Genomic DNA, 56630 nt, shown 5'->3' with positions numbered 1-56630 from the left:
CAACCCGGTCGCCATGTCGATCATCACCAACACCTTCACCGACCCGCGCGAGCGCGCCCGCGCCATCGGTGTCTGGGGCGGTGTCGTGGGGATCTCCATGGCGGCCGGCCCGCTGGTCGGCGGGGTGCTCGTGGACTCGGTGGGCTGGCGGTCGATCTTCTGGATCAACCTTCCGGTGGGCCTGGCCGCCCTGCTGCTCACCCTGCGGTACGTGCCGGAGTCCCGCGCTCCCCGGGCCCGCCGCCCGGACCCCGTCGGGCAACTGCTGATCATCGTTCTCCTGGGCTCACTGACGTACGCGATCATCGAGGCGCCCGTCGCGGGCTGGACCTCGCCGGTGATCCTGGGCTTCGCGTCGGCCGCCGTCCTCGCCCTGACCGCACTGCTGCTGTACGAGCCCAGGCGCACCGACCCGCTGATCGACCTGCGCTTCTTCCGCAGCGCCCCGTTCAGCGGTGCCACCGTCGTCGCGGTGAGCGCCTTCGCGGCCCTGGGCGGGTTCCTCTTCGTCAACACCCTCTACCTCCAGGAGGTGCGCGGGCTGTCGGCGCTGCGCGCCGGCCTGTACACGCTGCCGATGGCGGCGCTGACCCTGGTGTGCGCGCCGCTGTCGGGCCGGCTGGTCGGCACTCGCGGACCACGTCTGCCGTTGCTGGTGGCGGGGGTGACGATGGCGGCGAGCGGAGTGCTGTTCGCGGCGTTCGAGGCGGAGGCGTCGACGCCGCTGCTGATGACCGGGTACGTCCTGTTCGGCATCGGCTTCGGCATGGTGAACGCGCCCATCACCAACACGGCGGTCTCCGGCATGCCCCGGGCCCAGGCGGGCGTGGCCGCCGCCGTGGCCACCACCAGCCGGCAGATCGGCCAGGCGCTGGGCGTCGCCGTCATCGGGGCCGTACTGGCCGCCGGGGTCCCGCCCGCCGCTCCGACCACGGGGTTCGTGGCGGCCAGCCGCCCCGCCTGGTGGATCGTCGCCGGATGCGGTCTGTCGGTGCTGGTGGTGGGCGCGGCGACCAGTGGCCCCTGGGCCCGCCGGACGGCGGAGCGCACCGCCGCCCGGCTGGAGTGCCGCACCCCGGCGACGGCCGGCTCCTGAACCCCGGCGGCCCGGGGCCGGGCGCCCCGCCGGGACGGTGAGCGGCCGGCCCCCCTGCCGCCGGCCGCCGCCTCCGCGCCCCGGGCCGGGGCCGTGGCGGCGGGCCGGGCGCACTCGGTCCCGGTCGTCCACTCGCCGGATGACGGCCGTGGGCCCGGGCCACCCGAAGGTGGCCCGGGCCCACGGGCGTACGGCCTACCGGTGTCCGGTCGGTCAGCTCTCCGAACCGGCCTGCTCCTGCGCGCGCTCGCGCATCTTGCGCAGCAGCTCCTGCTTCTGGTCGGCGGACGCCTTGCGGTTGGCGGCTCGGGCGGGGGCGGAGCCCTGCTGGTCGGCACGGGACAGCTTCTTGCGCTGTCCGCCTACGCCGAGGAGGTTGTTTCGGCTCTTGGCCACGGGTTCTCCATCAAGGGTGAGAAGTGATGCGGAAACGCGTCGGGTGGGGGGCGGGAGACCGGGCTGCCCGCCGCACTCTCACTCGTAGATCGGGAGGAACGGCATGCGGGTGAGGTTACCCCGCGCCCGGCGGCCCGGCACACCGGGTTTTCCGCACCCGCGCACCGGCCGTGCCCCGCGCGGCGGCGCTCGGTGGCCGCCGCCGCCGGCCCCGCGCCCCGTGCCGCCGGGACCGGCCGGCGAGGCGCCGGCCCGACGCCGAAGCCCCCGGTTCCAGGTGCGGAACCGGGGGCTTGGGCGGTCAGCGGGAGGTCAGCAGCCGAGCAGGCGGGCGCCCAGGTAGCCCTGGATCTGGTCGAGCGAGACCCGCTCCTGCTTCATGGTGTCGCGCTCGCGCACGGTCACCGCGTTGTCGTCCAGGGTGTCGAAGTCGACGGTGACGCAGAACGGCGTACCGATCTCGTCCTGGCGGCGGTAGCGGCGGCCGATGGCGCCCGCGTCGTCGAAGTCGATGTTCCAGTTCTTGCGCAGGTCGGCGGCGAGGCCCTTGGCCTTCGGCGACAGCTGGGGGTTCCGGGACAGCGGGAGCACCGCGACCTTGACCGGGGCCAGGCGCGGGTCGAGGCGCATCACGGTGCGCTTCTCCATGACGCCCTTGGCGTTGGGGGCCTCGTCCTCGTTGTAGGCGTCGAGGAGGAACGCCAGCATGGCGCGGCCGACACCGGCGGCGGGCTCGATGACGTACGGGGTCCAGCGCTCGCCGGCCTCCTGGTCGAAGTACGACAGGTCGGTGCCGGACGCCTTGGCGTGGGCCGAGAGGTCGTAGTCGGTGCGGTTGGCGACGCCCTCCAGCTCGCCCCACTCGCTGCCGCCGAACTGGAAGCGGTACTCGATGTCGGCGGTGCGCTTGGAGTAGTGGGAGAGCTTCTCCTTGGGGTGCTCGTACCAGCGCATGTTCTCCTCACGGAGACCCAGGTCGCGGTACCAGTTCCAGCGCTGCTCCATCCAGTATTCCTGCCACTGCTCGTCCTCGCCCGGCTTGACGAAGAACTCCATCTCCATCTGCTCGAACTCGCGGGTGCGGAAGATGAAGTTGCCCGGAGTGATCTCGTTCCGGAAGGACTTGCCCATCTGGGCGATACCGAACGGCGGCTTCTTGCGCGAAGTCTGCTGCACCTGCGCGAAGTTGGTGAAGATGCCCTGCGCGGTCTCGGGGCGCAGGTAGGCCACCGAACCGGAGTCCTGGGTGGGGCCGAGGTGCGTGGAGAGCAGGCCGGAGAACTGCTTGGGCTCGGTGAAGGTGCCCTTGTTGCCGCAGTTGGGGCAGTTGAGGTCGGTGAGGCCGTTCTCGGGGGCCTTGCCGTGCTTCTCCTCGTACGCCTCCTCCAGGTGGTCGGCGCGGAACCGCTTGTGGCAGGAGGTGCACTCGGTGAGCGGGTCGGTGAAGGTGGCCACGTGACCGGAGGCCTCCCAGACCTCGGGGGCCAGGATCACCGACGAGTCGATACCGACGACGTCCTCGCGCGAGGTGACCATGTAGCGCCACCACTGGCGCTTGAGGTTCTCCTTGAGCTCGACACCCAGCGGCCCGTAGTCCCAGGCGGCACGCTGTCCGCCGTAGATCTCGCTGCACGGGTAGACAAAGCCACGGCGCTTGCTCAGGTTGACGATGGAGTCGATCTTGTCGGCGGCCACGGTGCTCTCTTCATAACGGTGACGACGAATTGGACAGGGGGGCGCTGATGCGCCTCGATGAGGGGGTGGTGCTCGGGAGACGGGCGGGCGAATGCTCAGGTTACCGGCGCTCGCACCCTCTGGATCAAATCGGTGGGCGCCCAGGGCCACTTACCCGCTTTGTTGACAATCGTTTCCACTTTTGTTGAAAATGAATCCCATGAACGTACGACGCCACATACCCACCACCGCCCTCGCCGGAGCCGTGGCCCTCGGCCTGCTCGGGCTCACCGGCTGTTCCGGTTCGCCCGGTCCCGCCGAGCCGGAGGGCGAGAACGGCAAGCTGGACGTGGTGGCGTCGTTCTACCCCATGCAGTTCCTGGCCGAGCGGATCGGCGGTGACCACGTCACCGTCAGCACCCTCACCAAGCCGGGCGTCGAACCGCACGACCTGGAGCTCAAGCCGAGGCAGATCGGCGAGCTCGGCGAAGCGGACTACATCCTCTACCTCAAGGGCATCCAGCCCGCCGTCGACGACGCGGTCGAGCAGGCCGGGGTGAAGAACACCGTCGACGCGGCCACCCTCACCACGCTGGAGGAGCACGGCACCGGGGCCGGCCACGACCACGGCCACGAGGAGGCGGGCGGCCACCACGCCGACGAGGAGGCGGGCGCCGACCCGCACATCTGGCTGGACCCGGTGAAGTACACCGAGGTCGCCAAGGGCGTCGGGGCCTCCCTGGCGAAGGCCGACCCCGGCCACGCCGCCGACTACCGCAAGAACACCGACGAGCTGGTGAAGCAGCTCGGCGCCCTGCACACCGCCTACCAGCAGGGGCTGCGGAACACCACCACCAGGACCTTCATCACCACCCACTCCGCCTTCGGCTACCTCGCCGAGCGCTACGGGCTGGAGCAGGAGAGCATCTCCGGTGTGGACCCCGAGTCCGAGCCCAGCCCCGCCCGGATCAAGGAGCTCCAGGACATCGCGAGGAAGGACAAGGTGGGCACCGTATTCTTCGAGACCCTGGCCAGCGACAGGACCGCCAAGACCCTCGCCAAGGACGCGGGGCTCCGGACCGACGTCCTGGACCCGCTGGAGGGAATCACCGAGCGGTCCGAGGGCGCTGACTACACCGAGGTGATGCGGTCCAACCTCGCCGCGCTCCGGAAGGCCCTCGGCGCGAAGTGAACGACGTAACGGAGGCACTGTCGTGAGCAGCGAGCCCGTCATGGCCGAGCCCGTCATAGCCGTCCGCGCGGCCACCGCCACCCTGGGCTCCCGCCCGGTGCTGCGCGGCGTCGACCTCACCGTCCGGCACGGTGAGGTCGTCGCCCTGCTCGGCGCGAACGGCTCCGGCAAGTCGACCGCCGTGCGCTCGGTGATCGGCCAGGTGCCGCTGAGCGGCGGCTCGATAGCCCTGTTCGGCACGGAGCTGCGGCGCTTCCGCGACTGGGCGCGCGTCGGCTACGTACCGCAGCGCACCACCGCCGCCAGCGGCGTGCCCGCCACGGTGCGCGAGGTCGTCTCCGCCGGGCGCCTGTCGCGTACCCGGCTGCGCCGGCCCTCCAAGGCCGACCGGGCCGCCGTCGAGCGCGCCATCGGGCTCGTCGGGCTGGCCGACCGGGCCAGGGACTCGGTGGACGCCCTGTCCGGCGGCCAGCACCAGCGCGTGCTGATCGCCCGGGCCCTGGCCGCCGAACCGGACCTGCTGATCATGGACGAGCCGATGGCCGGCGTGGACCTGGCCAGCCAGGAGATCCTCGCCTCGACGCTGCGCGACCAGGTCGCGGCCGGCACGACCGTCCTGCTCGTGCTGCACGAGCTGGGCCCGCTGGAGCCGTTGATCGACCGCGCGGTCGTGCTGCGCGACGGCTGCGTCGTCCACGACGGACCGCCGCCCCGGGCGGTGGGCCAGCACGCGCTGCCCGGCCACGACCACGTACATCCGCACGCGGCCGACCAGCCGCTCCGCACGGGACTGCTGACCTGACCATGGAATTCCTCCAGCCCGACTTCATGCAGCGCGCGCTCCTGGCGGCCGTCCTCGTCGGCGTCACGGCGCCGGCCGTCGGCATCCACCTGGTGCAGCGCCGGCAGGCCCTGATGGGCGACGGCATCGGCCATGTCGCCATGACCGGTGTGGGCCTCGGCTTCCTGCTGTCCACCAACCCGGTGTGGATGGCCGCGCTGGTCTCCGTGGCCGGCGCGGTCGCCATGGAGCTGATCAGGGCGTACGGGCGCACCCGCGGTGACATCGCGCTGGCGCTGCTCTTCTACGGCGGCATGGCCGGCGGTGTCATGCTGATCAACCTCTCGCCGACCGGCTCCAACGCCAACCTCACCTCGTACCTCTTCGGGTCGCTGTCGACCGTCTCCGACGAGGACGTCACCACGATCTGCCTGCTGGCCGGCCTCGTGCTGCTGGTCTCCCTCGGCCTGCGCCGCCAGCTCTTCGCCATCAGCCAGGACGAGGAGTTCGCGCGGGTGACCGGCCTGCCGGTGCGGGCGCTGAACCTGCTGGTCGCCGTGGTCGCGGCGGTGACCGTGACGGTCGCCATGCGCGTGGTCGGACTGCTCCTGGTCAGCGCCCTGATGGTGGTACCGGTCGCGGCCGCGCAGCAGCTCACACGCGGCTTCCGCACCACGTTCGCGCTGGCGGTGCTGATCGGTACGGGGGTGACGCTGACCGGCACGGTCACCTCGTACTACCAGGACGTGCCGCCGGGCGCGACGATCGTACTGCTGGCCATCGCGGTGTTCGTGGCGCTGACGGCGCTGGCGGCTCCGCTGGCCAGGCGCCGGGCACGCACGGCGGAGCGGCCCCCGGAGGCGTGCGACGTGGACGTGGAGCCGGGGCCGGGAGCGGCCGACGAGGTCCGGGTCTGACCGGGCCGCTCGCGCGGCCTGGCACAATGGCCCGACGTAGTGAGGGCGGGCCGAGTGAGGAGGCACCTGTGGCGACGGCTGGATCCCCCGGCGTACGCGGCCGGTCGACCAGGCAGCGGGCTGCCGTGTCGGCGGCGCTGAACGAGGTGGACGAGTTCCGCAGCGCGCAGGAGCTGCACGACATGCTCAAGCACCGCGGCGACTCGGTGGGCCTCACCACGGTCTACCGCACGCTCCAGTCCCTCGCCGACGCGGGCGAGGTGGACGTGCTGCGCACCAGCGAGGGCGAGGCGGTCTACCGCCGCTGCTCCTCGGACGGTCACCACCACCACCTGGTGTGCCGGGTCTGCGGCAAGGCGGTCGAGGTGGAGGGTCCCGCGGTGGAGCAGTGGGCCGACGCCATCGCCGAGCAGCACGGCTTCGTGAACGTGGCGCACACGGTGGAGATCTTCGGCACCTGCGCGGAGTGCGCCGCCAAGGGCTGAGACGTACGCGCGGGTGGCCCGTGCCCCCGGGGTTCCCCCGGGGGCGCGGGCCACCGTCGTACCGAGACCCCCTAGGACCGGGTGGTCTGCATCGCGGCGCGGTCCTCGTCGGGGATGGCGCCGAAGCGGCGGTCGCGCGAGGCGTACTCGACGCAGGCCCGCCACAGGTCGCGGCGGTCGAAGTCGGGCCACAGCACGTCCTGGAAGACCATCTCGGCGTAGCTGCTCTGCCAGATCAGGTAGTTGGACGTGCGCTGCTCGCCGCTGGGCCGCAGGAAGAGGTCGACGTCGGGCATGTCCGGGTAGTACAGGTACTTCTGGAACGTCTTCTCGTTGACCTTCGACGGGTCCAGCCGGCCGGCGGCGACGTCCTCGGCGATCCTCTTGGCCGCGTCGGCGACCTCGGCCCGGCCGCCGTAGTTGACGCAGAAGTACAGCGTCATCGCGTCGTTGTCCTTCGTCTGCTCCTGGGCGACCTGGAGCTCCTGGACGACCGACTTCCACATCTTGGGCATCCGGCCCACCCAGCGGATGCGGATGCCCAGTTCGTCCATCTCGTCGCGGCGGCGGCGGATGACGTCACGGTTGAAGTTCATCAGGAAGCGCACCTCCTCGGGCGAGCGCTTCCAGTTCTCGGTGGAGAAGGCGTACAGCGAGAGGTTCTTGACGCCGAGCTCCAGGCAGCCCTTGAGCACGTCCAGGACGACGCCCTCGCCGACCTTGTGGCCCTCGGTGCGCGGCAGGCCGCGTTCCTTGGCCCAGCGGCCGTTGCCGTCCATGACGCACGCGACGTGGTCCGGGATCAGCTCACCGGGCAGCTTCGGCGGACGCGCGCCCGACGGGTGCGGCTCGGGGACCTTGTACTCGCGGCGGGACCGGCCCAGGATTCCGCGTCGTGCCATGCGGCTCACATCTCCATCTCTCTACTTCTCCACATACCGAAGCGAGCGCAGGCCGCGCTCCAGGTGCCAGTGCAGATAGGCGGACACCAGCCCGCTGCCCTCCCTGACATGACGCGGCTCGCACGCGTCGGCGGTCTCCCAGTCGCCGGTCAGCAGCGCGCTGAGCAGGCCGACGGCCTCCGCAGAGGGTACGACGCTCCCGGGCACCCGGCAGTCGCCGCAGACGACACCGCCCGCGGCGACCGAGAAGAACCGGTTCGGCCCGTGGATGCCGCAGCGCGCGCAGTCCTCGAACGAGGGCGCGTAGCCGTTGACGGCCAGCGACCGCAGCAGGAACGCGTCCAGGATCAGGTGCGGGGCGTGCTCCCCGCGCGCCAGGGTCCGCAGCGCCCCGACGAGCAGCAGGTACTGCTGCACGGCCGGCTCGCCCTCGTGGTCCGTGAACCGCTCGGCGGTCTCCAGCATGGCGGTGCCCGCGGTGTAGCGGGCGTAGTCGGTGACGACGCCGCTGCCGTACGCGGCGATGGTCTCGCTCTGGGTGCACAGCGGCAGCCCCCGCCCCACGAGCTCGCCGCCCCGCGCGAAGAACTGCACGTCCACATGGCTGAACGGCTCCAGCCGCGCCCCGAACTTCGACTTGGTGCGCCGCACCCCCCGCGCCACGGCCCGCACCCGTCCGTGCCCCCGGGTGAGCAGCGTGATGATGCGGTCCGCCTCCCCCAGCTTCTGGGTGCGCAGCACGATGCCGTCGTCGCGGAACAGGGTCATGGGCCCATTCTCCCGTACGCGGCGGGGACGCCGGGCCGGGGCGGGGGAAAGGCCCTGCCCGCCCGGTGTCCGGACGGGCCCCCCTTCGTGCCGTCCCCCGCCACGCGCCCGTCCAGGTGGCGAGGTCACCTGGTAGGGGTGACCGTGACGGGACCGCCATCGGAACCGGCCTCGGACGCGTACCGCTACCTCAGCCGCCGGCGCCCCCGCTCCGTCGGGGCCGCCTCGGCGCGGATGAGGGCGCGGGCGAGGATCACTCCGCTGACCATCAGGCCGACGCCGAACCAGGAGGCCGCCGCGTCCAGGACGAGGGTGAGGACGCCGATGGGGATGAGCAGGCCGACGAAGGGGGCCAGCAGGCCGCGAACCGGGGGCTCGGGTTCGCCGGAGCCGAGGCGGGCGCGCACCAGGCGCGGGTACCACTCGGTGAAGCGCGCGGCGGTGACGAAGGCGACGACCTGGACGAGCCACGCGGTCCACAGGTTGACCGGATTGCGCAGGACCAGGTCCCCGATGGCGCCCGCGACGGCCGCGGTGAGGAAGGCGAGCGCCCAGAAGCCGGTGATCACGCGGTTGGTGCGGAGGAACTCCGGGGCGTGCCAGTACCCGGGATCGGTCCCGCGGCGGGCGTAGGGCAGGGTGAAGGGCCGCCGTACGGCGATGGACGCGCCCGCGAAGAGCACCAGGAGCAGGCCGGCGCCCTCGGCCGCGTGGGTCTCCAGCCAGCGGTACCCGCCCGCCGGCACGGTCGGGCCGGCGACGGCCGCCACCGTGAACAGGACGACCGCCGCCGGTTCGAGGAAGGAGGCCCCGCTCCTGGCCAGCCGCCGCGCGGTGACCAGCGCGAGGGCCAGGGCGAGGGCGAGGACGGCGGCCGGGACGTACCGGCCGGGCCCGGCGACGAGTGAGAAGACGATCCAGGGGGAGACCCCCGAGACGGAGCTGTCCAGCAGCCGGGCGCCCCGTCGGCGGCCGGCCGGGGTCGCGTCGTCTGCTGTGGCGGCGGTCATGGCCAGCGGCCCCCTTCCTGACCTTCAGCGTCGCGCGCGGCGCCCCGCGGCGCGACGCGGAGAGCTCCCGCCGGGTCATAGCCGCGCCTTATGGGTCCATAGAAGGGGGGCGGGTACTGAGGTGAGGCCACCCTTACTTAGGCTGGGGCCGAGCAGCCGCTCACTCGTTCGCTCGAAGGGAACTGCCATGCCCCGCCCCCTGCGGGTCGCGATCGTCGGTGCCGGTCCGGCCGGGATCTACGCCGCCGACGCGCTGCTGAAGTCCGAGGCCGCCACCGACCCCGGCGTCTCCATCGACCTCTTCGAGCGGATGCCGGCGCCCTTCGGGCTGATCCGGTACGGCGTCGCCCCCGACCACCCCCGGATCAAGGGCATCGTCACCGCCCTCCACCAGGTCCTCGACAAGCCCCAGGTCCGGTTGTTCGGGAACGTCGACTACCCCTCCGACATCAACCTGGACGACCTGCGCGCGTTCTACGACGCGGTGATCTTCTCCACCGGCGCGAGCGCCGACCGGGCGCTGGACATACCCGGCATCGAGCTCGACGGCTCGTACGGCGCCGCCGACTTCGTCTCCTGGTACGACGGCCACCCCGACGTGCCCCGCACCTGGCCGCTGGAGGCCGAGAAGGTCGCGGTGCTCGGCGTCGGCAATGTGGCCCTGGACGTGGCGCGCGTCCTCGCCAAGACCGCCGACGAGCTGCTGCCCACCGAGATCCCGCCGAACGTCCACGCCGGCCTCGCCGCCAACCGGGCCCGCGAGATCCACGTCTTCGGCCGGCGCGGCCCCGCCCAGGCCAAGTTCAGCCCCATGGAGCTGCGCGAGCTCGACCACTCCCCCACCATCGAGGTCGTCGTCAATCCCGAGGACATCGACTACGACGAGGGCTCCATCGAGGCGCGGCGCTCCAACAAGCAGGTCGACATGGTCGCCAAGACGCTGGAGAACTGGGCGATCCGCGATGTCGGCGACCGGCCGCACAAGCTGTTCCTGCACTTCTTCGAGTCGCCCACCGAGGTGGTCGGCGAGGACGGCCGGGTCGTCGGACTGCGCACCGAGCGGACCGAGCTGGACGGCACCGGCAACGTCAGGGGCACCGGCCGGTTCACCACCTGGGACGTGGGAGCCGTGTACCGGGCGGTCGGCTACCTCTCCGACGAGCTGCCCAAGCTGCCGTTCGACGTGGCGAGCGGCACGGTCCCGGACGAGGGGGGCCGGGTGGTCGAGGGCGGCGAGCACATGCCGTCGACGTACGTCACGGGCTGGATCCGGCGCGGTCCGGTCGGGCTCATCGGGCACACCAAGGGTGACGCCAACGAGACGGTCGCCAACCTGCTGGCGGACCACCGCGACGGCCGCCTGCTCACCCCGGCGGCGCCCGGTGAGCAGGCCGTGGTCGACTTCCTGCGCGAGCGGGACGTGGAGTACACCACGTGGGAGGGCTGGCACCGGCTGAACGCCGCCGAGCAGGCGCTGGGCGCCGCCGAGGGCCGCGAGCGGGTGAAGATCGTCGAGCGTGAGGCGATGCTGCGGGCGAGCGGCACGCGGGACTGAGACGCCGGCGGGCCGTGGCCGGGACCCGTCCGGGAGGACGGGTCCCGGCCACGGCCGCCTCGGCGTACGCCCGCGAGGCCGTCCAGGACGCCACCTCCGCGGCTCCTCGGACTGCGGTGCCGGGGCCCCGCGCCGCGTACCGGCCGCTCCCCGCGTCCGGCGGTTCTGTGCGGCGTACGAGCCGTCGCGCCCGGCGGGGGCGGACGCCTCCACGGCCCGCCCGCGCCCGGGCCGGGGCGCGGGCGGGCACGCGGGCGTGCGGGCCCGGCCCGGCGGGTGGGCGCGGGCGGCGCGCACGGGTCAGACGGCGGCGTCGAGCACCGGGATGAGCTGCTCCTCCTCGTACGTCAGGTGGCGTTCGAGTTCGTCCGTGAGCCGTTCGACCTCGGCGAGCAGCCGCGCCGGGTCCGTGTCCTCGGCGGAGACCGTTTCCTGGAGGGCGCCGAGGAGGGCCGCGATCTTCTCGTGCTCCGCGCGCATACGGTCGAGGGCCGAGGCGAGCTCGGGCCGGCGGTCGGCCAGCAGGGGGAACATCCCGGCGTCCTCACCGGTGTGGTGGTTGCGCAGCCCCTGGCAGACGGTCAGGCAGTTCACCCGCAACTGGGCGCCGATCGCGGGGCCGGCCGCGCCCGCCAGGGCGATCTCCTCGCGTATCAGGGCCAGTTCGCGCCGGAAGCCGTCGTGCACCACCTTGAGGGCCTCGCCCCACGACGTCGCGTTGGGCTTCGGCGGGCCCGGCACCGCCGACAACGCGACGACGGGGATGACCCGTTCCGTCCGGGCCTGGTACTCGGCCCATCCGGGGTCGGCGGCGACCGCCCGGGCGAAGGCGCTGTCGCGTTCGGCGCCCTCCAGGACGGTGGCGTCGGCCTCGTAGGTGAAGACGCCGTCCTCGACGGTGACACGGGGGTTGGCCCGCAGGTTGTGGAACCAGGCCGGATGCTTGGGCGCACCGGCGGCGGACGCGATGACCAGGACGCGTTCACCGCCGTCGGGCAGGTAGCCGACGGGGGTGGTGTGCGGGGCGCCGGAGCGGGCTCCGGTGGTGGTCAGCAGGAGCAGCCTGGCTCCCTCGAACCAGCCTCCGACGCGCCCGTTGTTGGCGCGGAACTCCTCGATGACCTGCGTGTTGAAGTCGTTCGGCATTCTCTTCTTCCTTCGGGACGGAGCATGGGGATGCGTCGCATACGGAGAGAAAGAAGAGAGAGGGCGGGGCTCTGGCCCGCCCCGGCGTCAAGCCGAGGCCGGGTGCCCTACTCGATCGTGGCCCATGGCCGACCCGGCAGTCACCCGGTGAACCTAACGCCCGTCAGGCGCACGGGCAACCGGTTTACCGGGCGCCCCTTCAGAACGGCGCCCGGGCCGATTCCAGCAGCCGCGCCGTGTCGTCGGGGCGCAGCCGCAGGGCGTTGCCGACGGTGGTCAGGACGTCCCGCTCGGCGGCGCTGTACGCCCCGTCGGCCAGTGCGATCCGGGCGCCCTGGAGCAGGATCGACTCGCGTCCGGCCGGGGCCAGGTGCGGGGTGAGCGGTTCCAGCGCCTCGTGCAGCTCGATGGCGAGCGCGACCCCGCAGGGGCTCGCGGAGCCGGCGAGGAACCGGCCGGTGTCGGCGGCGAGCGCCTCGACCAGGGCGGAGAGGTTGTCGGCGGTGCACTCGTCGTACCCGGCGGCCCGCACGGCCGAGACGGCGGTGCGCAGGACCGGTGCCGAGTCGGCGCCCCCGGCGGCCAGGACGGCGAGCGCCACGGTGTGCACGGCGTCGCGCAGCATCGCCGAGAAGCGGGCGGTGGTGGGGTGGTCCAGTGCGTCGGGGCCGAAGTGGGTGTGGCAGGCCGCGCATTCGAGCACCGGCCCCGCCTCGCCGCGCGGGAGCAGCGGGACGCCGAGAACAGTGAGCCGCCGGCGCCCGGTACGGCGCCGGTAGTTGCGGTCGCCCCCGCACGCCGGGCAGAAGAACTCGCCGTCGCCCACGGTGCTCCAGGAGGTGTGGACGGCGCAGATGCGCAGTCTTCGCCCGTGTGACCCTCGTGCTGGCAGCACGTCGCACCTCCGTAGCCCCTCGGCCGCTCTGCCGCGTTGGCGTGATGTTAGCCACATCCGTGATGCGGCGTCAGCACCTCGGCCCGAGATCGCCGCGGACATGGCCGAACCCCGCCCGCCGGGGCGGGCGGGGTGCGACCCTCCGGACGTCAGCGCGCGGCGCGGTTGACGGCCGAGATGACCGCCTTCAGCGAGGCGCGGGTGGTGTTGGCGTCGATGCCGATGCCCCACAGCACCTTGCCGTCGATGGCGCATTCGATGTACGAGGCGGCCTGCGCCGAGGCGCCCTCGCTCATCGTGTGCTCCTGGTAGTCCAGCAGGCGTACGTCGATGCCGATGGCCTGGAGCGCGTCGAAGAAGGCGGAGATCGGGCCGTTGCCGGAGCCGGTCAGCACCACGTCGGCACCGTCGACGACCGCCTCGACGGTCAGGGTGTCGGTGCCGTCGGTGTCGGTGGTGGTCTGGCCGGAACGCAACTGGACCCGGCCCCAGGCGTTGTCCGGGTTGGGCAGGTACTCGTCCTGGAAGACCGCCCAGATGTCCTGGGGGGTGACCTCGCCGCCCTCGGCGTCGGTCTTGGCCTGGATGATCCTGGAGAACTCGATCTGCATCCGGCGCGGCAGGTCCAGCTTGTGGTCGTTCTTCAGGACGTAGGCGATACCGCCCTTGCCGGACTGCGAGTTGACCCTGATGACGGCCTCGTAGGACCGGCCGACGTCCTTGGGGTCGATGGGCAGGTACGGCACGGCCCACTCGATCTCGTCGACGGTCCTGCCCCGCTCCCCGGCGGTGGCCTCCATGGCGTCGAAGCCCTTCTTGATGGCGTCCTGGTGGGAGCCGGAGAAGGCGGTGTAGACCAGGTCGCCCGCGTAGGGGTGGCGCGGGTGGACCTCCATCTGGTTGCAGTACTCGCTGGTGCGGCGGATCTCGTCGATCTGCGAGAAGTCGATCTGCGGGTCGACGCCCTGCGAGAACAGGTTCATGCCCAGGGTGACCAGGTCGACGTTGCCGGTGCGCTCGCCCTGGCCGAACAGGCAGCCCTCGACGCGGTCCGCGCCGGCCATGACGGCCAGCTCGGCGGCGGCCACCGCGGTGCCCCGGTCGTTGTGCGGGTGGGCCGACAGGCAGACGTGCTCGCGGCGGGACAGGTTGCGCGACATCCACTCGAACCGGTCCGCGTGCGTGGACGGTGTGGAGCGCTCCACGGTGGCGGGCAGGTTCAGGATGATCTCGCGGCCCTCCTCGGGCTGCCAGACGTCCATCACCCCCTCGCAGACCTCCAGGGCGAAGTCCAGCTCCGTGTCGGTGAAGATCTCCGGGCTGTACTGGTAGCCGAACACCGTCTCGTCGCCCAGCAGCTTCTCGGCGTACTCCATCACCAGCCGGGTGCCGTCCACGGCGATCTGCCTGACCTGCTCGCGCGAGCCGCGGAAGACGACCCGGCGGAAGACCGGCGCGGTGGCGTTGTACAGGTGGACGGTGGCCCGGTGGGCGCCGCGCAGCGACTCGACGGTCCGCTCGATCAGCTCCTCGCGCGCCTGGGTCAGGACGGAGATGGTCACGTCCTCGGGGATGGCGCCCTCTTCGATGATGGAGCGCACGAAGGCGAAGTCGGTCTCGCCGGAGGAGGGGAAGCCGACCTCGATCTCCTTGTAGCCCATGCGGACGAGCAGGTCGAACATCGCCCGCTTGCGGGCCGGCGACATCGGGTCGATCAGTGCCTGGTTGCCGTCCCTCAGGTCCGTGGAGAGCCAGCGCGGCGCCTTGGTGATCCGGTTGTCCGGCCAGGTGCGGTCGGGGATCGGGACGGCCTCGTACGGGCGGTACTTGTGGACCGGCATCCCGGACGGCTGCTGGGTGTGCGTCGCGTTGGTGACGGGTGTGGGACGGCCAACGGGCTGAGACATCGCGTGGGGCTCCTCGGGTCCTGCGGGGGACGGCCGACTGTGTCGAAGCAGCACTGACTCCGCGGGGAGGGGGTCGGCCTACGACTACAGGCCCTCGCCGCGGCAGCTAAGGAGAAGCAGCCCGAAACGCATGGTGCACAGCAGCCTAGCCGAGGGGGAACGGGATCGGAGGTGCCGTTCCAGTATGCGGGACTCGTGCCCACCAAACGCCGAACCGTGACCTATCACTCGTATGCGTCAATCGCCGTCGCAGCTGGTGACATCATGGTGACCCACTGCCACATTGCGGTTATGACCGCCATGCCTGCCAGGCCCGCCGCGCCTGCCGTGTTCTGCACGATCGTGCCCCCGCACCTGCTGGACCGCCTCGCCCGCGCCGCCGATCCGGCCATCGCCGCGGCCGCCCGGCGCACGCTCGTCGCGGACGCCGCCAACCGCACCGCCCGCCGGCTCACCACGGTGATCGGCGCGCGACCGGTCGCCGCGCCCGAGGGAGCCCCCGCCGCCAAGCCGCACCGCACGGTGTACGACGCCGGGCACCGGACCGGGCTGCCGGGGGCCCAGGTCCGCGCCGAGGGCGCGGAACCCACCGGGGACGCGACCGTCAACCGCGCGTACGCCGGTCTGGGCGCCACCTTCCAGCTCTTCCTGGACGCCTACGGCCGTGACTCGATCAACGGCTCGGGGCTGCCGCTCGACGCGACCGTCCACTACGACAAGGACTACGGCAACGCCTTCTGGAACGGCGAGCAGATGGTGTTCGGCGACGGGGACGGGGAGATCTTCCTCGATTTCACCATTCCGGTGGACGTCATCGGCCACGAGCTGGCGCACGGCGTCACCCAGTACACCGCCAATCTCGCCTACTTCGGCCAGCCGGGCGCGCTCAACGAGTCGATGTCCGACGTCTTCGGCTCGCTGGTCAAGCAGTACGCGCTGGGGCAGACCGCCACGGAGGCGGACTGGCTGATCGGGGCGGGGCTGCTGGCGCCGGACGTGCGGGGTGTGGCGCTGCGCTCGATGAAGGCCCCCGGGACGGCGTACGACGACGACGTGCTCGGCAAGGACCCGCAGCCGGCGAAGATGGCCGACTACGTGCGTACCGGCAGTGACAACGGCGGCGTGCACATCAACTCCGGCATCCCCAACCACGCCTTCTACCTCTTCGCCACCGCGCTGGGCGGCCACGCCTGGGAGCGGGCCGGCCAGGTCTGGTACGACGTGCTGGCCGGCGGCGACCTGGCGGTGGACGCGGACTTCGCCGACTTCGCGCGGCTGTCGGTGGCGGCGGTCGGCGAGCGCTTCGGCGAGGGCGGCGCGGAGGACGACGCGGTGCGCAAGGCATGGTCGACGGTAGGGGTGCCTACCGCCTGAGGCGGGAGCGGAGTAGACAGGCCCCATGCGCATTCGGGTACGACGCACGGGCGGGTTCGCCGGCATCGAGCGGCTGGCGGAGGTGGACACCTCCGCCAGGGCCGACGCCGCCGAGTGGCACGCCCTGGCCGAGGCGGCCCTCGCCGACGGCCGGGACACGCCACCGGCGGGAGTGCCGGACGGGTTCGCCTACGAGATCACGGTCGACGGCCGCACGGTGTACGGCGCGGATCCGTGCCTGGGCGAGGCTCAGCGGGAGCTGGTCACCCGGGTGCTCAAGGAAGGGGCGTGAGCGGCCCGCCCGGCACCGGTCCGCTCAGAAGCCGAGCTTGCGCAGCTGCTTGGGGTCGCGCTGCCAGTCCTTGGCCACCTTCACGTGCAGGTCCAGGAAGACGGGCGTGCCCAGCAGCGCCTCGATGTGCTTGCGGGACTTGGTGCCGACCTCCTTCAGGCGCGCGCCCTTGGGGCCGATGATGATGCCCTTCTGGCTGGGGCGCTCGATGTAGAGGTTGGCGTGGATGTCCAGCAGCGGCTTGTCCGCCGGGCGGTTCTCGCGCGGGATCATCTCCTCGACCACCACCGCGATGGAGTGCGGCAGCTCGTCCCGCACGCCTTCCAGCGCGGCCTCGCGGATCAGCTCGGCGACCATGACCTGCTCCGGCTCGTCCGTGAGGTCGCCCTCGGGGTAGAGCGGCGGGCTCTCGGGCAGGAGCGGGATCAGCAGGTCGGCGACCAGCTGGACCTGCGTGTCCCCGACCGCCGAGACGGGGACGATCTCCTGCCACTCCACGCCCAGCTCCTGGCCGAGCCGGTCGACCGCGATGAGCTGCTCGGCCAGGGTCTTGGAGTCGACCAGGTCCGTCTTGGTGATGATCGCGACCTTCGGGGTCTTCTTGATCCCGGCCAGTTCCTTGGCGATGAACCGGTCGCCCGGGCCCAGCTTCTCGTTGGCGGGCAGGCAGAAGCCGATCACGTCGACCTCGGCCCAGGTCGTGCGCACCACCTCGTTGAGCCGCTCGCCGAGCAGCGTGCGCGGCTTGTGCAGGCCGGGGGTGTCCACCAGGATCAACTGCGCGTCCGGACGGTGCACGATGCCGCGCACGGTGTGCCGAGTGGTCTGCGGCCGGTTGGAGGTGATGGCCACCTTCTGGCCGACCAGAGCGTTCGTGAGGGTGGACTTGCCCGCGTTGGGGCGGCCGACGAAGCAGGCGAAACCGGCCCGGTGGGCGGCTTCGGATTCTGGGTTACGAGCGCTCATGGAGGCCATTGTCCCCGATCCCGGGGCGCCCCACGTACCGCAGGGCGAGCGGGCCCGGCCGGGCGCCCGCCGGCCGGGCCCCCGGGGCCGCTCGCCCGGCGCGCTCAGCCTGCGGTCAGCGCGGCGCGCAGTTCCCCGTCCGGGCCGGCCAGCAGGACGGGCGTGTCCGCCCCGCCCAGGTCGCGCACGGCGGCGCGGTCGGCGTCGGACGCGGTCTCGGAGTCGGTCACCACGGCCGCCGCCTCCAGCGAGGTGGCGCCGCTCGCCACGGCCATCGCCACCGCCGTCTGCAGGGCACTGAGCCGGAGCGACTCCAGGGCGACCGTCCCGGCCACATAGGTGCGGCCGGTCTCGTCCCTCACCGCCGCGCCCTCGGGCACGCCGTTACGGGCACGGGCGCTGCGCGCCAGCGTGATGATCTTGCGGTCCTCGGGGCCGAGCTCGGAGATCTGTGTCATGCCCCGAGCATAGGTCGGCGACCGGGGCCGGATCCGGGCACCCGTACGGAACCTCTCGGTCCGCCTTCAGCCCGCCACCGGGTACATCGCGCCCCGCCGCCCTTCCGGGCTCGCCAGCCACTGGAGCTTCGCCGCCGTGTCCGCCTCCGGCAGCGGGGTGTGCAGCACGATGGTCAGGTCCGGCCGGGCCGGCACACGCAACTGGGTCGACTCCAGGTGCAGGGTGCCCACCAGCGGGTGTTCCAGCTCCTTGCGCACCTGCCCCCCGGGCGCGATGTCACGGCGCTCCCACAACCGGGCGAACTCCTCGCTGTTCCGCTTCGCCTCCGCCACCACCGCCCGGAAGCCCTCGTCGTCGGGGAACTCCGAGCAGGCCGCCCGGAACTGCGCCACCACACCGGGCGCGTTGCGTTCCCAGCTCCTGGCGCGGTCCCGGTAGACGGGGTCGGTGAAGAAGGACAGCAGGCAGTTCTGGGGCATGCCGGGGCGCATCCCGAGGACGATCGCCGCCGAGTCGTTGTACATGACGGCGTTCCAGTAGATGTCCATGATGTGCGCGGGGAACGGCATCCAGGTGTCGATCAGCCGCCGCAGCCCGTCGCACATGTGCCGGTGGGCCGGATCGACCTCCGGCGGGGGCGGGTTCAGCCCGGCCAGTACGTAGAGGTGGCGGCGCTCGGCCGGGCGCAGCCGCAGCACCCGGGCCACCGCGTCCAGCACCTGGGGCGAGACGGTGATGTCCCGGCCCTGCTCCAGCCACTGGTACCAGGAGACGCCCACTCCCGCCAGGACGGCGACCTCCTCGCGGCGCAGACCGGGGGTGCGGCGCCGGGCACCGCCGTGCGGAAGTCCCGCCTCGGAGGGGGTGATCCGCGCCCGGCGGCTCCGGAGGAACTCGCGCAGCTCGGCGAGCCGGTGTTCCTTCGCGTTGTCGGTCCCCGCCGGTGCCGCCACGTCGTCACTCCCCCTGTCGCTGCCTGGTGGTGCGGCCACCAGGATAAGTACCCGCTCCCCACGGGCAGTCCGTCCGCCGCAGGGTGAGGGACATGACAATCGACACCTCCGCACCCGCCTCCCCCGCCCGTTCCGGCGCGGCGGACCCGGCCGCGTCCGAGCGGCTCACCGGCCGTGCCGGGCTGATCCTGTTCGTGCTGTGCGCCGCCCAGTTCATGGTGGCGCTGGACTTCTCCGTACTGAATGTGGCGCTGCCCGTCCTGGGCGAGGACCTGGGCTTCAGCCAGTCGGCGCTCCAGTGGGCGGTGACCGCGTTCGCGCTGCCGTCCGGCGGGTTCCTGCTGCTGTTCGGCCGGATCGCCGACCTGTACGGGCGGCGCAGGCTCTTCCTCGCCGGACTGGCCCTCTTCGGCGCGGCCTCGCTGCTGGCGACGTTCGCCTGGGACCCGGCGTCGTTCCTGGCCGGACGGGCGCTCCAGGGGCTGGGCGCCGCGGTGATCGTGCCGACCGGCATGTCGCTGCTGACCACGACGTTCCCCGAGGGGCCGATGCGCGCCCGGGCGCTGGGCATCAGCGGCACCCTGCTCTCGCTGGGGTTCACCATCGGCATGGTGCTGGGCGGCGTGCTGACCGACACGCTGGGCTGGCGCTCCACGATGGGCCTGCTCGCCGTGTTCACGCTGATCGTGCTGCCGCTGGCGCCGGGAGTGCTGCCGGAGTCCCGTACGCCGGACCGGCCGCGGCTGGACCTGCCCGGCGCGGTCACCGTCACCGGTGGTCTGCTGGCGCTGATCTACGCGCTGTCGACGGCCGCCGAGCGCGGTTTCGGCGGCACCGACGTGCTGGTGACGCTGGTGGCCGGGGCGGCGCTGCTGTCGGCGTTCGTGGTCATCGAGTCACGGCACCCGGCGCCGCTGGTGTCCCTGCCGATGCTGCGCCGGCGGACGGTGGCCTTCGGCAACCTGGGCGGGCTGGTGACCTTCTCGATGATGTCCACGGTCGTCTTCGTGCTGACCCTGTACCTCCAGGAGGTCCTGGGCCTGTCGGCGCTGTGGACCGGACTGGTCTTCGGGGTCCAGGGCGTGATGTCGGCGGTGGCGGGGTCCCTCGCGTCGAGGGTGATCGCCCGGATCGGCGCCCGCCGCACGCTGGTGGTGTCCCTGCTCGGCCAGGGCGTGTTCGTGGCGCTGCTGCTGGGGCTGGGCGCCGAGTCGGGGGCCGTCCTGGCGACCGTCGGCGTCTCGGTGGCCAGCATGTTCCACCTGGGCGCGATCATCTCGTACGGCCTGACGGTGACCTCGGGCGTCCCGGACGGGGAGCAGGGCCTGGCGACGGGCCTGGTGACCACGACGCAGCAGGTCGGCATCACGATCGGCATCCCGCTGCTCGGCGTGCTGGCCACCACGGGGGACGAGCTGTTCGACGGGGTGCGTACGGTGCTGGCGGTGGACGCGGCGGTCGTCCTGGCGACAGCCCTGCTGGTCGCGGTGGGCCTGCGCCGCGCCCCCCGCGCGTGAGCCGGCGCCGCCCGGGCCCGCGGCCGCTCCCGCCCCGGGCCCGGGCGGTCACGGACGGTCGAGCCCGAGGCGCACCGCGCGCGGCAGGCCGGCGACCACCAGGTCGTAGGAGTCCTCGATGAGCTCGCGGACCATGCGACCGGGCAGTTCCCCGACCGTGACCGTGTTCCAGTGGCGTTTGTTCATGTGCCAGCCCGGCACGATCGCGGGGTGCTCGGCGCGCAGCCGTACAGCGATCTCCGGTTCGCACTTGAGGTTGACGGTGAGCGGCCGGGCGTCCAGCGCGGACAGCGCGAACATCTTCCCCTCGACCTTGAAGACGGAGGTCTCCGGGCCGAAGGGGAAGTCCTCCACGGCGCCGGGGAAGTCCAGGCAGAGGGCGCGCAGCCGCTCGGGGGTCATGCCGCCTCGTCCTCGGTCTCCGGTGCCACGGGCTCCACGAGCACGGTGACGATCTTGTTGCGGCGGCCGGCCGGGGACTCGGCCGTCAGCCGCAGTGCCCGCCCGTCGGGCAGGTCCACCACCGCGGTCGCCCCGGCGATGGGCACCTTGCCGAGGGCCTTGGCGAGCAGGCCGCCGACCGTCTCGACGTCCTCGTCGTCGTACTCGTCCAGGCCGAACAGCTCACCGAGGTCGCCGATGTCGAGGCGGGCGGTGACCCGGTAGCGGCCCTCGTCCAGCTTCTCCACCGGCGGCAGTTCCCGGTCGTACTCGTCGGTGATCTCGCCGACGATCTCCTCCAGGATGTCCTCGATGGTGACGATGCCGGCCGTCCCGCCGTACTCGTCGATGACGACGGCGCAGTGGTTGCGCTCCTTCTGCATCTCGCGCAGCAGGTCGCCGGCGTTCTTGGTGTCCGGTACGAAGACGGCGGCCCGCATCGCGGTGGAGATCAGGTCGTTCTCGGAGTCGCGGTTGACGTGGGTCTTCCGGACCAGGTCCTTCAGGTACACGATGCCGACGATGTCGTCCTCGTTGTCACCGGTGACCGGGATGCGGGAGAAGCCGGAGCGCAGCGCCAGGGTGAGGGCCTGGCGGATGGTCTTGTACCGCTCGATGGAGACCAGGTCGGTGCGCGGCACCATCACCTCGCGTACGAGGGTGTCGCCGAGCTCGAAGACGGAGTGCACCATCCGGCGTTCGTCGTCCTCGATCAGTGACTCCTGCTCGGCCAGGTCGACCATGGCGCGCAGCTCGGCCTCGGAGGCGAACGGCCCCTTGCGGAAGCCCTTGCCGGGGGTGAGCGCGTTGCCGATGAGGATCAGCAGTTGCGGGAGGGGCCCCATGACCCGGGCCAGCGGCAGCAGGACGTACGCGGCGGCGGTGGCGGTGTTCAGCGGATGCTGACGGCCGATGGTGCGCGGTGAGACGCCGACGGCGACGTACGACACCAGCACCATCACGCCCATCGCGACCAGCAGTGCCGCCCAGGTCGTGGCGAACTCGGCCAGGCACACGTAGGTGACCAGGACCCCGGCCGCCATCTCGCAGGCGACCCGCACCAGCAGGGCCATGTTGAGGTAGCGGGTGGGGTCGGTGGCGACCTGGATCAGCTTGGCGGCGCCGCGCCGGCCGCTCCGTACCGCCTCGGCGGCCCGGAAGCCGGAGACGCGCGCGATGCCGGCCTCCGCGCACGCCGCCAGCCACGCCACCACGACCAGCGCCACCGCGCACAGGACGAGTTGGGCGGTCATGAGACGGTCGGCGCCGGGGAGGGGCCGGTCAGGCCCTTCTCCGCCCGCCAGCCATCGACGATCGCCGCCTGGAGGCCGAACATCTCGGCCTTCTCGTCGGGCTCCTCGTGGTCGTACCCCAGCAGGTGCAGCACTCCGTGGACGGTGAGGAGCTGGAGCTCCTCGTCCATGGAGTGCCGCGTCGGTGCCTCCTGGCCCTGCCTGGTGGCGACCTCGGGACAGAGCACGATGTCGCCGAGGAGCCCCTGCGGGGGCTCCTCGTCGTCCTTGGACGGCGGGCGCAGCTCGTCCATCGGGAAGGACATGACATCCGTGGGGCCCGGCAGGTCCATCCACTGGATGTGCAGCTGCTCCATCGCCTCGGCGTCCACCACGATCACCGAGAGCTCGGAGAGCGGGTGGATGCGCATGCGCGTGAGCGCGTAGCGGGCGACGTCCAGGATCGCCCGCTCGTCGACCTCGGTACCGGACTCGTTGTTGACGTCGATCGACATGGTGCTGTTCGGTCTACTTCCCGTTTCGGTTGTCGAACTGCTCGTACGCGTCGACGATACGGCCGACGAGCTTGTGCCGTACGACGTCGTTCGAGGTGAGCCGCGAGAAGTGGACGTCCTCGACGCCTTCCAGGATGTCCTGGACCTGGCGCAGACCGCTCTTGGTGCCGCCCGGGAGGTCGATCTGGGTGACGTCACCGGTGATGACGATCTTGGAGTCGAAGCCGAGCCGGGTCAGGAACATCTTCATCTGTTCGGGGCTCGTGTTCTGCGCCTCGTCGAGGATGATGAACGCGTCGTTGAGCGTCCGGCCCCGCATGTACGCCAGCGGCGCGACCTCGATGGTGCCCGCCGCCATCAGCCGCGGGATCGAGTCGGGGTCGAGCATGTCGTGCAGGGCGTCGTACAGCGGGCGCAGGTAGGGGTCGATCTTCTCGTAGAGCGTGCCGGGCAGGAAGCCGAGCCGCTCCCCCGCCTCGACCGCGGGCCGGGTGAGGATGATCCGGGTGACCTGCTTGGACTGCAGGGCCTGGACCGCCTTGGCCATGGCGAGGTACGTCTTGCCGGTACCGGCGGGGCCGATGCCGAAGACGACCGTGTGCTTGTCGATCGCGTCGACGTACCGCTTCTGGTTCAGGGTCTTGGGCCGGATCGTTCGACCACGGCTGGAGAGGATGTTCTGGGTGAGCACCTCGGAAGGCGCCTCGGCGCCCGCGCTCTCCTCCCGAAGCATGGCGATCGAACGTTCCACCGCGTCCTCCGTCATCGGGGCGCCGGTGCGCAGCACCAGCATCATCTCGTCGAACAGGCGCTGGATCAGCGCGACTTCCGCCGCCGGTCCGACAGCGCTGACCTCGTTGCCCCGGACATGGATGTCGGCGGCCGGGAACGCCTCTTCGATCACACGCAGCAGAACGTCTCCGGAACCCAGCACGGTCACCATGGGGTGCTTGGCGGGGACGGTGAAGTGGGCTCGCGCCTGCTGGGGCGTCTGGGCTGTGGGTGTGTGAGTCATGGGCCGGCTCTGGGGCCTGCGCATACCTCCTGTTGCAGGGTTCTCGCTGCTCGACAACCTCTGTCGTCCAGCGTACGACGTGCCACGGACAAGCCCGAAGGCTTTTCCCGCAGCCGCGCCCCGAGGGCCCGGCGGACCTCGGGGGGAGGCCCGCCCTAGGCGGAGCGGAAGCCGATCGTCGGCACGGCCCGCCGCAGCGGCCAGGGCCTGACCGGGGCGGGCAGCAGCGCCTCCAGGAAGGCGTACCGGCGCAGCGCGTCCGGGTCCTGGCCGGAGCAGTCCTGGACCAGGTTCCACCAGGCGGCCACCTCCACCCAGCCGGGCGCGGACAGCGACCCGCCGAACTCCTGCACCGACAGCGCGGCGGTCAGCCCGGCGAAGGCGAGCCGGTCGGCGAGCGGCCAGCCGGCGAGCGTGCCGGTGACGAAGCCGGCCACGAAGACGTCACCGGCACCGGTCGGGTCCAGGGCGGCGACCTCGATGGCGGGGACCTCGGCGCACTCGCCGGTCGCCTCGTCCACGGCGTACGCGCCCTCCGCGCCGAGCGTGACCACGACGAGGGGCACCTTGCGGGCGAGGGCCCGGGCGGCGGCCCGGGGGCAGGAGGTGCGGGTGTAGCGCATCGCCTCCTCGGCGTTGGGCAGGAACGCCTCGCAGTGCTCCAGGTCCACCAGGCCGGCCAGGTCCCAGCGGCCGGTGTCGTCCCAGCCGACGTCGGCGAAGATCCTGGTGGAGCGCCGGGCGGCGCCGGCGACCCACTCCTCGTGGCGGCCCGGAACGAGGGAGGCGACGGCGGCACGCGCGCGTGGCGGGTACTCGGGCAGGGCTCCGTCGGGCGGTGGGGCCTCGTGGCCGTGGGACACCATGGCGCGTTCGCCGTCGTACGCCATGGAGACGGTGACCGGGGAGTGCCAGCCGGGCACCGTGCGGGACCGGGACAGGTCGATGCCCTCGCCCGTTTCCAGGGCGTCCCAGCAGTACTCGCCGTAGTGGTCGTCGCCGAACGCGGCGGCCAGTGCGGTGCGCAGGCCGAGGCGGGCGAGCGCGGTGGCCATGTTGGCGACGCCGCCGGGGCTGGAGCCCATCCCGCGCGCCCAGGTCTCGGTGCCGCGCGCGGGGACGCTGTCGAGGCCGGTGAAGACGATGTCGAGGAAGACCGTCCCGGTGAGGAACACATCGCAGCCGGGGTCGTCCGGACCGCGCAGGCGGGCCAGCGGGTCGACACCGGCGGTGTGCCGCTGGTGTGGCTGCTCTCCTCTGGGTGTGGTCACGGCGGGCTCCCCGGTCGTGGTGCGGATTGACCCAGTGTGCCCCATTCGCGAAGCCGCCGACGGCCTCGCGGCACCCCGGAAAATCGCTGCAACTACCCGGGCCGACGGGACGCAAACCTTATGTGTCCCGGATCACAGCGCTCCGGCTTCTCGCCCGGTCGGCGCGCTTGATACAAATTGGCCCGCGTTCCCGTGGCGACACCGGGCGCCCTCCCCTCCCCCGGCCCTTCGCCCCGCCCCGCCCTGGAACGCCCATGCCCCCGCGCTCGCGCGCCCCGTGGCCCCTCGTCGCCGTCTTCACGGCCGGCTACCTCGCCGCGTACCTCCTGCCGACCGTCGTCGGCAGCCTCTCCGCCGGCCTCGGCCTGACCCCCGCGCAGGCCGGGCTGGTCGGCTCCACGCTCCTGTCGGGCTCCGCCACCGCCGGTTTCACCCTGGCCTCGCGGGTGGAGCGGTACGGCCCGCGCCGGCTGGCCAGGTGCGGGCTGCTGCTGGCGACGACCGGGTACGGCTGCGCCGCGCTCACCTCGTCGGTGCCGCTGGTGGTGGCGGGCGCCGCGTTCGGCGGCTTCGGTTCCGGTACGGCGACGGCGGTCGCCGCGGCCGGGTTCGCGGGCCGGCGCGACCCGCACCGCGCCTCCGCGCTGGGCCTGTTGACGGTGTCGGCGACGGCGGGCGCGCTGTATCTGACGCTGCCGCACCTGGGCGGTGGGCACGCCCTGCCGTTCGCGTCGATCGCGCTGGTCGCGGCGGCGGTCTGGCCGGCGACGGCGCGCCTGGAGAGCGGTCACGACACCGGTGAGGCGCCGGCGCCGGGGGCGCCGCTGCCCCGCCCCCGCTCGGGGCTGGTGCTGGCGGGCTCACTGCTGTGCTGGTCGATGGCGCAGAACGCCCTGTGGGGCGTCAGCGGCCGGATCGGGGTGACCCAGGCGGGTCTGAGCGAGGTCACGGTCGGCGCGGTGTTCGCGGCGGCGCTGGGCGCCGGCCTGCTGGGCGTCACGGCCGCGGGCGCGCTGGGCGCCCGGCTGGGGCGGGCGGTGCCGATCGGCGTGGGCACGGTGGTCATCGCGGGGTGCGTCGCGGTCAGTTCGGCCGCCGACGGGCTGGTCACCTTCGCGGCCGGCGAGATCCTGTGGAACGCCTGCTACCCGGTGGTCCTGTCGTACGTGATCGGCCTGGCCGCCTCCCTGGACCCGCGCGGGCGCTGGGCGGTCCTGGTCGGCTCGGCGTCCTCGCTGGGCGTGGCCTGCGGCCCGGTGACCGGCAGCGTGCTCTCGGAGCGGGCGGGCTACCCCGGCATGGGCCTGGTGCTCGGCACGCTCCTGCTGCTGCTGGCGGTGCCGTTGACGGCCGTCGCCCTGCACACCTCGGGCCGCCCGCTGGTGGCGGGCGCGGTCCGGCGCCGCGGTGGCGCCCCGGCGGCGGTGGTCGCGGGCACGGCGGGCCCGGGTGCGGGGCCGGTCCCGCAGATGGGCGCCCCGGAGCAGCGGGTCACCGAGATCCCGGTGCCCGTCCCCTCCCGCCGCCGCACGGCCCAGCGCGCCTACCGCCTGGCCCGCCCCTCGGACGCGCCGCACTGACGCCGGACGCGGCCCCGGGCCGGCGGCTCCGGGGCGGGCGGCTCCGGGGTGGGCGGCTCCGGGGTGGGCGGCCCGGCCCCCGGGGCGCGGCGGGCGCGCCTAGTCGAACTCGTACGCCTCGACCTCGGCGAGGTACCGGGCCCGCCGCTCCTCGTCGTGGTCGAGGAACGACGCCCGGAAGGAGTTCCGGGCGAGTTCGCGCAGTTCCTCCTGCCCCAGGCCCAGGGCCTCGCGCACCGCGTGGAAGGTGTCACCGACGTAGCCGCCGAAGTAGGCGGGATCGTCGGAGTTGACGGTGACCAGCAGCCCGGCCGCCATCATGGCCTTCAGCGGGTGCTCCTCCAGGGTGTCGATCGCGCGCAGCCGGACGTTCGACAGCGGGCACAGCGTCAGCGGCACCCGCTCCCGAACCAGCCGCTCCACCAGCTCCGGGTCCTCCATGGAGCGCAGCCCGTGGTCGACGCGCTCGACGCCCAGCACGTCCAGGGCCTCGCGGATGTACGCCGGCGGGCCCTCCTCGCCCGCGTGGGCGACCTTGCGCAGACCGAGCGCCTCGGCGGCGGCGTACACCTCGCGGAACTTCGCCGGGGGGTGGCCGACCTCCGCCGAGTCCAGGCCGACCCCGGCGATCCGGTGCAGGTAGGGCTTCGCGGCCTCCAGCGTGGCCATCGCCGACCCGGCCGGCTGGTCGCGCAGGAAACACATGATCAACTGGGTGGAGACGCCGTGCCGCTCCTCGCTCCCGTCGAGCGCCCGGGCCAGGCCCTCCACGACCGTGCCCATCGCCACGCCCCGGGCGAGGTGCGCCTGCGGGTCGAAGAAGATCTCCGCGTGCCGCACGCCCTGTCCGGCGGCGCGCGCCAGATAGGCGTCGGCGAGCTCGGCGAAGTCGTCCGCCGTGCGCAGCACCGCCATCAGCTCGTAGTAGAGGTCCAGGAAGGACTGGAGGTCGCTGAAGAGGTACGCCTCGCGCAGCTCCTCGGTGTCCGCGTACGGCAGGTCGACACCGTTGCGCGCGGCGAGGGCGAAGGCCAGTTCCGGTTCGAGGGTGCCCTCGATGTGGAGGTGGAGTTCCGCTTTGGGGAGGGGCATGGTGGTGGCTCTCTAGCGTTTGGGAAGGGGGACGCGCGCCAGGTCCTGGGCGATGGTGAGCTCGCCCCGGAAACCGGCCGCGCGCGCCTGTTGTCCGAACAGGCCGGGGTCGTCGTAGCGCTGCGAGAAGTGGGTCAGCACCAGGTGCCGCACACCGGCGTCGCGCGCCACCGCCGCGGCCTGGCCCGCGGTCAGGTGTCCGTGATCGGCGGCGAGCCGGGCGTCCTCGTCCAGGAAGGTCGACTCGATGACGAGCATGTCGCACCCCTCGGCGAGGGCGTGGACGCCGTCGCAGAGCCGGGTGTCCATGACGAAGGCGAAGCGCTGCCCGCGCCGCACCTCGCTGACCTCCTCCAGGCTCACCCCGCCCAGCCGGCCCTCGCGCTGGAGGCGGCCCACGTCGGGGCCTCCGATGCCGTGCGCGGCCAGTCTCTCCGGGAGCATGCGGCGCCCGTCGGGCTCGGTCAGCCGGTAGCCGAACGACTCGACGGGGTGCGACAGCCGGCGCGCCTCCAGCGTGTACCCGGGAGTGCTGGCGAGCACGCCGTCGGCGGCGACCGGCGCCTCGGCCAGCTCCACCGTCTCGCGGTAGGCCGTCGCGTACCGCAACCGGTCGAAGAACCGCTGCCCGCTCGCCGGGTAGTGCGCGGTGACCGGGTGCGGCACCTGGTCGAGGTTGATCCGCTGGATCACCCCGGCCAGGCCCAGGGAGTGGTCTCCGTGGAAGTGCGTGACGCAGATCCGGTCGATGTCGTGCGCGGCCACCCCGGCCCGCAGCATCTGGCGCTGGGTGCCCTCGCCCGGGTCGAAGAGGACACCCTGGCCGTCCCAGCGCAGCAGGTAGCCGTTGTGGTTGCGGTGGCGTGTGGGCACCTGGCTGGCGGTGCCCAGCACGACGAGTTCCCGTACCGACATGGTGCGGTTATCCGGGGGGCCAGTTGAGGCCGCGGCCGCCGAGGACATGGGCGTGGGCGTGCCAGACGGTCTGGCCCGCGCCGGTACCGGTGTTGAACACGACGCGGTAACCGGTGCCGTCGATCTTCTCCTGGGCGGCCACCTCGCCCGCCTCCCGCAGCACGTCGGCGGCGACGTCCGGCGCCGCGGCGGCGAGCGCGGCGGCGTCGGCGTGGTGCGCCTTGGGGATGACGAGGACGTGCGTGGGTGCCTGCGGGTTGATGTCCCGGAAGGCGACGGTCGTCTCCGACTCACGGACGACGGTGGCCGGGACCTCCCCCGCCACGATCTTGCAGAACAGGCAGTCGCTCTGCGGCTCTCCGGCCATGGTCCGGCCCCTTTTCGCTTCGGCGTGGATATGGGTGATCGTCGGTGACGACCTTATCGGCCGCGCGGCGCCGGGACCCCGACGTGGGCGCTCCGGGCGCCGGGACCCGCCGGGCGGGGCTGCCGGGGAGCGGTGCGAGCCGCGCCGCGGCCGGCGGGACGGGCGGCGGGGCGCCGCGCGGAGATCCGTCAGGACCAGCGGCCGGTGCGGCCGAGCAGCAGCGCGGTGGCGGCCGTTCCGGCCGTCGAGGTGCGCAGCACGCTGCGGCCGAGGCGGTAGGGCTTGGCGCCCGCCTCGGCGAAGGCCGCCAACTCCTCGGGCGACACGCCCCCTTCGGGGCCCACCACGAGCACGATCCGGCCCGAGGCGGGCAGTTCGGCGGTGGCCAGCGGCTCGGCGCCCTCCTCGTGCAGGACGGCGGCGAAGTCCGCCCCGGCGAGGAGCCGGGCGACCTGCTTGGTCGACGCCGCGTCCGCGACCTCCGGGAAGCGCAGCCGGCGCGACTGCTTGCCCGCCTCGCGCGCGGTGGCGCGCCACTTGGCCAGGGCCTTCAGGCCCCGGTCGCCCTTCCACTGGGTGACGCAGCGGGACGCGGCCCACGGCACGATCCCGTCGACGCCGGTCTCGGTCATGGTCTCCACGGCCAGTTCCCCGCGGTCGCCCTTGGGCAGGGCCTGGACGACGGTGATACGGGGCACCGGCGCCGGTTCGGTCCGCACCTGGGCCACGGCCACGTCGAGGCGGTCCTTGCCCTCGACGGCGGCGACCGTGCCGTAGGCGCCGGTGCCGGCGCCGTCGGTCAGGACGATCTCCTCGCCGACCCGGAGCCTGCGCACGGAGACGGCGTGGCGCCCCTCCGGGCCGTCCAGCGTGACCGTGGCCGCCCCCGGCGGGACCCGGTCCACGACGAAGACCGGAGCGGTCATGACGCCGCCCGCGGCGCGAGGGCGGCCACCGACGCCTCCAGTTCGGCGTTCAGCACCTCGACCAGCCGGGCGGCGGGCAGGTCACGCGCCAGCCGGTGCCCCTGCCCGGCCCACAGCGCCATGCCCTGCGGGTCGCCCGCCTGCGCGGCGGCCTTGCGCAGGGTGCTGGTCATGTGGTGCACCTCGGGGTAGGCGGCGGGGGCGTACCGCCCGTGCTCCCGTATGAACCGGTTGACCAGGCCGCGCGCGGGCCGCCCCGAGAACGCCCGGGTGAGCTCGGTACGGACGAACAGCGGGTCGGTCATCGCCGACTTGTGCAGCGGGTGTGCCCCCGACTCGGGGCACACCAGGAACGCGGTGCCCAGCTGCGCGGCCTCGGCGCCGGCCGCGAGCACGGCGGCGATCTGGCTGCCGCGCATCAGGCCGCCGGCGGCGACGATCGGCAGCGGCACGGTCTCCCGGACCGCCGCGACCAGCGACAGCAGGCCGGTCCCCGCACCGTCGGCCGCCGGGTCGTCGCGGTGGGTCCCCTGGTGGCCGCCGGCCTCGACGCCCTGCACGCACACCGCGTGCGCACCGGCCTGCCGCGCGGCCAGCGCCTCCTCCGGCGAGGTGACCGTCACCACGGTGAACGTGCCGACCCGGGCGAACGAGTCGAGCGTCTCGCGCGTCGGGCACCCGAAGGTGAAGGACACCACGGGGACCGGGTCCTCGAACAGGATGGCCAGCTTGGCGTCGTACCCGTCGTCCCGTCCCGCGGCGGGGTCGCCGAGCGCGGTCTCGTACCAGGCGGACTCGCCGGCGAGCTGGTTCCGGTACACCTCGACGGCGGCGGCGTCGGCCTGGCCGGGCTGCGGCATGAACAGGTTCACCCCGAAGGGGCGCGCGGTCAGCCCCCGGACCTGCTTGATCTCCTGGTACATGCCGTCGGCCGTCTTGTAGCCGGCGGCCAGGAAGCCGAGGCCCCCGGCGTCGCACACGGCGGACACCAGCCGGGGACAGGAGGCGCCGCCCGCCATGGGCGCCTGCACGATCGGGTACCGGCAGAGATCGGTCAGTGCGGAGGACATGCACGCATGGTGTCACGCCCCCGGTCCGGGCCCGAAACCCGCACCCGCGAACGGGCGTCCCCCCGCGCCACCGGGCGCGGGGGGACGGAGGCGGGCCCCTAACGTCCGTTGAAGGCGTCCTTCAGGCGGGAGAACAGGCCCTGCTGACCCGGCTGGAACTGGCCCAGGGGACGCTCCTCGCCGCGCAGCTTCGCCAGCTCCCGCAACAGCCGCTCCTGCTCCGCGTCCAGCTTGGACGGGGTCTGGACCTCCACGTGCACGATGAGGTCACCGCGCCCGCCGCCGCGCAGGTGCGTGACACCGCGCCCGTGCAGCGGGATGGACTGGCCGGACTGCGTGCCCGGCCGGATGTCGACCTCCTCGACACCGTCCAGGGTCTCCAGCGGGCACTTGGTGCCCAGCGCGGCCGCCGTCATCGGGACGGTGACCGTGCAGTGCAGGTCGTCGCCGCGCCGCTGGAAGACCGCGTGCGGCAGCTCGTGGATCTCCACGTACAGGTCGCCGGCCGGGCCGCCGCCGGGGCCGACCTCGCCCTCGCCGGCCAGCTGGATGCGGGTGCCGTTGTCGACACCGGCCGGGATCTTCACCGTCAGGGTGCGGCGGGAGCGGACCCGGCCGTCACCCGCGCACTCGGGGCACGGGGTGGGCACCACGGTGCCGAAGCCCTGGCACTGGGGGCAGGGCCGGGAGGTCATGACCTGGCCCAGGAAGGAGCGGGTCACCTGGGAGACCTCGCCACGGCCGCGGCACATGTCGCAGGTCTGGGCCGAGGTGCCGGGGGCGGCGCCCTCGCCGGAGCACGTGGTGCAGACGACCGCCGTGTCGACCTGGATGTCCTTGGTGGTGCCGAAGGCCGCCTCGTCGAGGTCGATCTCCAGACGGATCATCGCGTCCTGGCCGCGCCGTGTGCGCGACCGGGGCCCGCGCTGGGACGCCGTGCCGAAGAAGGCGTCCATGATGTCGGAGAAGTTGCCGAAGCCGCCCGCGCCGAAGCCGCCGGCGCCACCGCCGCCCGAGGAGGACAGCGGGTCGCCGCCGAGGTCGTAGACCTGCTTCTTCTGCGGGTCCGACAGCACCTCGTAGGCGGCGTTGATCTCCTTGAACCGCTCCTGCGTCTTCGGATCGGGGTTGACGTCCGGGTGCAGCTCGCGAGCGAGCCGCCGGAACGCCTTCTTGATCTCGTCCTGGGACGCGTCGCGGCGTACGCCGAGTACGGCGTAGTAGTCCGTGGCCACTTACGACTCCGCCAGGATCTGTCCGACGTAACGTGCCACTGCGCGTACCGCTCCCATCGTTCCGGGGTAGTCCATGCGGGTCGGTCCGACCACGCCGAGTTTGGCGACTGCCTCGTCGCCTGAACCGTAACCGACCGCGACGACGGACGTGGAGCTGAGCCCCTCATGGGCGTTCTCGTGCCCGATGCGTACGGTCATGGCCGAGTCCGTGGCCTCGCCGAGCAGCTTGAGGAGCACGACCTGCTCCTCAAGCGCCTCCAGCACCGGCCTGATCGTCAGCGGGAAGTCGTGCCCGAAGCGGGTGAGATTGGCGGTTCCGCCGATCATCAGCCGCTCCTCGGTCTCCTCCACCAGCGTCTCCAGCAGGGTGGCCAGCACCGTGGAGACGGTCCCGCGGTCCTCCGTCTCGAAGGACTCGGGGAGGTCCTGCACCAGCTGCGGTACGTCGGTGAAGCGCCGCCCGACCACCCGGCTGTTGAGCCGCGCCCGCAGGTCGGCCAGGGACGTCTCGCCGAACGGCGCGGGGCAGTCGATCATGCGCTGCTCCACCCGGCCCGTGTCGGTGATCAGGACCAGCATCAGCCGGGCCGGCGCCAGCGACAGCAGCTCGACGTGGCGCACGGTGGACCGGGTCAGCGAGGGGTACTGGACGACCGCCACCTGCCGGGTGAGCTGCGCCAGCAGCCGTACCGTACGGCCGACGACGTCGTCCAGGTCGACCGCGCCGTCCAGGAAGTTCTGGATGGCGCGCCGCTCGGGCGTCGACAGCGGCTTGACCCCGGCCAGCTTGTCGACGAAGAGCCGGTAGCCCTTGTCGGTGGGGATCCGGCCGGCGCTGGTGTGGGGCTGGGCGATGAACCCCTCCTCCTCCAGGACGGCCATGTCGTTGCGCACGGTGGCCGGGGAGACGCCGAGGTTGTGGCGCTCGGTGAGCGCCTTGGAACCGACCGGCTCCTCGGTGCCGACGTAGTCCTGGACGATGGCGCGCAGCACTTCGAGTCTGCGTTCGCTGAGCATGCGCACACCTCCAGCTAGCTCTGGTTCCTGCCGTTTGGCCTGGCACTCGCCCTGTCCGAGTGCCAGCCGTCCCCGGGTCAGTGTACGGGGCCCGGGCGCGCCCGTGCCAAGGGCGGCGGTCACGCCGTCGGCGGGGCGGGCCCCTGGGTTTGCCGATAGCGTCGCGGTATGGACGTCCGTTGGGAAGACTTCGGCTGGGAGCGGCTCGGCGACGGGGTCGGCAGGCGGCGGCTGCCGGTCTGGGACGCGACCACCGCGCTGGTCGCCGGGGAGCGCGGGGCCCTGCTGTTCGACACGGGTGCCACCCTGCGGGAGGGCGCCGAGATCAGGGCCCAGGCGCAGCGGCTGCTGGGCGGCCGCAGGGTGACGCATGTCGCACTGAGCCATCCGCACTTCGACCACGTGCTGGGGACGGCGGCGTTCGCCGGGGCGGAGGTGTACGGGGCGGTGGGCGTCGACGCCCTGCTGAGCCGGGAACGGGACGCGCTGCGCGTCGACGCGGTACGTCACGGGGTCGCCGAGCCGGACGCGGTGGAGGCGACGGACGTGCTGGTCGTGCCGCACCACCTGGTCTGCGGCGGCTGGACGGTGGAGCTGGGCGGGCGCCAGGTGCTGCTGTCCGACGCCGGACCGGGGCACAGCGGCCACGATCTCGCGCTGCTGGTGCCGGGCGGGAACGGGTCCCGGGCGGTGGTGTTCTGCGGCGACCTGGTGGAGGAGTCGGGCGACCCGCAGGCCGGGCCGGACGCCGTCCCGTCGCGCTGGCCGGCCGCGCTGGACCGGCTGCTGGAGCTGGGCGGTGAGGACGCGCTGTACGTGCCGGGCCACGGGGCGGTGGTCGACGCCGCGTTCGTACGCGCCCAGCGCGATGAGCTGGCCCGCCGGTTCGGGGTGTCGTAGCGTCTGACGGATGCGCAGCTACCACCCCGATCTCACGCCCCCCTGGAAGCGTTCCGCGCCGGTGCCGGAGGTACCCGCCGAGCCGGACCTGGTGGTGGAGGAGGTGGGCACGGGTTTCTGCGGGGCGGTGATCGGCTGTGAGGCGGGGACGGTCACCCTGGAGGACCGGTTCGGCAAGCAGCGGGCCTTCCCGCTGGCGCCGCGCGGGTTCCTGCTGGAGGGCCGTACGGTCACCCTGGTGCGTCCGGCCGCAGGGCCCGCGCGGCCGTCCCGCACCGCCTCCGGCTCGGTCGCCGTGCCGGGTGCGCGCGCCCGGGTGGCCCGGGCGGGGCGGATCTATGTGGAGGGCCGCCACGACGCCGAGCTGGTGGAGCGGGTCTGGGGCGACGACCTGCGCGTCGAGGGCGTGGTCGTGGAGTACCTGGAGGGCGTCGACGACCTGCCGGCCGTCGTGCGGGACTTCGGGCCCGGCCCGGACGCCCGGCTGGGCGTCCTGGTGGACCACCTGGTGCCGGGCTCCAAGGAGTCCCGTGTCGCGGCGCGGGTCACGGACGCCCACACCCTGGTGGTGGGGCACCCGTACATCGACATCTGGGAGGCGGTGAAGCCGTCCTCCGTGGGCATCCCCGCGTGGCCCGCCGTGCCCCGCGGCCAGGACTGGAAGACGGGGGTGTGCCGCGCCCTGGGCTGGCCGGAGAACACGGGCGCGGCCTGGCAGCACATCCTGTCGCGGGTCCGCTCCTACAAGGACCTGGAGCCGGCGCTGCTGGGCCGGGTCGAGGAGCTGATCGACTTCGTGACGGCGCCCTGAGCCGGGTTCAGTCCACCAGGTCCCGTACGACGGCGTCGGCCAGCAGCCGGCCGCGCAGGGTGAGGACCGCGCGGCCCCCGGCGAAGGGGCCGGGGTCCAGGAGGCCGTCGGACACCGCCCGGCCGGCGGCGGCCAGCCCGGCGGGCCTGAGCAGGGACAGCGGGCAGCCGTCCCGCAGGCGCAGCTCCAGCAGCACCCGCTCGACGCGCCGGTCCTCCCCCGACAGCAGCTCGCGGCCGGCGCCCGGGGAGCGGCCCTGGGCGAGGGCGGCGGCGTAGGCGCCGGGATGCTTGACGTTCCACCAGCGCACCCCGCCCACGTGGCTGTGCGCGCCGGGCCCGGCTCCCCACCAGTCGGCGCCGCGCCAGTACAGCTCGTTGTGCAGGCACCGCCCGGCCGACGAGGTGGCCCAGTTGGACACCTCGTACCAGTCGAACCCGGCGCCCGTCAGGAACTCCTCGGCGATCAGGTACCGGTCGGCGTGCACGTCGTCGTCGGTCATCGGCACCTCGCCGCGCCGGATGCGGCGGGCGAGCTGGGTGCCCTCCTCCACGATCAGGGCGTACGCGGACACGTGGTCGGGGCCCGCGCCGATCGCCGCCTCCAGGGACGCCCGCCAGTCGTCGTCGCTCTCGCCGGGGGTGCCGTAGATCAGGTCGAGGTTGACGTGCTCGAACCCGGCCGCGCGGGCCTCGGCGACGCAGGCCTCGGGGCGGCCCGGGGTGTGGGTGCGGTCGAGCACCCTCAGGACGTGCTGCCGGGCGCTCTGCATGCCGAAGGAGATCCGGTTGAAACCGCCCTCCCGGAGGGTGGCGAGGTAGCCGGGGTCGACGGACTCCGGGTTGGCCTCGGTGGTGATCTCGGCGTCGTCCGCGAGCCCGAACTCGTCACGGATCGCGGCGAGCATGGCCACCAGGTCGGACGCGGCGAGCAGCGTCGGTGTGCCGCCGCCCACGAAGACGGTCCGTACCGGCCGGGGGTCGTCGCCGAGCACCTTGCGGGCCAGGCGGACCTCGTCGGTGAGGGTGGTGGCGTAGTTGTCCCGGGAGGCCAGCACGCCGCCGGAGCCGCGCAGCTCGGTGGCGGTGTAGGTGTTGAAGTCGCAGTAGCCGCAGCGGGTGGCGCAGTACGGCACGTGCAGATAGAACCCGAGCGGCCGCTCACCGGACCCGAGCAGGGCGGACGCGGGCAGCGCGCCGTCCTCGGGCATGGGCTCACCATCGGGCAGTACGGAAGGCATACCGCCCATTGTCCGTCACCCGGCCGCGTGACCGGGTCCGCCGCCCGGCCGCCCCGGGCCGGCCGCCACCCGGTGGCCCCGTGCGGTCCGTCAGCCGGTGAGCTGGCCGGGGGCCGGGGCCTGGAGGACCAGCAGGGCGAGGTCGTCGCGTACGGGTGTCTCGCCGAAGGCGTGGACCGCGCGCCTGACCCGTTCGGCGACGCTCTGCGCGCTGTGTCCGGCGCAGGCGGTGAGGATCTGCGCCAGGCCGTCCTCGTCGTCGAGCATCCGCCCGGTGCGCGAGCGCCGCTCGGTGACGCCGTCGGTGACACAGAGGAGGGTGTCGCCGGGGGCGAGGTGGAAGGTGTGGCTCTCGTATCCCACGTCGTCGACGACACCCAGGAGGACCTGCGGCACGGCGGCCTGGAGGACCGTTCCGTCAGGGCGCAGCAGCAGCGGCAGGGGATGGCCGGCGCAGGCCAGGGTGCACCGGGCCCCGCCGCCGTCCTCCGGAGCCAGCGGGACGATCTCCCCGTACAGCAGGGACAGGAACCGGGACTGCCGCGAGCCCGGCAGGTCCTGGCCGCCGGCCGCCGCGGCCATCAGGGCGGCCGCCTCGGCGACCTCCGTGGCGTCGTCGAGCAGGAGCCGGTTGAGCCGGTCGAGTACCTCGCCGACCTGGTGTCCCTCACGGGCCAGCAGCCGCAGCCAGGGGCGGGCCAGGCCGGTGACGACGGCGGCCTCGGGGCCGCTGCCCTGGACGTCGCCGAGCATGAAGCACCAGCGCCGGACGCCCGGGCCCGCCTGGAAGATGTCGTAGAAGTCGCCGCCGGCCAGCCCGTCGCCACTCGGCTCGTACACCACGCAGCTCTCGACGCCGGGAATGCGCGCCACCTGGCTGGGCAGCAGCCCGCGCTGGAGCACCCGGCTGATGGTGACCTGGCGGGTGTACCGGCGGGCCGCCCCGATGGCGAGGGCCACGCGCCGCGCGAAGTCCTCGACGAGCGCGGTGACCGCCTCCGGGACGCGGGCCTGTCCGCGCCGTCCCAGCAGCAGGGTGCCGAGCCCCCGGCCGCCGACGACCAGCCGGTAGGCCAGGGCGGCGCCGCGGCCGGTCCGGCCGCAGAAGGTCTCACCGCCCTGGCCGGTCTCCTCCGGCCAGGGAACGGGGACCGGGCCGGGGTGGGCGGGCTCGGTCATCGGTGGGGGTTCCTTCTGGAGCACCATGCGCAGCGGCTCGATGGCGGACTCGTCGGCGTGCCAGACCCGGGCCAGGCGGGGAGACGTGCCCTCACTGTCGTCGCCCTCCAGCCAGAACGCGCACCAGTCGGCCAGCCGGGGCACGAGGAGCTGCCCGGCGAGGGCCGCCACGAGGTCCTCGTCGAGTTGTCCGGCCAGCAGGTCGGAGGCCTCGGCCAGGAAGGAGAGCGCGCCGCCGCCGGCCCACTCCTGGTCGTCGCGCACCGGGCGCCGGGGGGCGGGCGCGAGGATCTCGGCGGCGCGCAGGCCGCGCTGGATCGCCTGTTCGCCGCCGGGCACCGGGCAGGTGTCCCAGCCGTCGAGCGGCAGCCGCGCCCAGACGGTCTTGAGGCCGGGGTGGTAGGTGATGCCCCAGCACTCGGCGAGGGCGGCCACGAGCTGGAGCCCGCGGCCGTACTCGGCGATGCCGCACTCGTCGGGCTGCCGCCCGTCGCGCACGTTGCGGGCGGGGTGGTGGTCGGACACCTCCAGGACGAGGGCGGCGGGCTCGTCCTCGGTGGGCTCCTCCAGCCGGAAGAGGAGCTCGACGGTGGTGCCGGCGTGCACGACGGCGTTGGTGACCAGCTCGTCGACGACCAGGACGGCGTCGTCGGCGACCCGGTCGGTGATGGTGGCCGCGGCGGGCAGCGCCAGGCCGGTCCAGTCGGCGAGCGCGGCCCGGACGAACCGGCGCGCGGCGGACGGGGCGAGCGGGTTGCCGGGCAGGCTGGTCCGCGCGAGGGAGGGGCCCGGCGGCGGGTGCGGGGGCGAGAGATGGTGAGGTGTCGGGGCGGTGGCCCGTTGTGACGGAAAGGACCCCACGTGCGGCTCCTCGTCGGCTCCGGTTCGGACACCGACAGGGTGACAGATCGGACTCGCCCGTAAGCGCCGAGTCATGGAACTGGCCGCACAATTGACCCCGAACAGGGGGCGCCGTCCACGGGACGGCTCCCCCTGCCCGGGGCCCGGGCCGCGCGGTGGGCTGCACCGCGGGCCGTGGCTCGCCGGGGTCACACCTCCCGGGTGCCCGCGTACATCTCGTCGATGAGGTGGCGGTACTCGCGCTCCACCACCGGGCGCTTCAGCTTCAGGCTCGGTGTCAGTTCGCCGTGCTCGATGTCCAGGTCGCGCGGCAGGAGCCGGAACTTCTTGATGGTCTGCCAGCGCTGCAGGCCCTGGTTGAGCTCGTCCACGTACCCCTGGATGAGCCGCTGCGCCTCCGGCGCGGCGACCACCTCGGCGTACGGCCGGCCGCCCAGTCCGTTCTCCTCGGCCCAGCCGAGGATGGCCGGCTCGTCCAGCGCGATCAGCGCCGTGCAGAAGTTCCGGTCGGCGCCGTGCACCAGGATGTTGGAGACGTACGGGCAGACCGCCTTGAACCGGCCCTCGACCTCGGCGGGCGCGATGTACTTGCCGCCGGAGGTCTTGATCAGGTCCTTCTTGCGGTCGGTGATGCGCAGGTAGCCGTCCGCGGACAGCTCTCCGATGTCGCCGGTGTGGAACCAGCCGTCCGGCTCCAGGACCTCGGCGGTCCGCTCCGGAAGCCCGTGGTAGCCCTCCATGACGCCGGGGCCGCGCAGCAGGATCTCGCCGTCGTCGGCGATGCGCACCTCGGTGCCGGGCAGCGGCTTGCCGACCGTGCCGGTGCGGTAGGCCTCGCCGGGGTTGACGAAGCTGGCGGCGCTGGTCTCGGTGAGCCCGTAGCCCTCCAGGATGTGGATGCCGGCCCCGGAGAAGAAGAAGCCGATCTCGGGCGACAGCGCGGCCGAGCCGGAGACCGCGGCGCGCAGCCGCCCGCCGAACGCCTCCCGGAGCTTGGAGTACACCAGGGCGTCGGCGACCTTGTGCTTGGCGGTGAGCCCGAGGGGGGCGGTAGCCAGGCCGGTGCGGCGGAAGTTGTCCTGGGTGACCTTCGCGTACTCGCGCGCCACCTCGGCGGCCCACTGGAAGATCTTGTACTTGGCCCCGCCGCCGGCCCGCGCCTTGGCCGCGACGCCGTTGTAGACCTTCTCGAAGATGCGGGGGACGCCGGCCATGTAGGTCGGCTGGACCACCGGCAGGTTCTCGATGATCTTGTCGACCCGGCCGTCCACCGCCGTGACGTGCCCCACCTCGATCTGCCCGGAGATCAGCACCTTGCCGAAGACGTGGGCGAGCGGCAGCCACAGGTACTGGACGTCGTCGGGGGTGACCAGGCCGGTGGCGGCGATGGCCTTGGCCATGTACGACCAGTTGTCGTGCGGCAGCCGCACCCCCTTGGGGCGGCCGGTGGTGCCGGAGGTGTAGATGAGGGTGGCGAGCTGCCCGGGGGTGATCGCCGCGACCCGCTCGCGGACGGCGTCGGGGTTCTTCTCCAGGTACTCCCGGCCGCGTGCCTCCAGGTCGGCCAGGGACAGCACCCAGCCCTCCGGGTCGCCCTGCGCCGGCTGCGCGCCGGCCGGGTCGACGACCACCACATGGGCGAGGCCGGGCAGCTCGGCGCGCCGCTCGCGCGCCTTGGCGAGCTGGGAGGCGTCCTCCGCGATCAGCACCCGGCTGGCGGAGTCGGCCAGGATGTACGCCGACTCCTCGGCGTTGGTCTGCGGGTACACGGTGGTGGTGGCGGCGCCCGCGCACATCACGCCGAGGTCGGCCAGGATCCACTCCACGCGGGTGGCCGAGGCGAGGGCGACCCGCTCCTCGGGGAGCACCCCGAGGCCGATCAGCCCGGCGGCGATGGCGTGGACCCGTTCGGCGGTCTCCGCCCAGCTGAGCGACTTCCAGTCGTCGGGGCCCTGGCCGGAGGGCGAGGGCACCGGGTAGCGGTAGGCCTCGGCGTCCGGGGTCCTGGCGACACGCTCGGCGAAGAGGGCCGCCACGGAGGGCGGGCGGTTCTCGATCTGGGGGTGTGTGTTGCTCACGACGTCCTCCGGGCGGCCTGCGGCAGGGCTGCGCGACTGGGCAGGTGCAGGTTGTTTAACTGGCGAGTAACCTCGGGCGGGATCAGGTTAGAGCGCGGAGGTCCGCCATGTAAGGGGCTGTGGCCGGGTGCTTCATACCCGCTTCATAACGACTGCCGCCCGCTCCGGCCCGTCCGGAGCACGCGAAAGCGCCCGTCCATGGACCGAACGGGCGCTTCCGTGTGCCGTGCCTGCGCGCGGGCCGGGTACGGCTCCGGCGCGTGGTTACTTCTTGCCCTTGCCGCCGGCGTCGTCGTCGCTGGACAGCACCGCGATGAAGGCCTCCTGCGGCACCTCGACGGAGCCGACCATCTTCATCCGCTTCTTGCCTTCCTTCTGCTTCTCCAGCAGCTTCCGCTTACGCGAGATGTCACCGCCGTAGCACTTGGCGAGGACGTCCTTGCGGATGGCGCGGATGGTCTCGCGGGCGATGACCCGGGAGCCGATGGCCGCCTGGATGGGCACCTCGAACGCCTGCCGCGGGATCAGCTCGCGCAGCTTGGCGACCAGCCGCACGCCGTACGCGTACGCCGCGTCCTTGTGCGTGATGGCGGAGAAGGCGTCGACCTTGTCGCCGTGCAGCAGGATGTCGACCTTGACCAGGCTGGACGTCTGCTCGCCGGTGGGCTCGTAGTCGAGGGAGGCGTAACCGCGCGTCTTGGACTTCAGCTGGTCGAAGAAGTCGAAGACGATCTCCGCGAGGGGAAGGGTGTAACGGATCTCCACCCGGTCCTCGGAGAGGTAGTCCATGCCCAGGAGGCTGCCGCGACGGTTCTGGCACAGCTCCATGATCGAGCCGATGAACTCGCTGGGCGCGAGGACCGTGGCGCGCACGACCGGCTCGTAGACCTCGCTGATCTTGCCCTCGGGGAACTCGCTGGGGTTGGTGACCGTGTGCTCGCTGCCGTCCTCCATGAGCACGCGGTAGACCACGTTGGGGGCGGTGGCGATCAGGTCCAGGCCGAACTCGCGCTCCAGGCGCTCCCGGATCACGTCCAGGTGCAGCAGGCCGAGGAAGCCCACGCGGAAACCGAAGCCCAGCGCGGCGCTCGTCTCCGGCTCGTAGACCAGCGCGGCGTCGTTGAGCTGGAGCTTGTCCAGGGCGTCACGCAGCTCCGGGTAGTCGGAGCCGTCCAGCGGGTACAGGCCCGAGAACACCATCGGCTTGGGGTCCTTGTAACCGCCGAGGGCCTCGGTCGCGCCCTTGTGCAGGGTGGTGATGGTGTCACCGACCTTGGACTGGCGGACGTCCTTCACACCGGTGATGAGGTAGCCGACCTCGCCGACGCCGAGCCCGTCGGCGGGCAGCATCTCGGGCGAGTTGGTGCCGATCTCCAGCAGCTCGTGGGTGGCGCCGGTCGACATCATCTTGATGCGCTCGCGCTTGCTGAGCTGCCCGTCGATGACACGGACGTAGGTGACGACGCCGCGGTACGAGTCGTAGACCGAGTCGAAGATCATCGCGCGGGCGGGCGCGTCCTTGACGCCGACCGGGGCCGGCACGTCGCGCACCACCCGGTCCAGCAGCGCCTCGACGCCGACGCCGGTCTTGGCCGACACCCGCAGGACGTCCTCCGGGTCGCAGCCGATGAGGTTGGCGAGCTCCTCGGAGAACTTCTCCGGCTGGGCGGCCGGCAGGTCGATCTTGTTGAGCACCGGGACGATGGTGAGCTCGTTCTCCATCGCCAGGTAGAGGTTGGCGAGGGTCTGCGCCTCGATGCCCTGGGCGGCGTCGACGAGCAGGACGGTGCCCTCGCAGGCGGCGAGGGACCGGGACACCTCGTACGTGAAGTCCACGTGACCGGGGGTGTCGATCATGTTCAGGATGTGGGTGGTGCCCTGGTCGGGCCCCTCGTTGGGGGCCCAGGGCAGCCGTACCGCCTGGGATTTGATCGTGATGCCGCGCTCGCGCTCGATGTCCATGCGGTCGAGGTACTGGGCGCGCATCTGCCGCTGCTCGACGACACCGGTCAGCTGGAGCATCCGGTCGGCGAGGGTCGACTTGCCGTGGTCGATGTGCGCGATGATGCAGAAGTTGCGGATCAGCGCCGGGTCGGTACGGCTCGGCTCGGGCACGTGGGTAGGGGTCGCGGGCACGCAGGGTCCTGATTCTTGAGGCGCCGGGCGTCTCTGCTCGGGTCGACGTCGGATCGATACGTAGGTTCCATGGTCCCACGGACGGGGACGGGCGCTCGGTTTGGGCCGCTCCGGTGGCGACTGGTAGCCTGAGCAGCTGTGTCTCGTAGCCCTCTCGGGGGCAGTCCCGTGCCCGAAGGGCCACGGGGAGGCGGGACGCACACCGAGAATCATTACGAACCTGAAAAGGCTCTTTCGTGGCGAACATCAAGTCCCAGATCAAGCGGAACAAGACGAACGAGAAGGCGCGCCTGCGCAACAAGGCCGTCAAGTCGTCGCTCAAGACCGCGATCCGCAAGGCCCGTGAGGCTGTGGCCGCGGGTGACGTCGAGAAGGCCACCGCGGCCGCCCGCGAGGCGTCCCGCAAGCTCGACAAGGCTGTCTCGAAGGGCGTCATCCACAAGAACGCCGCCGCCAACAAGAAGTCGGCGCTGGCGACCAAGGTCTCCTCCCTCCAGGGCTGAGCACGCATCTGATGTGATCGCCGGGACGGACCCAGCGGGCCCTCTCTTCCGCTCCTGACCGGCGCCCCCGGACTCGCACGCGGCCTGCGTTCGCCACGCGGGTGCGAGTCCAGCCAGTGTGACCACTGGAACCAGTCGTGACCCGAAGGCCCCGGCTGCCGCCCTTCCCCAGGGCGGCAGCCGGGGCCTTCGGCATGTCCGGGCCTTGGGGGGGCGGCGCGCGCGTGAGGGCTGGGGCCTTGGGGACCTGGTGGCGGGAGCGGTTGGGGTGGGCCTTCTGGGCACGGGGCGGCCGGGCGCCGGTGCGCAGGTGCGCCGCCTCGGGTGCGGGCCGGCGTGGGCTTCCGGGCAGGGGGCGGCCGGGTGCGGGAACGGCCGGGGCCGCGCTGCTTGGGTGCCGGGTGTGTGGCGTGGCGCCGCCGCTGCGAAGGGCTCGGTGCGCCGGGTGCGGGGCGCGCTCGGGTGCACCGGCGCCGGTGCGCAGGTGCGCCGCCTCGGGTGCGGGCCGGCGTGGGCTTCCGGGCAGGGGGCGGCCGGGTGCACCGGCGACGCGGTGCGGGGGCGCGTCTCCGGTGCTCTGCCGTGTGGGTGCGAGCCGGCTCAGCGGCCGGAGCGGGCCGCGCGGGCGATGGTGACGACCGCCTTCTCCAGCGCGTACTCCGGGTCGTCGCCGCCGCCCTTGACGCCCGCGTCCGCCTCGGCGACCGCGCGCAGGGCCACCGCGACCCCGTCGGGGGTCCAGCCGCGCATCTGCTGGCGCACCCGGTCGATCTTCCACGGCGGCATACCGAGCTCGCGGGCGAGGTCGGCGGGCCGGCCGCCCCGGGCCGACGACAACTTGCCGATCGCCCGGACGCCCTGCGCCAGCGCACTGGTGATCAGAACGGGGGCCACCCCGGTGGAGAGGGACCAGCGCAACGCCTCCAGCGCCTCGGCGGCCCGCCCCTCCACGGCCCGGTCGGCGACATTGAAGCTGGACGCCTCCGCGCGGCCCGTGTAGTACCGGCCGACGATCGCCTCGTCGATCGTGCCCTCGACATCGGCGGTCAGCTGCGAGACGGCGCTGGCGAGCTCGCGCAGGTCGCTGCCGACGGCGTCCACGAGCGCCTGGCACGCCTCGGGAGTGGCCGACCGGCCCTGCGCGCGGAACTCACCGCGGACGAACGTCAGCCGCTCCGCCGGCTTGGTCGTCTTCGGGCAGGCGATCTCCCTCGCCCCCGCCTTGCGGGCCGCGTCCAGCAGTCCCTTGCCCTTGGCGCCGCCGGCGTGCAGGAGCACCAGCGAGATCTCGTCGACGGGCGCGCCGAGGTACGCCTTGACGTCCTTGACCGTCTCGGCGGAGAGGTCCTGCGCGTTCCGTACGACCAGCACCTTGCGCTCGGCGAACAGCGAGGGACTCGTCAGCTCGGCGAGGCTGCCGGGCTGGAGCTGGTCGGGCGCCAGGTCGCGGACATCCGTGTCGGCGTCGGCGGCACGGGCGGCCGCCACCACCTGCTGCACCGCGCGGTCGAGGAGCAGGTCCTCCTGGCCCACGGCGAGCGTGACGGGGGCGAGGGGGTCGTCGGTCGGGTTCTTTCTGGTGGCCATCGCGTCCAGCATCCCACGGGCCACCGACAACGCCTCCCGCCTACGGCTCCTCGCGCCAGCCCTCCCACTCGGCCGCGAAGTCGTCCAGCTCGGCGGCGGCCAGCCGGCCGTCCGGGTCCTCGACGACCACCAGCCACTGGGCGTCCTCGGCGTCGTCCTCGCCGGCCAGCGCGTCCCGGACCAGTTGCGGCTCCTCGGTGACGCCGAAACGCGCACCCAGTTCCTCCGCGGCCTCTTCCGCGGCGTCCCGGTCCGGCAGCACCAGCACATGTCTCACATCGCTCACGGGTGCCATTGTTCAACCCCTGGAAAAGATCCGGACGGCGGGTACCGCTCGTACCGCCGGCGGCTGGAAAGCCGCCCGGCGGCGGCCTCGTTGACCGTCGTCGACCCGGCCGCCGCGGTGACGCCCAGGTTCTTCCCCGCGCCCGTCACCGCGATCGCCCCGTCCCGGTCGGTGCGCAGCACCATCGCTCCCCCGGCCCGCAGGGCGCCGAGGGTGCGGGGAGCGGGATGGCCGTAAGGGTTGTCCCGGCCGGCCGAGACGAGCGCCAGCCGGGGGCGGACCCTGCTGAGCAGGTGCGGGTCCTGGTGTGCGGAACCGTGGTGGGCGACCTTGAGGACGTCCACCGGCGGCAGGTCCGGGTACGCCCGCGCCAGGCCCTGCTGCGCCGGCGGTTCGAGGTCGCCCAGGAGCAGCAGGGTCGCCCCGCCGGCGGTGCGGACCAGGAGGGTGACGCTGGAGTCGTTGGCGCCCTCCGGAGCGGGCTCCGCCGTCGCGCCCGGCCACAGCACCCGCCAGTCGAGCCGTCCGAGCCGGCGCCGTTCGCCCGGCGCCGCGCGAATGACCGGCACCCCGGCGGCGGCGGCCGTCCTCCGTACGAACGCGGCCTGCCCGGGCGGGTCCTGGAGGTTCGTCGTCTGGATCGCCCCGACGGCCCGGCCGCGCAGCACACCGGGCAGCCCCGCGACATGGTCGGCGTGGAAGTGGGTCAGGACCACCAGTGGCACCCTGCTGACCCCCAGGTCCCTCAGGCAGCGGTCGACGGGCTCCGGATCGGGCCCCGCGTCCACCACCACGGCCGTGCCGCCGCCCGCGGCCAGAACCGTCGCGTCCCCCTGGCCCACGTCGCACATGGCGAACACCCAGTCCGGGGGCGGCCACCCGGTCACCAGTCTGGTCAGTGGCGGTGGCCGCACCACCGCGAGCAGCAGCAGCGCGGTACAGACGGCGGCCGTCCAGGCCCGGTGCCGCGTCCGCCGGGCCACCAGGACGACCAGTCCGGTCAGGGCGGCCAGCAGCAGCCCGCCCCACCAGCCTCCCGGCCAGTCCGCGCTGGCCCCGGGGAGCGCCGCGCCGGCGCGGGCCACGGAGGCGATCCAGCCGGCGGGCCAGCCCGCGCACTCGGCGAGCACCCGGGCCACCGGTATGGCCACCGGCGCGGTGGCGAGCGCGGCGAAGCCCAGGACCGTGGCCGGGGCCACCGCCAGCTCGGCCATCAGGTTGCACGGGATCGCCACCAGGCTGATCCGGGCCGCGAACACGGCCACGACGGGGGCGCACACGGCCTGGGCGGCGCCGGCGGCCGCCAGGGCCTCGGCGAGCCGGGGCGGCACCCGGCGCCGCCGGAGCCCGGCGCTCCAGCGCGGGGCGAGTGTCAGCAGGGCGCCGGTGGCCAGTACGGAGAGCAGGAATCCGTAACTGCGGGCCAGCCACGGGTCGTACAGCACCAGCAGCAGCACGGCGGCGGCCAGCGCGGGGATCAGCGATCTGCGGCGGCCGGTGCCGATGGCCAGCAGGGTGATCAGGCCGCAGGCGGCGGCCCGCAGCACGCTCGGATCCGGCCGGCAGACCAGGACGAAGGCCAGGGTGAGCACCCCGCCCAGCAGCGCGGTCACCCGCAGCGAGATCCCCAGCCGTGGCGCCAGGCCGCCGCGTTCGGCCCGCAGCGCGGTGCCGGGCGGACCGATGAGCAGGAGCAGGACGATGGTGAGGTTGCTGCCGGACACCGCCAGCAGGTGGGTGAGGTCGGTGGTCTCGAAGGCGTCGTGGAGGTCGGGCGGGACTCCGGAGGTGTCTCCGACGACGAGCCCGGGCAGCAGGGCGCGGGCGTCCGGCGCCAGGCCGTCGGTCGCGGTGCGCAGGCCCGCGCGGAGCTGTCCCGCCAGGCGCTGAAGGGCGGTCGGCGGCGCGGTGACCCGTGGGGCGCCCGCGTCGGCGCGGAAGGCCGCGGCGAACGGGTCGCCCTCGCGGAGCGGTGGTGCCAGCCGGCCGGACACCCGCAGCCGGGTGGAGGGCAGCAGCCGCAGCCAGCCGTCACCGCGCCCGCCACCCGGCCGTGCGATCAGGAGGACCGGGGTACGAACCCCGGTGACCGCGCCGCCCGGTGCCCTCACCCGCGTCACCTGGCCGTTCAGGACGACGGCGACCGGCGCCATGTGGTTGCCCCGCACCCTCGGCCTGGTGAGCCGCGGGTCGGAGGTGACCGTCACGTCGACGGTGACCCGGGCGTGCTCCCGGGCCAGGCCCGGCAGCGGGCCCCGCCGCGGATCGGCCCCGTGGAACCCGGCCGACGCGGCCCCGGCCGCGCCGCACAGCAACACCGCGGCGACCGCGGTGGCGGTGGTCCGCCACCGTCCGCCACCGCCACCGCCCCCGTCACCGACCTCGCCCGCGCTCCCGCTCCCGCTCCCGCTCCCGGTTGTCGTACCACTCCCGACGGCCGCGCCGCTCGCCCTCGCTCCAACGGCGAACATCAGGAGCAGCGCCGCGGCCCCCGCGCAGAGCACCACGCCCGTGACCGCCCACGGGCCCGGGGCGCCGATGGTGAGCGCCGCCGCGCCCCACGCGGCCAGGGCCGGCGGCACCAGCCGCAGGTCGGCCGGGCCCTCCTGGCGCGGGTTGGCGGCACCCAGCCGGTGCCCGGAGGCCTCGTGGACCCGGGCGCGGGTCATGGCCGTACCAGGGACTTGAGGTCCGCGAACCTGCGGGCACCGATCCCGTTCACCTCGCGCAGCTCGTCGACCGACCGGAAGCCACCGTGCCGGGTGCGGTAGTCGACGATGTGCTGGGCGAGCACGGGGCCGACACCGGGCAGCGTGTCCAACTGCTCCACGGTGGCGGTGCTGAGGCTGACCGGCCCGCCACTCGCCCCGGCCCCGGACACGCCCTGGCCGGTCGCTGCCGCCGGGCCGGGCGGCTGCCCGGCGGGGGCGGGGACACCCACCACGACCTGCTCCCCGTCCATGAGGACCCGGGCCCGGTTGAGTCCGGTGACGTCGGTGCCCGGCCGGACACCGCCCGCCGCCCGCAGGGCGTCGGCGACCCGCGACCCGGCGGGCAGCCGGAGCACGCCCGGCCGCCGCACCTTCCCGCTCACGTCCACGACGACGGGCGGCGGCCCGGCGGACGGCACCCCCCGGCCCGGCACGGTGCCGGTGGGGCCGCGGGGCACCTCGGGCGCGGCCTCGCGGACCACGGCGGGCGCGGCCACGGGCTCGGGCCGGCCCGCCCAGAAGTACCGCCCCGCCAGCACGGCCGCCAGGGCCAGGACCACGCCCAGGGCGGCGAGCGCCCGTGGCTCGATCCCGCACCGCAGCCGCACCCACAGTGGCAGTCGCTCGCGCAGCGTGGCGCGGGCCGACGGCGGCGAACCGGCCGCGGGCCGGGCCGGGCGCCACCGGTCCTCAGGGCCGGCTCCCTCCCCGCCCCGCACGGCCGGCTCCCCGGCCGGCACGGCCGTGGGAAGCGCTCCCGGCGTGGCCGTGCCCATGCCCGGGGCCGGGGCCGGGGCCGGGGCCGGGCGGAGGGTCCCCGGCGGGACGGTGCCAAGCGTCCCCGGCGGCGCCGGGAGACCGGCGGGGGCAGCACCGGCGGCGGCCGTGGCAGCGTCGGTGGCGGCGGGCCCGGGAGCCGGCGGCGGATGCGTCGTATACCCGCCCGCCCCTGCGAAGAGCGCGTCGGCCCGGCGGCGGAGGGCCGGCGCGGGTGCTGTGGCCGCCCCGCGCGACCGGCGCCGGACATGGCCGCGGGCCCGCGCGTCGGAACCCCGGGCCCGCCCCGGGCCGCTCGTCGCGCCCCGGACAGCCGGGGCAACCGGGCCGGTCGGCCCCGCGGAACGGGTCCGTGTTCCCGGCCGCCCCGCCCATAACGCTTCCGGCCGTGTCCCCGGCCGGATCCCCACTCGGGTTCGTGTTCGGATCGTCATGCCACAGCACGGTAGGCACACCTCTCCGAACCCGCTGAGCACCACCGATTCCGGTGGACAACCCGGGAGTTGTGGAAAACTCCGCCCCCCGTGAGGGTGACCTCCGGCGCGGCGGGAAGCCTCAGCGCGCCGAGACCACCACTCCCAGCAGCCCTGGTCCGGTGTGCGCCCCGATCACCGCTCCCACCTCGCTGACGTGCAGGTCGGCGAGGCCCGGCACCCGTTCGCGCAGCCGGTCCGCCAGTGCGGCGGCCCGCTCCGGCGCCGCGAGGTGGTGCACCGCGACGTCCACCGGGGCGGCGCCGGCCCGTTCGGCGACGATCTCCTCCAGCCGGGCGATGGCCTTCGACGCCGTGCGCACCTTCTCGCGCAGCTCGATCCGCCCGCCCTCCAGTTCCAGCAGGGGCTTCACGGCGAGCGCCGAGCCGAAAAGCGCCTGGGCGGCGCCGATCCGGCCGCCCCGGCGCAGGTAGTCCAGGGTGTCGACGTAGAAGTACGCGGATGTCCCGGCCGCCCGCTTCTCGGCCGCGGCTACCGCCTCGTCCGGACTGCCGGCGGATTCCGCCGCCTCGGCGGCCGCCACGGCGCAGAAACCCAGCGCCATCGCGACCATTCCGGTGTCCACCACCCGCACCGGAACCGGGGCTTCCTTGGCGGCGAGCAGCGCGGCGTCGTAGGTGCCGGAGAGCTCGGCCGACAGGTGCAGCGAGACGATCCCGGTCGCACCGTCCTGTGCGGCTGTCCGGTAGGCCGCCGCGAACGTCTCGGGGCTGGGCCTCGACGTGGTCACCGAGCGGCGCTTCTGCAGGGCGAGGGCGAGGGAGCGGGCCGAGATGTCGGTGCCCTCCTCGAACGCCTGGTCGCCGAGCACGACGGTCAGCGGGACCGCGACGATGCCGTGCCGCTCCATCGTCTGCGGCGGCAGGTAGGCCGTGGAATCAGTGACGATCGCGACATGGCGGGACATGACGGGGAGGTTACCCGCAGGCGACGCCGGAGGGCAGCCCACCCCGCCCCTTGATCGCTCCAGGTCAGCTGGTGGTCTCCGGACGGGCCGACTTCTGCCACGAGTGGAAGGTCTCCCGTCGCGGGTCCCGCCCCGTGATCGCCTGCGGTCCTCCGCTGCCGGCCACCCCGGAACCATTCGCTCCGGAACCTGTCCCGGCCGCGGGAGCGGGCGCGTCACCGGCGCTGCGACCGGACTCGGTACCGGACCCGGGCCACGCCGGTTCGTCCTGGTCGCGCCCCGTCCAGTGCCGCAGCGCGCCGGCCTCCATGTCGATCTGCGCGCTCAGCGAGGAGAGCTCGTCCTCGGCGAACCGGCTCGCCCGGTCCCGGGCCGCCCAGCGCAGGGAGTCGGCCGAGTGGGTGATCCGCTCCGTACGCTCGCGCAGCCCGCCGAGCTGGGCGGCGGCCCTGGCCCGGTCCGGCTCCCGCTCCATCCGCCTGAGCTCCTCGTCCAGCTCGCGCCCGTGCGCGCTCAGCCGCCCGAACAGCTCCAGCGACTCCTTCAGGGAGGCGTCCTCGGTCACGCCCGCCTCCAGTGCCTCCTGGGTGGCCCGCATCGAGGTGCGCAGCGACAGCCGGAGCTGTGCCAGTTCCGCCGTCACCCCGCCCGGGGCGTAGCTCTTGGCCCGCAGGGTGGTGTCCTCCACGGTCCGCCGCGCCTGGGTGATCGTGCGGTCGACGCCGCGCTTCGCCGCCCCGACGGCCTTCACGCCGGCGTACACCCCCAGTGCGACGAAGGCGACGAAGAGCAGCGCCAGGATCAGGAGCGCGGTTGCCATGAGGTCCCCTCGATGTCGGTGCCGGACGTACTCGCCCGTCGTTCCTTCACGGTAAACGGAACAGGCAGGCCGGGGGTTCCATCGGAACCCCCAACCTGCCCTTAGGGGAGAACACCCAGGTGTTACGCCGGGACGATGTTCACCAGCTTCGGCGCGCGCGCGATCACCTTGCGGATGCCCGCGCCGCCCAGGGCCGCGACGACCGCCGGATCGGCCAGGGCCAGGGCCTCCAGGTCGGCGTCGGTGATGGACGGCGCGACCTCCAACCGCGCCTTCACCTTGCCCTTGATCTGCACCACGCACGTGACGGTCTCGTCCACGACGTACGCCGGGTCGGCGACCGGGAAGTCCTGATGGACGACCGAGTCGGTGTGGCCCAGCCTGCGCCACAGCTCCTCGGCGATGTGCGGGGCCAGCGGCGCGACCAGCAGCACCAGCCGCTCCGCGACCGGGCGCGGCAGGGGCCCGGCCGACTTGGTCAGGTGGTTGTTCAGCTCGGTGACCTTGGCGATGGCGGTGTTGAAACGCATCGCGGCCATGTCCTGCGAGACGCCGTCGACGGCCTTGTGCAGGGCGCGCAGCGTCTCCTCGTCCGGCTCGGTGTCGACGACGGTGACCTCGCCGGTCGCCTCGTCCACGATGTTGCGCCACAGCCGCTGCAGCAGCCGGTACTGGCCCACCACCGCGCGCGTGTCCCAGGGCCGCGACACGTCCAGCGGGCCCATGGCCATCTCGTAGAGGCGCAGTGTGTCCGCCCCGTACTCGGCGCAGATCTCGTCCGGAGTGACCGCGTTCTTCAGGGACTTGCCCATCTTGCCCAGGACGCGGCTGACCTTCTCGCCCTGGTACCAGAAGGCGCCGTCGCGCTCCTCGACCTCGGCGGCCGGCACGGCGATGCCGCGCGCGTCCCGGTAGACGAAGGCCTGGATCATGCCCTGGTTGTACAGCTTGTGGAACGGCTCGGCCGAGGAGACGTGCCCCAGGTCGAACAGCACCTTGGACCAGAACCGGGCGTACAGCAGGTGCAGGACGGCGTGCTCGGCGCCGCCCACGTACAGGTCGACACCGCCGTGCGGCCGGTCCTCGCGCGGGCCCATCCAGTACCGCTCGATCTCCGGGTCGACCAGCTTGTCGCTGTTGTGCGGGTCCAAGTAGCGCAGTTCGTACCAGCACGAACCGGCCCAGTTGGGCATGGTGTTGGTCTCGCGCCGGTACTGCTTGGGCCCGTCGCCCAGGTCCAGGGTCACATTGACCCAGTCCTCGTCGCGCGACAGCGGCGTCTCGGGCTGGGTGTCGGCGTCGTCCGGGTCGAAGGTGCGCGGTGAGTAGTCGTCGACCTCGGGCAGTTCCAGCGGCAGCATGGACTCGGGCAGCGCGTGGGCGACGCCGTCCTCGTCGTACACGATCGGGAAGGGCTCGCCCCAGTACCGCTGACGGCTGAACAGCCAGTCGCGCAGCCGGAAGTTGACCGTGCCCTCGCCGATGCCGCGGGTCTCCAGCCAGTCGGTGATCCTGGCCTTGGCGTCGGCGACCCCGAGACCGTTCAGCGAGACGTCGTCGTTGGCCGAGCCGATGATCTCGGCGTCGTACGAGTCGAACGCGTCGTCCCAGGTGGCGGGGTCGGTGCCACGCCCGTCGGAGGGCTGGACGACGCAGCGCATCGGCAGCTCGAAGGCACGCGCGAAGGCGAAGTCACGGGTGTCGTGCGCCGGGACGGCCATGATCGCGCCGGTGCCGTAGCCCATCAGCACGTAGTCGGCGATGAAGACCGGGACGCGCTCGCCGCTCACCGGGTTCACGGCGTACGCACCGGTGAAGACGCCGGTCTTGTCCTTGGCCTCGGCCTGCCGCTCGACGTCGGACTTGGCCGCGGCCTGCTTGCGGTACGCGCCGACGGCCTCGGCCGGGGTGGCGTGCCCGCCCGTCCAGACCTCGTGGGTGCCCTCGGGCCAGGCGGCCGGCACGATCTTCTCGACCAGCTCGTGCTCGGGCGCCAGCACCATGTAGGTGGCGCCGAACAGGGTGTCGGGGCGGGTGGTGAAGACGGTGATCGCGTCCTCCCCCACCGCGAAGTCGACGCGGGCGCCCTCGGAGCGGCCGATCCAGTTGCGCTGCTGCAGCTTGATGGCCTCGGGCCAGTCCAGCGCGTCCAGGTCGTCCAGCAGGCGGTCCGCGTAGGCGGTGATGCGCATGTTCCACTGGCGCAGCTTGGCCTTGAAGACCGGGTAGTTGCCGCGCTCGGAGCGGCCGTCGGCCGTGACCTCCTCGTTGGCCAGGACGGTGCCCAGGCCGGGGCACCAGTTGACGGGCGCGTCCGACGCGTACGCCAGCCGGTACCGGCTCAGCACGTCGGCGCGCTCGGCGGCGGTCAGCTCGCCCCACGCGCGCGAGCCGGGTGCGGAACGCTCACCGCTCTCGAACTGCGCGACCAGTTCGGCGATCGGGCGCGCCCTGCCCGCTTCCTGGTCGTACCAGGAGTTGAAGATCTGCAGGAAGATCCACTGGGTCCACTTGTAGTAGTCCGGGTCGATGGTGGCGAACGACCGGCGCTTGTCGTGGCCCAGACCCAGCCGGCGCAGCTGGGCCTTCATGTTCTCGATGTTCGCCTCGGTCGACACGCGCGGGTGGGTGCCGGTCTGCACGGCGTACTGCTCGGCCGGCAGGCCGAAGGCGTCGAAGCCCAGCGTGTGCAGCACGTTGTGGCCGGACATGCGCTGGTGGCGGGCGTAGACGTCGGTGGCGATGTAGCCCAGGGGGTGACCGACGTGCAGTCCGGCCCCCGAGGGGTACGGGAACATGTCCATGATGAACTTCTTCGGCCGCGAGACGACAGCCGGGTCGCCGGCCAGCTCACCGCTCGGGTTGGGCGCCTCGTAGGTCCCCTCGGCGTCCCAGAAGTCCTGCCAGCGTGCCTCGATGTCGGCGGCCATGGCCGCCGTGTAACGATGGGGGGCTGCTGCCTCGGCAGCAGAAGTCATCTCGCTCATGATCCTTAAAGCTCCATCGATCGTCTCTGCCGGCGATTCACCAAATGAAAAATCCCCTCGCACAGGAGGGGACGCCGCGCCGATTCCGACCGGATCTCGCATCCGTCGGGACTGATCAGCGCGGCTCGCTAAGCAGAAGGCGTACGGCACGCATGGCGTCAGGGTACCGCAGGGCCCCTTACGGCCGCACCGAGGACCGGCGGGCACGGCGCGCCTGACGGGGGCGGCCGGAGGGCCGTCCGGAGCGTGCGGTTCCACACGCGTCACCTCGCGAATCGCCCCTATCCAGGGCAACCCCGGAATCAGTTGCCGTGGCGCATCTCGCTAAACGAGCAAACTTCGGACCGGTTGGTATGCGGCGACCTAGCATGCGGCAACGGGACCCGCTCATCCGCACCATTCGGAGTCGCCCCCATGAACCCTCATCGCAAGATCCGCTCGTCTCCCGCGCTCAAGGCCGGTACGAGCCGGCCGGTACAGGTCGGGTCGTTCGTGGCCGCGCTGGTGCTCATACCCCTTCTCGCCATCGGCGGGAGCGACGGCTTCCGGGCCGTCCTGGACTACACCACGGGTGTCCTGTCGCTCGTGTCGCTGACCGCGTCCGTCGCCTGGGGCCTGCTCGCCACGGACCGGCTGCTGCTCTCCGCCCGTCACCGTCTGCTCGCCCAGGCCGTCCACCGGACGACCGCCGTGGCCTCCCTCGGCTTCCTCCTGCTGCACGGCACGGTCAAGGTCTCCCTCGGCCATGTGGCTCTCGTCGGGGCCCTCGTCCCCTTCGGTCTCGGCGTCACCGGTGCGGCCGGGCTGATCGGCTTCGGCTCGCTGGCGGGCCTGCTGATGGTGGTCGCCGCGTCCACCGGCACCCTGCGCAGCGCCCTGGCCGGGCGCGGCAGCATCGCGGCCCGCTGGCGCCCACTGCACATGCTGGCCTATCCGGCCTGGTGCTCGGCGCTGATCCACGGCCTGTACGCGGGCCGCCCGGCCGCCACCTGGGTGGTCTTCCTGTACTGCCTGTCACTGGCCGGAGTCGCCGCCGCGGTCTCCGTGCGGCTGCTGCCCAGGCCGCTCCAGCGCCGGCTGGCCGAGCGCCTGCTGGCGCTGATCGGCCCCGGCGCGGCCCGTCCGGCCGCGCCCGGGGGCTCCCGCCGCGACCTGTCGGTGGCGCCCCTGCCGGGCGCGGCGCAGGTTCCCGGCGCCCCGGTTCACGAGGGCGAGCTGCGGCGGGAGCCGCGCGTACGGCCGGACGCGCCGGGCCGTCCCCTCGGCGGGTCCCCCGAGCAGGGGACCCGCACGCTGTCGGCGCCCGTGCCACCGGCGTACGACCCGTTCGTCCCGCCGCCCGCCGCGGCGGGCGCGGGCCGCGCCGGCGGCGCCGGGGGAAGGCCGCCCGGCTCCCCGGGCGCCGGCATCTCCGCCGCCTACCGGGCCGTCTCCCTGGGCAACGCGGGAAACGCCGGCGACTCCACTGAGCGGATTCCGCTCGCCGAACGTATTCCCATGACGGAGGAGCTGCCCGTCTTCTCCGACGACCCGGCGCCCGCCCGCCCCGGGTTCTGGCCCACCCCTTCCCCGCCCCCGCCCGCACCGTCCCCCGCCCCGCCCTCGTACAGCCCGTCCCCTCCCCCGTACCACCCCACTGAGCCCGCCCCCGGCCCGTTCCAGCAGCCGCCGGCCGGCGAGCCATGGACCGCACCCGCAGGAGACCGCCCGTGAACGCCCCGCTCCCCGACGTCCCCGAAGTCCGTGTCGTCGGCCTCCCCCAGCTCACGCAGGGGTTCGACCTGATGGAGCGCCTCGACCTGCCGATGCACCTCAAGGTGCACGGCCCGCTCGAACCCGTGGGCGGCGAGCGGCTCTCCCAGCTCGCCGACGAGATCGCGCTGCGCGGTCGGGGCGGCGCCGGGTTCCCGTTCGCCAGGAAGCTGCGGGCGGTGGCGAACGCGGCGATACGGCGCGGGGTGCGGCCGGTCGTCGTCATCAACGGCAGCGAGGGCGAGCCGGCCTGCCGCAAGGACACCGTCCTGCTCAACCGCGCCCCGCACCTCATCCTGGACGGCGCCCTGCTGGCCGCCGAGGCACTGGGCGCCCGCACCCTGATCGTCGCGGTCACCCGCAACTCCACGGAGATCTCCATCCGGGCCGCGCTCGCCGAGCGGGGCCTGTCCGACCGGCGCGGCCAGCAACTGCGCGCACGGGTGGTGCGCACCCCGGAACGCATGGTCTCCGGCGAGGCGTCCGCCGTGATCCGCGCGGCGGGCGGCGGCCCCGCGCTGCCGCCGGGCCGCCGGGAGCGGGCCGCCGAGTCGGGCGTGGGCGGCGCCCCGACGCTGCTGTCCAACGCCGAGACGTTCGCCCAGCTCGCCGTGGCGGCCCGGATCGGGTCGGGCCGTTACGCCCACACCGGGCTGGAGAGCGAGCCGGGCACGGTCATGCTGACGATCTCCGGCGCGGTGGCGCGTCCGATGGTGGTGGAGGTCCCGACCGGGGTCCCGCTGCGGTACGTGCTTCAGCTGGCCGGTGCGCCGCCGCTGCCGCAGGGCGTGCTGACCGGCGGCTACCACGGCAACTGGATCGACCAGGTGGCCGTGCACAACGCCGTGGTGTCGCGCGAGTCCCTGGCGGCCGTCGGCGGGTCCCTGGGGGCGGGCGCGATCCTGCCGATCGGGCCGGACACCTGCCCGCTCGGTGAGGCCCAGCGGGTGGCGAACTGGCTGGCGGCCGAGACGGCCGGCCAGTGCGGCCCGTGCCGGCTGGGCCTCCCGGCGGCCGCGGGAGGGCTGTCGGACGTGCTGAACGGGGGCGGGCCGGCGGCGCTGGAGGCGCTGCGGGAGGTCACCCAGGCGGTGAAGGGCCGCGGGGTGTGCAAGCACCCGGACGGGTCGGCCCGGTTCTTCAGCTCCACGCTCTCGGCGTTCACCGACGACCTCGCCGCGCACGTCCTGCACGGCGGCTGCGGGCGGCCCACCATCGGGGTGCTGCCCCTGCCGGAGCCCGGCTACCAGGACGCCGAGGAGTCCATCCCCACCGGTGAGAAGCTGGCCGTGGACTGGACCCTGTGCAAGGGCCACGGCCTGTGCGCGGACATCGTGCCGGAGCTGATCCGGATGGGCCGGGACGGCTACCCGGTGCTGGCGGACGCGTCGGTGCCGGTGCACCTGCGCGACCGCGCGCAGCTGGCGATACGGCGCTGCCCCGAACTCGCCCTGCGGCTGGAGAAGGCCCCGCAGGAGCGTCCCGCCCTGCCGAGCGCCGGCCGCAAGGCGCTGGGCAGCGGCCGGAGTTGATCCGGACGCGGAAAAGCGGGCCATCCGATCCGGATGGCCCGCTTCCCACATTCTGTGGAGCTAAGGAGAATTGAACTCCTGACCTCCTGCATGCCATGCAGGCGCTCT

The 56630-nt window shown here is 73.4% G+C and carries 49 protein-coding genes (1 of these 49 running past the window's edge); 15 read left to right on the top strand and 34 right to left on the bottom strand.

Features of this window, described 5'->3' with window-relative positions; translation table 11 throughout:
• A protein-coding gene (locus tag AB0H53_RS25040) for an MFS transporter (protein ID WP_362117493.1) crosses the window boundary here: on the top strand, nucleotides 1-1096 show its 3' portion. The gene continues 347 nt to the left of window position 1, outside the view; the window shows 1096 of its 1443 coding nt (coding positions 348-1443); its start codon lies beyond the left edge, outside the window; it ends in the stop codon at nucleotides 1094-1096.
• A 213-nt stretch (nucleotides 1097-1309) separates the two neighbouring features.
• On the opposite strand, the gene AB0H53_RS25035 is transcribed toward AB0H53_RS25040, so the two are convergent.
• Together AB0H53_RS25035 and AB0H53_RS25030 are read right to left on the bottom strand one after the other, a co-directional pair.
• Entirely contained in the window at nucleotides 1310-1492 is a 183-nt protein-coding gene (locus AB0H53_RS25035) for a DUF6243 family protein (protein WP_362117490.1), read from the bottom strand.
• A 312-nt stretch (nucleotides 1493-1804) separates the two neighbouring features.
• Nucleotides 1805-3187 (bottom strand): glycine--tRNA ligase, encoded by a 1383-nt coding sequence (locus tag AB0H53_RS25030; RefSeq protein ID WP_362117487.1) that lies wholly within the window; start codon nucleotides 3185-3187, stop codon nucleotides 1805-1807.
• Nucleotides 3188-3386: 199 nt separating this feature from the next.
• Between AB0H53_RS25030 and AB0H53_RS25025 the strand changes: the two genes are divergently transcribed.
• The 4 genes from AB0H53_RS25025 to AB0H53_RS25010 all read left to right on the top strand — a co-directional run bounded on the left by AB0H53_RS25025 (nucleotide 3387) and on the right by AB0H53_RS25010 (nucleotide 6541).
• The gene (locus tag AB0H53_RS25025; protein WP_362117484.1) at nucleotides 3387-4358 is read left to right on the top strand and encodes a metal ABC transporter substrate-binding protein; all 972 of its coding nucleotides are present in this window, start codon (nucleotides 3387-3389) and stop codon (nucleotides 4356-4358) included.
• A gap of 40 nt (nucleotides 4359-4398) precedes the next feature.
• Nucleotides 4399-5160, top strand: coding sequence for a metal ABC transporter ATP-binding protein (locus AB0H53_RS25020; protein ID WP_362117508.1), 762 nt, complete (start codon nucleotides 4399-4401; stop codon nucleotides 5158-5160).
• Between the two features lie 2 nt (nucleotides 5161-5162).
• Complete coding sequence (locus AB0H53_RS25015; RefSeq protein WP_362117481.1) at nucleotides 5163-6056, top strand: metal ABC transporter permease; 894 nt, start codon at nucleotides 5163-5165, stop codon at nucleotides 6054-6056.
• 68 nt (nucleotides 6057-6124) lie between these two features.
• Nucleotides 6125-6541 (top strand): Fur family transcriptional regulator, encoded by a 417-nt coding sequence (locus tag AB0H53_RS25010; RefSeq protein ID WP_362117478.1) that lies wholly within the window; start codon nucleotides 6125-6127, stop codon nucleotides 6539-6541.
• Between the two features lie 71 nt (nucleotides 6542-6612).
• Here AB0H53_RS25010 and AB0H53_RS25005 read toward each other — a convergent pair whose 3' ends face one another.
• The 3 genes from AB0H53_RS25005 to AB0H53_RS24995 form a co-directional block, all read right to left on the bottom strand.
• Nucleotides 6613-7443 (bottom strand): isoprenyl transferase, encoded by an 831-nt coding sequence (locus tag AB0H53_RS25005; protein ID WP_362117475.1) that lies wholly within the window; start codon nucleotides 7441-7443, stop codon nucleotides 6613-6615.
• A 21-nt stretch (nucleotides 7444-7464) separates the two neighbouring features.
• Nucleotides 7465-8211, bottom strand: a complete 747-nt coding sequence (gene recO, locus AB0H53_RS25000; RefSeq protein WP_362117472.1) for a DNA repair protein RecO — start codon at nucleotides 8209-8211, stop codon at nucleotides 7465-7467.
• Between the two features lie 185 nt (nucleotides 8212-8396).
• The gene (locus AB0H53_RS24995) at nucleotides 8397-9221 is read right to left on the bottom strand and encodes a hypothetical protein (protein ID WP_362117469.1); all 825 of its coding nucleotides are present in this window, start codon (nucleotides 9219-9221) and stop codon (nucleotides 8397-8399) included.
• 187 nt (nucleotides 9222-9408) lie between these two features.
• Here AB0H53_RS24995 and AB0H53_RS24990 point away from each other — a divergent pair, with 187 nt between their 5' ends.
• Nucleotides 9409-10776, top strand: a complete 1368-nt coding sequence (locus AB0H53_RS24990; RefSeq protein ID WP_362117467.1) for an FAD-dependent oxidoreductase — start codon at nucleotides 9409-9411, stop codon at nucleotides 10774-10776.
• 300 nt (nucleotides 10777-11076) lie between these two features.
• On the opposite strand, the gene AB0H53_RS24985 is transcribed toward AB0H53_RS24990, so the two are convergent.
• The 3 genes from AB0H53_RS24985 to leuA form a co-directional block, all read right to left on the bottom strand.
• A complete protein-coding gene (locus AB0H53_RS24985; RefSeq protein ID WP_362117464.1) occupies nucleotides 11077-11922 on the bottom strand; it encodes a nitroreductase/quinone reductase family protein in 846 nt (281 codons plus the stop codon).
• A 199-nt stretch (nucleotides 11923-12121) separates the two neighbouring features.
• Nucleotides 12122-12817 carry a TerB family tellurite resistance protein gene (locus tag AB0H53_RS24980; protein WP_362117461.1) on the bottom strand — a complete coding sequence of 232 codons (696 nt, stop codon included), beginning with the start codon at nucleotides 12815-12817 and terminating at the stop codon, nucleotides 12122-12124.
• A 149-nt stretch (nucleotides 12818-12966) separates the two neighbouring features.
• On the bottom strand, nucleotides 12967-14724 hold the full coding sequence (leuA, locus tag AB0H53_RS24975; protein ID WP_362117458.1) for a 2-isopropylmalate synthase: 1758 nt from the start codon (nucleotides 14722-14724) through the stop codon (nucleotides 12967-12969).
• Between the two features lie 291 nt (nucleotides 14725-15015).
• Here leuA and AB0H53_RS24970 point away from each other — a divergent pair, with 291 nt between their 5' ends.
• Nucleotides 15016-16098: a M4 family metallopeptidase gene (locus AB0H53_RS24970; protein ID WP_362117455.1), complete on the top strand. Its 1083-nt coding sequence runs from the start codon at nucleotides 15016-15018 to the stop codon at nucleotides 16096-16098.
• 25 nt (nucleotides 16099-16123) lie between these two features.
• Nucleotides 16124-16390, top strand: a complete 267-nt coding sequence (locus tag AB0H53_RS24965) for a protealysin inhibitor emfourin (RefSeq protein WP_362117453.1) — start codon at nucleotides 16124-16126, stop codon at nucleotides 16388-16390.
• Nucleotides 16391-16414: 24 nt separating this feature from the next.
• Here the strand turns inward: AB0H53_RS24965 and era are convergent, their stop codons facing one another.
• The 3 genes from era to AB0H53_RS24950 all read right to left on the bottom strand — a co-directional run bounded on the left by era (nucleotide 16415) and on the right by AB0H53_RS24950 (nucleotide 18768).
• Nucleotides 16415-17356 carry a GTPase Era gene (era, locus tag AB0H53_RS24960; protein WP_362117450.1) on the bottom strand — a complete coding sequence of 314 codons (942 nt, stop codon included), beginning with the start codon at nucleotides 17354-17356 and terminating at the stop codon, nucleotides 16415-16417.
• Nucleotides 17357-17460: 104 nt separating this feature from the next.
• On the bottom strand, nucleotides 17461-17814 hold the full coding sequence (locus AB0H53_RS24955; protein ID WP_362117447.1) for a cytidine deaminase: 354 nt from the start codon (nucleotides 17812-17814) through the stop codon (nucleotides 17461-17463).
• Nucleotides 17815-17880: 66 nt separating this feature from the next.
• On the bottom strand, nucleotides 17881-18768 hold the full coding sequence (locus AB0H53_RS24950; RefSeq protein ID WP_362117444.1) for a helix-turn-helix transcriptional regulator: 888 nt from the start codon (nucleotides 18766-18768) through the stop codon (nucleotides 17881-17883).
• A gap of 92 nt (nucleotides 18769-18860) precedes the next feature.
• On the opposite strand from AB0H53_RS24950, the gene AB0H53_RS24945 reads away from it, so the two are divergent.
• Nucleotides 18861-20285 carry an MFS transporter gene (locus AB0H53_RS24945; RefSeq protein ID WP_362117441.1) on the top strand — a complete coding sequence of 475 codons (1425 nt, stop codon included), beginning with the start codon at nucleotides 18861-18863 and terminating at the stop codon, nucleotides 20283-20285.
• 48 nt (nucleotides 20286-20333) lie between these two features.
• On the opposite strand, the gene AB0H53_RS24940 is transcribed toward AB0H53_RS24945, so the two are convergent.
• The 5 genes from AB0H53_RS24940 to AB0H53_RS24920 form a co-directional block, all read right to left on the bottom strand.
• A complete protein-coding gene (locus tag AB0H53_RS24940; RefSeq protein ID WP_362117438.1) occupies nucleotides 20334-20687 on the bottom strand; it encodes an MmcQ/YjbR family DNA-binding protein in 354 nt (117 codons plus the stop codon).
• Nucleotides 20684-21979 carry a hemolysin family protein gene (locus AB0H53_RS24935; RefSeq protein WP_362117436.1) on the bottom strand — a complete coding sequence of 432 codons (1296 nt, stop codon included), beginning with the start codon at nucleotides 21977-21979 and terminating at the stop codon, nucleotides 20684-20686. Before AB0H53_RS24935 ends, AB0H53_RS24940 begins: the two co-directional genes overlap by 4 nt.
• Nucleotides 21976-22473, bottom strand: coding sequence for an rRNA maturation RNase YbeY (gene ybeY, locus AB0H53_RS24930; RefSeq protein ID WP_362117433.1), 498 nt, complete (start codon nucleotides 22471-22473; stop codon nucleotides 21976-21978). Before ybeY ends, AB0H53_RS24935 begins: the two co-directional genes overlap by 4 nt.
• Before the next feature lie 13 nt (nucleotides 22474-22486).
• On the bottom strand, nucleotides 22487-23488 hold the full coding sequence (locus AB0H53_RS24925; protein WP_362117430.1) for a PhoH family protein: 1002 nt from the start codon (nucleotides 23486-23488) through the stop codon (nucleotides 22487-22489).
• A gap of 155 nt (nucleotides 23489-23643) precedes the next feature.
• Nucleotides 23644-24759: a PfkB family carbohydrate kinase gene (locus AB0H53_RS24920; protein ID WP_362117427.1), complete on the bottom strand. Its 1116-nt coding sequence runs from the start codon at nucleotides 24757-24759 to the stop codon at nucleotides 23644-23646.
• A gap of 254 nt (nucleotides 24760-25013) precedes the next feature.
• Here AB0H53_RS24920 and AB0H53_RS24915 point away from each other — a divergent pair, with 254 nt between their 5' ends.
• A complete protein-coding gene (locus AB0H53_RS24915; RefSeq protein WP_362117424.1) occupies nucleotides 25014-26339 on the top strand; it encodes an MFS transporter in 1326 nt (441 codons plus the stop codon).
• A 99-nt stretch (nucleotides 26340-26438) separates the two neighbouring features.
• Here the strand turns inward: AB0H53_RS24915 and AB0H53_RS24910 are convergent, their stop codons facing one another.
• The 7 genes from AB0H53_RS24910 to hrcA all read right to left on the bottom strand — a co-directional run bounded on the left by AB0H53_RS24910 (nucleotide 26439) and on the right by hrcA (nucleotide 32961).
• Complete coding sequence (locus tag AB0H53_RS24910) at nucleotides 26439-27431, bottom strand: adenosine deaminase (protein ID WP_362117421.1); 993 nt, start codon at nucleotides 27429-27431, stop codon at nucleotides 26439-26441.
• Nucleotides 27432-27443: 12 nt separating this feature from the next.
• A complete protein-coding gene (locus AB0H53_RS24905) occupies nucleotides 27444-28346 on the bottom strand; it encodes a ribonuclease Z (protein WP_362117418.1) in 903 nt (300 codons plus the stop codon).
• A gap of 7 nt (nucleotides 28347-28353) precedes the next feature.
• Nucleotides 28354-28713 carry a histidine triad nucleotide-binding protein gene (locus tag AB0H53_RS24900; protein WP_362117415.1) on the bottom strand — a complete coding sequence of 120 codons (360 nt, stop codon included), beginning with the start codon at nucleotides 28711-28713 and terminating at the stop codon, nucleotides 28354-28356.
• A gap of 188 nt (nucleotides 28714-28901) precedes the next feature.
• Complete coding sequence (locus tag AB0H53_RS24895) at nucleotides 28902-29639, bottom strand: 16S rRNA (uracil(1498)-N(3))-methyltransferase (protein WP_362117412.1); 738 nt, start codon at nucleotides 29637-29639, stop codon at nucleotides 28902-28904.
• Nucleotides 29636-30709 (bottom strand): nitronate monooxygenase, encoded by a 1074-nt coding sequence (locus AB0H53_RS24890; protein WP_362117410.1) that lies wholly within the window; start codon nucleotides 30707-30709, stop codon nucleotides 29636-29638. The genes AB0H53_RS24895 and AB0H53_RS24890 overlap by 4 nt, the downstream gene beginning before the upstream one ends.
• Before the next feature lie 98 nt (nucleotides 30710-30807).
• Entirely contained in the window at nucleotides 30808-31944 is a 1137-nt protein-coding gene (gene dnaJ / locus AB0H53_RS24885; RefSeq protein ID WP_362117407.1) for a molecular chaperone DnaJ, read from the bottom strand.
• A complete protein-coding gene (hrcA, locus tag AB0H53_RS24880) occupies nucleotides 31945-32961 on the bottom strand; it encodes a heat-inducible transcriptional repressor HrcA (protein ID WP_362117404.1) in 1017 nt (338 codons plus the stop codon). It lies immediately after the preceding gene.
• 168 nt (nucleotides 32962-33129) lie between these two features.
• Between hrcA and AB0H53_RS24875 the strand changes: the two genes are divergently transcribed.
• Nucleotides 33130-33861 (top strand): MBL fold metallo-hydrolase, encoded by a 732-nt coding sequence (locus AB0H53_RS24875; protein WP_362117401.1) that lies wholly within the window; start codon nucleotides 33130-33132, stop codon nucleotides 33859-33861.
• A gap of 10 nt (nucleotides 33862-33871) precedes the next feature.
• The gene (locus AB0H53_RS24870; protein WP_362117398.1) at nucleotides 33872-34672 is read left to right on the top strand and encodes a DUF3097 domain-containing protein; all 801 of its coding nucleotides are present in this window, start codon (nucleotides 33872-33874) and stop codon (nucleotides 34670-34672) included.
• A 7-nt stretch (nucleotides 34673-34679) separates the two neighbouring features.
• Here the strand turns inward: AB0H53_RS24870 and hemW are convergent, their stop codons facing one another.
• From hemW to lepA, 4 genes are all read right to left on the bottom strand, one after another.
• Entirely contained in the window at nucleotides 34680-35912 is a 1233-nt protein-coding gene (gene hemW / locus AB0H53_RS24865; RefSeq protein WP_362117395.1) for a radical SAM family heme chaperone HemW, read from the bottom strand.
• Between the two features lie 90 nt (nucleotides 35913-36002).
• On the bottom strand, nucleotides 36003-38027 hold the full coding sequence (locus tag AB0H53_RS24860) for an ATP-binding SpoIIE family protein phosphatase (protein WP_362117392.1): 2025 nt from the start codon (nucleotides 38025-38027) through the stop codon (nucleotides 36003-36005).
• Nucleotides 38028-38140: 113 nt separating this feature from the next.
• Nucleotides 38141-40030 (bottom strand): long-chain fatty acid--CoA ligase, encoded by a 1890-nt coding sequence (locus AB0H53_RS24855; protein ID WP_362117389.1) that lies wholly within the window; start codon nucleotides 40028-40030, stop codon nucleotides 38141-38143.
• A 264-nt stretch (nucleotides 40031-40294) separates the two neighbouring features.
• Nucleotides 40295-42166, bottom strand: coding sequence for a translation elongation factor 4 (lepA, locus tag AB0H53_RS24850; protein WP_362117386.1), 1872 nt, complete (start codon nucleotides 42164-42166; stop codon nucleotides 40295-40297).
• 236 nt (nucleotides 42167-42402) lie between these two features.
• Here lepA and rpsT point away from each other — a divergent pair, with 236 nt between their 5' ends.
• The gene (rpsT, locus tag AB0H53_RS24845; protein WP_362117383.1) at nucleotides 42403-42669 is read left to right on the top strand and encodes a 30S ribosomal protein S20; all 267 of its coding nucleotides are present in this window, start codon (nucleotides 42403-42405) and stop codon (nucleotides 42667-42669) included.
• A 600-nt stretch (nucleotides 42670-43269) separates the two neighbouring features.
• Here the strand turns inward: rpsT and holA are convergent.
• The 7 genes from holA to leuS form a co-directional block, all read right to left on the bottom strand.
• Nucleotides 43270-44256: a DNA polymerase III subunit delta gene (gene holA / locus AB0H53_RS24840; protein ID WP_362117380.1), complete on the bottom strand. Its 987-nt coding sequence runs from the start codon at nucleotides 44254-44256 to the stop codon at nucleotides 43270-43272.
• A gap of 40 nt (nucleotides 44257-44296) precedes the next feature.
• Nucleotides 44297-44542, bottom strand: a complete 246-nt coding sequence (locus AB0H53_RS24835) for a hypothetical protein (RefSeq protein WP_362117377.1) — start codon at nucleotides 44540-44542, stop codon at nucleotides 44297-44299.
• Nucleotides 44539-47211 carry a ComEC/Rec2 family competence protein gene (locus AB0H53_RS24830; protein WP_362117374.1) on the bottom strand — a complete coding sequence of 891 codons (2673 nt, stop codon included), beginning with the start codon at nucleotides 47209-47211 and terminating at the stop codon, nucleotides 44539-44541. The genes AB0H53_RS24835 and AB0H53_RS24830 overlap by 4 nt, the downstream gene beginning before the upstream one ends.
• Nucleotides 47208-47972: a ComEA family DNA-binding protein gene (locus tag AB0H53_RS24825; RefSeq protein WP_362117371.1), complete on the bottom strand. Its 765-nt coding sequence runs from the start codon at nucleotides 47970-47972 to the stop codon at nucleotides 47208-47210. The genes AB0H53_RS24830 and AB0H53_RS24825 overlap by 4 nt, the downstream gene beginning before the upstream one ends.
• Before the next feature lie 613 nt (nucleotides 47973-48585).
• Nucleotides 48586-49431, bottom strand: coding sequence for a DegV family protein (locus tag AB0H53_RS24820; protein WP_362117368.1), 846 nt, complete (start codon nucleotides 49429-49431; stop codon nucleotides 48586-48588).
• A gap of 64 nt (nucleotides 49432-49495) precedes the next feature.
• Nucleotides 49496-50251, bottom strand: a complete 756-nt coding sequence (locus tag AB0H53_RS24815; protein ID WP_362117365.1) for a hypothetical protein — start codon at nucleotides 50249-50251, stop codon at nucleotides 49496-49498.
• Nucleotides 50252-50373: 122 nt separating this feature from the next.
• Nucleotides 50374-53238, bottom strand: a complete 2865-nt coding sequence (leuS, locus tag AB0H53_RS24810) for a leucine--tRNA ligase (protein ID WP_362117362.1) — start codon at nucleotides 53236-53238, stop codon at nucleotides 50374-50376.
• Nucleotides 53239-53652: 414 nt separating this feature from the next.
• On the opposite strand from leuS, the gene AB0H53_RS24805 reads away from it, so the two are divergent.
• Nucleotides 53653-54951, top strand: a complete 1299-nt coding sequence (locus AB0H53_RS24805) for a hypothetical protein (protein WP_362117359.1) — start codon at nucleotides 53653-53655, stop codon at nucleotides 54949-54951.
• Entirely contained in the window at nucleotides 54948-56522 is a 1575-nt protein-coding gene (locus AB0H53_RS24800; RefSeq protein WP_362117356.1) for an NADH-ubiquinone oxidoreductase-F iron-sulfur binding region domain-containing protein, read from the top strand. The genes AB0H53_RS24805 and AB0H53_RS24800 overlap by 4 nt, the downstream gene beginning before the upstream one ends.
• Nucleotides 56523-56630: the final 108 nt, after the last annotated feature.

The organism is Streptomyces sp. NPDC050856, assembly GCF_040653855.1.
Taxonomy (GTDB): Bacteria; Actinomycetota; Actinomycetes; order Streptomycetales; family Streptomycetaceae; genus Streptomyces.
The sequence above is the reverse complement of the archived record's forward strand: the minus strand, read 5'-3'. Positions and strand labels throughout refer to the sequence as shown.

Coding starts and splice junctions, on each gene's coding strand:
- AB0H53_RS25025 (WP_362117484.1), top strand. CDS start 3,387: ATGAACGTACGACGCCACATACCCACCACCGCCCTCGCCGGAGCCGTG.
- AB0H53_RS25020 (WP_362117508.1), top strand. CDS start 4,399: ATGGCCGAGCCCGTCATAGCCGTCCGCGCGGCCACCGCCACCCTGGGC.
- AB0H53_RS25015 (WP_362117481.1), top strand. CDS start 5,163: ATGGAATTCCTCCAGCCCGACTTCATGCAGCGCGCGCTCCTGGCGGCC.
- AB0H53_RS25005 (WP_362117475.1), bottom strand. CDS start 7,443: ATGGCACGACGCGGAATCCTGGGCCGGTCCCGCCGCGAGTACAAGGTC.
- recO (WP_362117472.1), bottom strand. CDS start 8,211: ATGACCCTGTTCCGCGACGACGGCATCGTGCTGCGCACCCAGAAGCTG.
- AB0H53_RS24995 (WP_362117469.1), bottom strand. CDS start 9,221: ATGACCGCCGCCACAGCAGACGACGCGACCCCGGCCGGCCGCCGACGG.
- AB0H53_RS24990 (WP_362117467.1), top strand. CDS start 9,409: ATGCCCCGCCCCCTGCGGGTCGCGATCGTCGGTGCCGGTCCGGCCGGG.
- AB0H53_RS24985 (WP_362117464.1), bottom strand. CDS start 11,922: ATGCCGAACGACTTCAACACGCAGGTCATCGAGGAGTTCCGCGCCAAC.
- leuA (WP_362117458.1), bottom strand. CDS start 14,724: ATGTCTCAGCCCGTTGGCCGTCCCACACCCGTCACCAACGCGACGCAC.
- AB0H53_RS24970 (WP_362117455.1), top strand. CDS start 15,016: ATGACCGCCATGCCTGCCAGGCCCGCCGCGCCTGCCGTGTTCTGCACG.
- AB0H53_RS24965 (WP_362117453.1), top strand. CDS start 16,124: ATGCGCATTCGGGTACGACGCACGGGCGGGTTCGCCGGCATCGAGCGG.
- era (WP_362117450.1), bottom strand. CDS start 17,356: ATGAGCGCTCGTAACCCAGAATCCGAAGCCGCCCACCGGGCCGGTTTC.
- AB0H53_RS24955 (WP_362117447.1), bottom strand. CDS start 17,814: ATGACACAGATCTCCGAGCTCGGCCCCGAGGACCGCAAGATCATCACG.
- AB0H53_RS24945 (WP_362117441.1), top strand. CDS start 18,861: ATGACAATCGACACCTCCGCACCCGCCTCCCCCGCCCGTTCCGGCGCG.
- AB0H53_RS24940 (WP_362117438.1), bottom strand. CDS start 20,687: ATGACCCCCGAGCGGCTGCGCGCCCTCTGCCTGGACTTCCCCGGCGCC.
- AB0H53_RS24935 (WP_362117436.1), bottom strand. CDS start 21,979: ATGACCGCCCAACTCGTCCTGTGCGCGGTGGCGCTGGTCGTGGTGGCG.
- ybeY (WP_362117433.1), bottom strand. CDS start 22,473: ATGTCGATCGACGTCAACAACGAGTCCGGTACCGAGGTCGACGAGCGG.
- AB0H53_RS24925 (WP_362117430.1), bottom strand. CDS start 23,488: ATGACTCACACACCCACAGCCCAGACGCCCCAGCAGGCGCGAGCCCAC.
- AB0H53_RS24915 (WP_362117424.1), top strand. CDS start 25,014: ATGCCCCCGCGCTCGCGCGCCCCGTGGCCCCTCGTCGCCGTCTTCACG.
- AB0H53_RS24910 (WP_362117421.1), bottom strand. CDS start 27,431: ATGCCCCTCCCCAAAGCGGAACTCCACCTCCACATCGAGGGCACCCTC.
- AB0H53_RS24905 (WP_362117418.1), bottom strand. CDS start 28,346: ATGTCGGTACGGGAACTCGTCGTGCTGGGCACCGCCAGCCAGGTGCCC.
- AB0H53_RS24900 (WP_362117415.1), bottom strand. CDS start 28,713: ATGGCCGGAGAGCCGCAGAGCGACTGCCTGTTCTGCAAGATCGTGGCG.
- AB0H53_RS24895 (WP_362117412.1), bottom strand. CDS start 29,639: ATGACCGCTCCGGTCTTCGTCGTGGACCGGGTCCCGCCGGGGGCGGCC.
- AB0H53_RS24890 (WP_362117410.1), bottom strand. CDS start 30,709: ATGTCCTCCGCACTGACCGATCTCTGCCGGTACCCGATCGTGCAGGCG.
- hrcA (WP_362117404.1), bottom strand. CDS start 32,961: ATGCTCAGCGAACGCAGACTCGAAGTGCTGCGCGCCATCGTCCAGGAC.
- AB0H53_RS24875 (WP_362117401.1), top strand. CDS start 33,130: ATGGACGTCCGTTGGGAAGACTTCGGCTGGGAGCGGCTCGGCGACGGG.
- AB0H53_RS24870 (WP_362117398.1), top strand. CDS start 33,872: ATGCGCAGCTACCACCCCGATCTCACGCCCCCCTGGAAGCGTTCCGCG.
- hemW (WP_362117395.1), bottom strand. CDS start 35,912: ATGCCTTCCGTACTGCCCGATGGTGAGCCCATGCCCGAGGACGGCGCG.
- AB0H53_RS24860 (WP_362117392.1), bottom strand. CDS start 38,027: ATGACTCGGCGCTTACGGGCGAGTCCGATCTGTCACCCTGTCGGTGTC.
- holA (WP_362117380.1), bottom strand. CDS start 44,256: ATGGCCACCAGAAAGAACCCGACCGACGACCCCCTCGCCCCCGTCACG.
- AB0H53_RS24830 (WP_362117374.1), bottom strand. CDS start 47,211: ATGACCCGCGCCCGGGTCCACGAGGCCTCCGGGCACCGGCTGGGTGCC.
- AB0H53_RS24820 (WP_362117368.1), bottom strand. CDS start 49,431: ATGTCCCGCCATGTCGCGATCGTCACTGATTCCACGGCCTACCTGCCG.
- AB0H53_RS24815 (WP_362117365.1), bottom strand. CDS start 50,251: ATGGCAACCGCGCTCCTGATCCTGGCGCTGCTCTTCGTCGCCTTCGTC.
- leuS (WP_362117362.1), bottom strand. CDS start 53,238: ATGAGCGAGATGACTTCTGCTGCCGAGGCAGCAGCCCCCCATCGTTAC.
- AB0H53_RS24805 (WP_362117359.1), top strand. CDS start 53,653: ATGAACCCTCATCGCAAGATCCGCTCGTCTCCCGCGCTCAAGGCCGGT.